This is a genomic window from Stenotrophomonas sp. (genome assembly GCF_031995405.1).
Lineage (GTDB): Bacteria > Pseudomonadota > Gammaproteobacteria > Xanthomonadales > Xanthomonadaceae > Stenotrophomonas.
The window spans coordinates 1-52,961 of sequence record NZ_DAMAGC010000002.1 but is presented as its reverse complement, the minus strand read 5'-3'; the positions used below and the strand labels follow the sequence as shown (position 1 = coordinate 52,961).

At 66.6% G+C, this 52,961-nt stretch carries 47 protein-coding genes and 1 other RNA gene; 27 read left to right on the top strand and 21 right to left on the bottom strand.

All coding sequences use genetic code 11. The annotated features are described in order from the left end of the window. Positions 1-3: 3 nt before the first annotated feature. Positions 4-999, top strand: a complete 996-nt coding sequence (locus tag RTO53_RS00750; protein WP_312236014.1) for a YiiG family protein — start codon at positions 4-6, stop codon at positions 997-999. Between the two features lie 223 nt (positions 1,000-1,222). After that, positions 1,223-2,173: a YiiG family protein gene (locus tag RTO53_RS00745; protein WP_312235984.1), complete on the top strand. Its 951-nt coding sequence runs from the start codon at positions 1,223-1,225 to the stop codon at positions 2,171-2,173. 84 nt (positions 2,174-2,257) lie between these two features. Here the strand turns inward: RTO53_RS00745 and RTO53_RS00740 are convergent, their stop codons facing one another. Next, a complete protein-coding gene (locus RTO53_RS00740) occupies positions 2,258-3,130 on the bottom strand; it encodes an ion transporter (protein ID WP_312235983.1) in 873 nt (290 codons plus the stop codon). Between the two features lie 64 nt (positions 3,131-3,194). On the opposite strand from RTO53_RS00740, the gene RTO53_RS00735 reads away from it, so the two are divergent. Further along, positions 3,195-4,424: an acetylornithine transaminase gene (locus RTO53_RS00735; protein WP_312235982.1), complete on the top strand. Its 1,230-nt coding sequence runs from the start codon at positions 3,195-3,197 to the stop codon at positions 4,422-4,424. Between the two features lie 60 nt (positions 4,425-4,484). Here RTO53_RS00735 and RTO53_RS00730 read toward each other — a convergent pair whose 3' ends face one another. Then, a complete protein-coding gene (locus tag RTO53_RS00730) occupies positions 4,485-5,096 on the bottom strand; it encodes an HAD-IA family hydrolase (RefSeq protein WP_312235981.1) in 612 nt (203 codons plus the stop codon). Between the two features lie 160 nt (positions 5,097-5,256). On the opposite strand from RTO53_RS00730, the gene azu reads away from it, so the two are divergent. Beyond that, positions 5,257-5,667 (top strand): azurin, encoded by a 411-nt coding sequence (azu, locus tag RTO53_RS00725; RefSeq protein ID WP_312236013.1) that lies wholly within the window; start codon positions 5,257-5,259, stop codon positions 5,665-5,667. Positions 5,668-6,292: 625 nt separating this feature from the next. Here azu and hemL read toward each other — a convergent pair. Next, positions 6,293-7,582 carry a glutamate-1-semialdehyde 2,1-aminomutase gene (gene hemL, locus RTO53_RS00720; RefSeq protein ID WP_312235980.1) on the bottom strand — a complete coding sequence of 430 codons (1,290 nt, stop codon included), beginning with the start codon at positions 7,580-7,582 and terminating at the stop codon, positions 6,293-6,295. A gap of 15 nt (positions 7,583-7,597) precedes the next feature. Then, positions 7,598-8,233 (bottom strand): thiamine phosphate synthase, encoded by a 636-nt coding sequence (thiE, locus tag RTO53_RS00715; protein ID WP_312235979.1) that lies wholly within the window; start codon positions 8,231-8,233, stop codon positions 7,598-7,600. A 72-nt stretch (positions 8,234-8,305) separates the two neighbouring features. On the opposite strand from thiE, the gene RTO53_RS00710 reads away from it, so the two are divergent. Then, positions 8,306-8,497 carry a rubredoxin gene (locus RTO53_RS00710; protein WP_312235978.1) on the top strand — a complete coding sequence of 64 codons (192 nt, stop codon included), beginning with the start codon at positions 8,306-8,308 and terminating at the stop codon, positions 8,495-8,497. 94 nt (positions 8,498-8,591) lie between these two features. On the opposite strand, the gene RTO53_RS00705 is transcribed toward RTO53_RS00710, so the two are convergent. From RTO53_RS00705 to RTO53_RS00670, 8 genes are all read right to left on the bottom strand, one after another. Beyond that, positions 8,592-9,437 carry a tetratricopeptide repeat protein gene (locus RTO53_RS00705; protein ID WP_312235977.1) on the bottom strand — a complete coding sequence of 282 codons (846 nt, stop codon included), beginning with the start codon at positions 9,435-9,437 and terminating at the stop codon, positions 8,592-8,594. 88 nt (positions 9,438-9,525) lie between these two features. Beyond that, entirely contained in the window at positions 9,526-9,975 is a 450-nt protein-coding gene (locus tag RTO53_RS00700) for a DUF192 domain-containing protein (RefSeq protein WP_312235976.1), read from the bottom strand. Between the two features lie 52 nt (positions 9,976-10,027). Beyond that, the gene (rpiA, locus tag RTO53_RS00695) at positions 10,028-10,675 is read right to left on the bottom strand and encodes a ribose-5-phosphate isomerase RpiA (RefSeq protein ID WP_312235975.1); all 648 of its coding nucleotides are present in this window, start codon (positions 10,673-10,675) and stop codon (positions 10,028-10,030) included. A gap of 28 nt (positions 10,676-10,703) precedes the next feature. Then, positions 10,704-11,180: an EVE domain-containing protein gene (locus RTO53_RS00690; protein ID WP_137190237.1), complete on the bottom strand. Its 477-nt coding sequence runs from the start codon at positions 11,178-11,180 to the stop codon at positions 10,704-10,706. A 12-nt stretch (positions 11,181-11,192) separates the two neighbouring features. Further along, positions 11,193-11,795, bottom strand: a complete 603-nt coding sequence (locus RTO53_RS00685; protein WP_312235974.1) for a 5-formyltetrahydrofolate cyclo-ligase — start codon at positions 11,793-11,795, stop codon at positions 11,193-11,195. Between the two features lie 79 nt (positions 11,796-11,874). After that, positions 11,875-12,059, bottom strand: a non-coding RNA gene (gene ssrS / locus RTO53_RS00680) — 6S RNA. 177 nt (positions 12,060-12,236) lie between these two features. Further along, positions 12,237-12,533, bottom strand: a complete 297-nt coding sequence (locus RTO53_RS00675; RefSeq protein WP_259207475.1) for a cell division protein ZapA — start codon at positions 12,531-12,533, stop codon at positions 12,237-12,239. Beyond that, positions 12,530-12,751: a TIGR02449 family protein gene (locus RTO53_RS00670; RefSeq protein ID WP_038686482.1), complete on the bottom strand. Its 222-nt coding sequence runs from the start codon at positions 12,749-12,751 to the stop codon at positions 12,530-12,532. Before RTO53_RS00670 ends, RTO53_RS00675 begins: the two co-directional genes overlap by 4 nt. 199 nt (positions 12,752-12,950) lie before the next feature. Between RTO53_RS00670 and RTO53_RS00665 the strand changes: the two genes are divergently transcribed. Continuing rightward, a complete protein-coding gene (locus RTO53_RS00665; RefSeq protein ID WP_312235973.1) occupies positions 12,951-13,499 on the top strand; it encodes a UPF0149 family protein in 549 nt (182 codons plus the stop codon). A gap of 7 nt (positions 13,500-13,506) precedes the next feature. Beyond that, positions 13,507-14,832, top strand: a complete 1,326-nt coding sequence (locus RTO53_RS00660) for an aminopeptidase P N-terminal domain-containing protein (protein WP_312236012.1) — start codon at positions 13,507-13,509, stop codon at positions 14,830-14,832. 114 nt (positions 14,833-14,946) lie between these two features. On the opposite strand, the gene pepQ is transcribed toward RTO53_RS00660, so the two are convergent. The 7 genes from pepQ to rph all read right to left on the bottom strand — a co-directional run bounded on the left by pepQ (position 14,947) and on the right by rph (position 22,429). After that, the gene (gene pepQ / locus RTO53_RS00655) at positions 14,947-16,275 is read right to left on the bottom strand and encodes a Xaa-Pro dipeptidase (protein WP_312235972.1); all 1,329 of its coding nucleotides are present in this window, start codon (positions 16,273-16,275) and stop codon (positions 14,947-14,949) included. Positions 16,276-16,357: 82 nt separating this feature from the next. Next, complete coding sequence (locus RTO53_RS00650; protein WP_312235971.1) at positions 16,358-16,717, bottom strand: PilZ domain-containing protein; 360 nt, start codon at positions 16,715-16,717, stop codon at positions 16,358-16,360. Further along, positions 16,714-19,212, bottom strand: coding sequence for a DUF1631 domain-containing protein (locus RTO53_RS00645; protein WP_312235970.1), 2,499 nt, complete (start codon positions 19,210-19,212; stop codon positions 16,714-16,716). The genes RTO53_RS00650 and RTO53_RS00645 overlap by 4 nt, the downstream gene beginning before the upstream one ends. A gap of 224 nt (positions 19,213-19,436) precedes the next feature. After that, positions 19,437-20,666: a radical SAM family heme chaperone HemW gene (hemW, locus tag RTO53_RS00640; RefSeq protein WP_312235969.1), complete on the bottom strand. Its 1,230-nt coding sequence runs from the start codon at positions 20,664-20,666 to the stop codon at positions 19,437-19,439. Positions 20,667-20,724: 58 nt separating this feature from the next. Beyond that, positions 20,725-21,318, bottom strand: coding sequence for an RdgB/HAM1 family non-canonical purine NTP pyrophosphatase (gene rdgB, locus RTO53_RS00635; protein ID WP_312235968.1), 594 nt, complete (start codon positions 21,316-21,318; stop codon positions 20,725-20,727). Further along, positions 21,315-21,704 (bottom strand): VOC family protein, encoded by a 390-nt coding sequence (locus tag RTO53_RS00630; RefSeq protein WP_312235967.1) that lies wholly within the window; start codon positions 21,702-21,704, stop codon positions 21,315-21,317. The genes rdgB and RTO53_RS00630 overlap by 4 nt, the downstream gene beginning before the upstream one ends. Next, positions 21,701-22,429, bottom strand: coding sequence for a ribonuclease PH (gene rph / locus RTO53_RS00625; protein ID WP_256776035.1), 729 nt, complete (start codon positions 22,427-22,429; stop codon positions 21,701-21,703). Before rph ends, RTO53_RS00630 begins: the two co-directional genes overlap by 4 nt. A 121-nt stretch (positions 22,430-22,550) precedes the next feature. On the opposite strand from rph, the gene RTO53_RS00620 reads away from it, so the two are divergent. From RTO53_RS00620 to RTO53_RS00550, 15 genes are all read left to right on the top strand, one after another. After that, on the top strand, positions 22,551-23,411 hold the full coding sequence (locus tag RTO53_RS00620; RefSeq protein ID WP_312235966.1) for a YicC/YloC family endoribonuclease: 861 nt from the start codon (positions 22,551-22,553) through the stop codon (positions 23,409-23,411). Continuing rightward, positions 23,408-24,073: a guanylate kinase gene (gene gmk, locus RTO53_RS00615; protein WP_312235965.1), complete on the top strand. Its 666-nt coding sequence runs from the start codon at positions 23,408-23,410 to the stop codon at positions 24,071-24,073. The genes RTO53_RS00620 and gmk overlap by 4 nt, the downstream gene beginning before the upstream one ends. Positions 24,074-24,185: 112 nt before the next feature. After that, a complete protein-coding gene (rpoZ, locus tag RTO53_RS00610; protein ID WP_005410877.1) occupies positions 24,186-24,485 on the top strand; it encodes a DNA-directed RNA polymerase subunit omega in 300 nt (99 codons plus the stop codon). Positions 24,486-24,620: 135 nt separating this feature from the next. Beyond that, complete coding sequence (locus tag RTO53_RS00605) at positions 24,621-26,780, top strand: bifunctional (p)ppGpp synthetase/guanosine-3',5'-bis(diphosphate) 3'-pyrophosphohydrolase (RefSeq protein WP_312235964.1); 2,160 nt, start codon at positions 24,621-24,623, stop codon at positions 26,778-26,780. Positions 26,781-27,029: 249 nt separating this feature from the next. After that, the gene (locus RTO53_RS00600; protein WP_312235963.1) at positions 27,030-27,422 is read left to right on the top strand and encodes a RidA family protein; all 393 of its coding nucleotides are present in this window, start codon (positions 27,030-27,032) and stop codon (positions 27,420-27,422) included. A 1-nt stretch (position 27,423) separates the two neighbouring features. Further along, complete coding sequence (recG, locus tag RTO53_RS00595) at positions 27,424-29,535, top strand: ATP-dependent DNA helicase RecG (protein ID WP_312235962.1); 2,112 nt, start codon at positions 27,424-27,426, stop codon at positions 29,533-29,535. A gap of 164 nt (positions 29,536-29,699) precedes the next feature. After that, the gene (locus tag RTO53_RS00590) at positions 29,700-30,635 is read left to right on the top strand and encodes a nucleoside hydrolase (protein WP_312235961.1); all 936 of its coding nucleotides are present in this window, start codon (positions 29,700-29,702) and stop codon (positions 30,633-30,635) included. Positions 30,636-30,747: 112 nt separating this feature from the next. Then, on the top strand, positions 30,748-31,008 hold the full coding sequence (locus RTO53_RS00585) for a type B 50S ribosomal protein L31 (RefSeq protein ID WP_256776042.1): 261 nt from the start codon (positions 30,748-30,750) through the stop codon (positions 31,006-31,008). Positions 31,009-31,354: 346 nt separating this feature from the next. Beyond that, on the top strand, positions 31,355-32,632 hold the full coding sequence (locus RTO53_RS00580; protein WP_312235960.1) for a citrate synthase: 1,278 nt from the start codon (positions 31,355-31,357) through the stop codon (positions 32,630-32,632). Between the two features lie 476 nt (positions 32,633-33,108). Beyond that, entirely contained in the window at positions 33,109-33,636 is a 528-nt protein-coding gene (locus RTO53_RS00575) for a CS1 type fimbrial major subunit (protein ID WP_312235959.1), read from the top strand. A gap of 56 nt (positions 33,637-33,692) precedes the next feature. After that, positions 33,693-36,401, top strand: coding sequence for a TcfC E-set like domain-containing protein (locus tag RTO53_RS00570; protein ID WP_312235958.1), 2,709 nt, complete (start codon positions 33,693-33,695; stop codon positions 36,399-36,401). A 269-nt stretch (positions 36,402-36,670) separates the two neighbouring features. Further along, a complete protein-coding gene (locus RTO53_RS00565; protein WP_312235957.1) occupies positions 36,671-37,543 on the top strand; it encodes a CfaE/CblD family pilus tip adhesin in 873 nt (290 codons plus the stop codon). A 20-nt stretch (positions 37,544-37,563) separates the two neighbouring features. Beyond that, on the top strand, positions 37,564-38,280 hold the full coding sequence (locus RTO53_RS00560; protein ID WP_312235956.1) for a pilus assembly protein: 717 nt from the start codon (positions 37,564-37,566) through the stop codon (positions 38,278-38,280). A 129-nt stretch (positions 38,281-38,409) separates the two neighbouring features. After that, positions 38,410-43,794 (top strand): ESPR-type extended signal peptide-containing protein, encoded by a 5,385-nt coding sequence (locus RTO53_RS00555; protein WP_312235955.1) that lies wholly within the window; start codon positions 38,410-38,412, stop codon positions 43,792-43,794. Between the two features lie 83 nt (positions 43,795-43,877). Beyond that, positions 43,878-44,744: a hypothetical protein gene (locus RTO53_RS00550; protein ID WP_312235954.1), complete on the top strand. Its 867-nt coding sequence runs from the start codon at positions 43,878-43,880 to the stop codon at positions 44,742-44,744. Between the two features lie 29 nt (positions 44,745-44,773). Here RTO53_RS00550 and RTO53_RS00545 read toward each other — a convergent pair whose 3' ends face one another. Together RTO53_RS00545 and RTO53_RS00540 are read right to left on the bottom strand one after the other, a co-directional pair. Continuing rightward, entirely contained in the window at positions 44,774-45,418 is a 645-nt protein-coding gene (locus tag RTO53_RS00545; protein WP_312235953.1) for a hypothetical protein, read from the bottom strand. A 231-nt stretch (positions 45,419-45,649) separates the two neighbouring features. Beyond that, positions 45,650-48,076, bottom strand: a complete 2,427-nt coding sequence (locus tag RTO53_RS00540; protein ID WP_312235952.1) for a penicillin-binding protein 1A — start codon at positions 48,074-48,076, stop codon at positions 45,650-45,652. A 224-nt stretch (positions 48,077-48,300) separates the two neighbouring features. On the opposite strand from RTO53_RS00540, the gene RTO53_RS00535 reads away from it, so the two are divergent. The 5 genes from RTO53_RS00535 to pilQ form a co-directional block, all read left to right on the top strand. Continuing rightward, on the top strand, positions 48,301-49,359 hold the full coding sequence (locus RTO53_RS00535; protein WP_345784545.1) for a pilus assembly protein PilM: 1,059 nt from the start codon (positions 48,301-48,303) through the stop codon (positions 49,357-49,359). After that, positions 49,359-50,192 carry a PilN domain-containing protein gene (locus RTO53_RS00530; protein WP_312235951.1) on the top strand — a complete coding sequence of 278 codons (834 nt, stop codon included), beginning with the start codon at positions 49,359-49,361 and terminating at the stop codon, positions 50,190-50,192. The genes RTO53_RS00535 and RTO53_RS00530 overlap by 1 nt, the downstream gene beginning before the upstream one ends. Then, on the top strand, positions 50,189-50,866 hold the full coding sequence (locus RTO53_RS00525) for a type 4a pilus biogenesis protein PilO (RefSeq protein WP_312235950.1): 678 nt from the start codon (positions 50,189-50,191) through the stop codon (positions 50,864-50,866). The genes RTO53_RS00530 and RTO53_RS00525 overlap by 4 nt, the downstream gene beginning before the upstream one ends. A gap of 8 nt (positions 50,867-50,874) precedes the next feature. Further along, positions 50,875-51,396, top strand: a complete 522-nt coding sequence (locus RTO53_RS00520) for a pilus assembly protein PilP (RefSeq protein ID WP_312236010.1) — start codon at positions 50,875-50,877, stop codon at positions 51,394-51,396. Positions 51,397-51,415: 19 nt separating this feature from the next. Next, positions 51,416-52,961 (top strand): type IV pilus secretin PilQ (pilQ, locus tag RTO53_RS00515; RefSeq protein ID WP_312235949.1); only part of this gene is annotated, 1,546 nt, incomplete at its 3' end.

Here is a 52,961-nt window from a genome sequence, read left to right as displayed (position 1 = left end):
ACCGTGCACGCCCCCTCCCGTGTGTGCCGCCGTATGTCCCGCCGAAATCATCACCTGTCCCTGGCTGCCGTCGTTGCCCTCGTCAGCCTGCTCGGCGCCTGCAGCAAGGGCGCTCCCGGCATGCCCAGCGCCCAGAGCATCGAGAAAACCAACGCCTACATCGCGTGTTTCAACGCGGTGGAGGGTCCTGTCCGCGAAGGGTATCTCCGTTACATCAGCTGGATGAAAGATCCGGAGGCCGGTCCTGCAGGAACCGAGAAGGGGATGCGCGGCCCTGGCGTGCCCCTGTCACACAACGTGGACCGATGCGAGGATCCGATTGTCGCCGCCCTGGCCATGGTGCCTGCGGATGTCGCGCTGGATCCCGTCGCCCGGGCGTACCAGCAGCGCTTCCTTGAACTACACGCGTTGATCGAGCAGGTAGACCGCTACTACACGCGCGAAGACTATCTGCGGGATGATCGCGCCGGCGTACGCAACCAGCATGGCCCTTTGATGCAGGCGTACGCGGCGTTCTTTCAGGCCAGCACCGTCCTGAACGCGGCGTTGGATGCGCGGGAAGATGAGCGCCGTCAGGCGCAGCTGGACGACATCGAAGCGGAACAAGGGCGCTCTGCCGCCTACTACCAGCTGAAAATCCTCGGCGATGGCAAGCAGCTGGTGACCCAGTTGGGCGGCCAGTCCCCGGATTTGGCGCTCGCGCGTGCCCGTCTGGCCGACTTCCAGGCGCTGCTGAAGCAGGCCCAGGCGGACAGGGTCGGTCAGGGGGATGCCATGTGGGGATACCTTGAGCGCGCCGCCGATGTGCTCGCCCGTGACGCGGGCCGTCGCGTCGAACGCCTGCAGGCCAACAAGCCACTCACCCAAAGCGAGAAGATGTTGATGCAGCGCGGTGGCCGGATCGGCAATCCGCAGGGGTCGGCCGAGGAACTCAACGCCAGCTACAACGACCTGGTCGCCGCCAGCAATCGACTGAGCCGGATCCGGGGTTCGCGCTGAACCTGTCGCGCTGCGGCGGGGCACGGATCCACGACCGCCGCTCGTCGCATCGGCACGGCCCCGCATCACCGAGCTGGAGCGTCTACGCGGTGGACCCATCACGCGCGCTGCTGCCGGATCTGTTCCTGGCGTGAGCCTGCGGCAGCGTTGCAGGGCGAGGGCGTCGACAAAAGCTCCACGCACAGCTGCTACTGTGCGTGCCGCCTTTTGTCTGGTCTGTTGAATGTCCCATCGCAAACGAAGTGCATCGCTTGTCGCAGCCATTGCCGTCATCGGCCTGCTCGGCGCCTGCAGCAAAGGCCCCTCGCATGCCGTCGATACCGAAGGCGTTGAAAAGGTGAATGCCTACGTCGCGTGTTTCAACGCCGTGGAGCAGCCGATTCACGAAGGCTTCCAGCAGTACACCGGCTGGATGCAGGATCCGAAGGCCGGCCCGACCGGCAAGGAGACGCACGTGCGCGGGCCGGGCATGGTGCTGTCGCACCGCGTCGCACTGTGCAATGAACCGATGGTGGCGGCGCTGGCGATGACCCCGGCCGATGCGGCACTCGACCCGCCTGCACGCGCCTATCAGCAGCGCTTCGTTGATCTGTACGCGCTGATCGAACAGACCGACCGTTACTACACCCGCGAGGACTATCTGCGTGACGACCACGCCGGTATGCGCGCCCAGCACGGCCCGCTGATGCAGGCCTACATGGTCTTCTTCGATGCCAGCGATGCGCTGGACGCCGCGCTGGAGAAGCGCGAGGACGAGCGCCGTCACGCCCAGCTGAAGGAGATCGAGGCGGCCGAAGGGCGCTCCGCGTCGTACTACCAGCTCCGGATCGTGGGTGATGCCAAGCAGCTGGTGGCGCTGCTGACGGCCGAGACGCCGGACCTGGCCGTGGCCCGCACCCAGCTGGCCGCCTTCCAGGCCCTGCTGAAGCAGGCCCAGGACGACAAGATCGGCAAGGGCGATGCGATGTGGGGCCACCTGGAGCGCGCTGCCGATGGGCTGGCCCGTGATGCAGGGCGTCGCGTGGACCGCCTGCAGGAAAACAAGCCGCTGACCCGCAGCGAGCAGTTGCTGATGCAGGGTGGGGGCCGTATCGGCAACCCGCAGGGTTCGGCCGAAGCGGTGACCGACAGCTACAACGATCTGGTCGACGCCAGCAACCAGCTGTCGCGCTAGGGCGCCGCAACAAGGCGCTGTCGGCAACGACAGCGTCAACGCGGCGGGTCGGCGAACGCCGCGCCGCGCGCCGGCCTGCAGGGCTCAGGCGTTGAACACCGGTGGCAGTTTCCCGCCGCAATGGCGGCAATGCAGCGCATCGGGCTCGTGGCCTTCCAGCCCACAGTGCGGGCAGCCGCGTGCATCGCGCCGTGCGGCGTGCTCGGCATCGCGCATGGTGCTGGCCAGTTCGGCGGTGTAGATCCCGGTGGGCACGGCGATGATGCTGTAGCCGATCAGGATCAGCACCGAGGTGACGAAGCGTCCCAACACGGTCTGCGGCACGATGTCGCCAAAGCCCACCGTGGCCATCGTCACCACCGCCCAGTACATGCTGCTGGGAATGCTGGTGAAACCGTGGTTGGGGCCTTCGATCACGTACATCAGGGTGCCGGCGATGATCGTGATGGTGACCACCGTGAACAGGAACAGCAGCACCTTGCGCCGGCTGCGCCACAGCGATTCCATCAGCACGCCGCTTTCTTCGATGTAGCGGGTCAGCTTGAGGATGCGGAACACGCGCAGGATGCGCAGCGCGCGCACCACCAGCAGGCTCTGCGCGCCGGGAATGAACAGGGACAGGTAGGTGGGCAGGATCGAGGCCAGGTCGATGATGCCCCACACGCTGAAGGCGTAGCGCAGCGGGCGTTTGACCACCGCCAGGCGCAGCAGGTACTCGGCGGTGAACAGGATGGTGAAGCCCCATTCGACCACGTAGAGCCAGTCCGCGTGGGCGATATGGAAGCGCTGCACGCTGTCGAACATCACCACCAGCACGCTGGCGATGATCGCGTAGACCAGCAGCAGGTCGAAATTGCGCGAGGGCCGGGTGTCGTGGCGGTAGATGATGTCGAACCAGGTCCGGCGCCAGCCGGTCTCGGTGGCGGGATTGAGCTGGGGGGCACTGAACGGTCGCATGGGCGCATTGTGCCCCAGCCGGTGGAAGCGCGAGAATGGGCCTTCCCTGACCACCCTGACTGCCATGACCGCCGCCGCCACCGATCCGCTCCTGTCCCTGTCGCATTACTACCTGCCGGTCTACAAACCGCGCCAGGTGGTGCTCGAACGCGGCCAGGGCGCGCGCGTCTGGGACACCCAGGGCCGTGAATTCATCGACCTGGCCGCCGGTATCGCGGTGTGCGGCCTGGGCCACAACGACCCGGACCTGACCGCCGCGCTGATCGAGCAGGCCGGCAAGCTGTGGCACACCAGCAACGTGTTCTACAGCGAGCCGCCGCTGCGCCTGGCCGAAGAACTGGTCACTTCCTCGCGCTTCGCCGAGCGGGTGTTCCTGTGCAACTCCGGCGCCGAAGCCAATGAAGTGGCGATCAAGCTGGTGCGCAAGTGGGCCTCTTCGCAGGGCCGTCCGGCCCACCAGCGGGTGATCGTGACCTTCCGCGGCAGCTTCCACGGCCGCACGCTGGCGGCGGTAACCGCCACCGCCCAGCCCAAGTACCAGGAGGGCTACGAGCCGCTGCCCGGTGGCTTCCGCTACGTCGATTTCAACGACGAGGTGCAGCTGGAAACCGCGATGGCCGCCGGCGACGTGGCCGCGGTCATGCTCGAGCCGATCCAGGGCGAGGGCGGCGTTATGCCGACCAAGCCCGGTTTCATGCAGCGCATCCGCGACCTGTGCGACCAGCACAATGCGCTGATGGTGCTCGACGAGATCCAGGCCGGCATGGGCCGCACCGGCACCCTGTTCGCGCACTGGCAGGACAACATCAAACCGGACATCGTGACCCTGGCCAAGGCCCTCGGCGGCGGTTTCCCGATCGGCGCGATGCTGGCCGGCCCCAAGGTGGCCGAGGTGATGCAGTTCGGCGCGCACGGCACCACCTTCGGCGGCAACCCGCTGGCCGCCGCAGTGGCGCGCGTGGCGCTGCGCAAGCTGTCCTCGCCGGAGATCGCCCACAACGTCAGCCGCCAGTCGCAGGCGCTGCGCGATGGACTGGACAGGATCAACGACGAGTTCAAGGTGTTCAGCCAGGTCCGTGGCCGCGGCCTGATGCTGGGCGCGGTGCTGGACAGGGATTTCGCCGGCCAGGCCGGCGCGATCCTGGACCACGCCGCCGACCATGGCCTGCTGACCCTGCAGGCCGGTCCGGATGTACTGCGCTTCGTGCCGGCGCTGAACATCACCGATGAAGAAATCGCCGAGGGCCTCAAGCGGCTGCGCGCCGCGATCGCCTCCTTCATCGCCTCACGGTAGAGCCGACCGTTGGTCGGCTGCCGTTGTCCTGGGGTAAACGCAGCCGACCAACGATAGGTTCTACGCCAGGCCGTAGCGCTTCAACACCTTACCGATGCTGCGGCTGTCGGTCGCCGTTTCCGCGTGCAGTCCTGCCTGCCGCGCACCGCGCACGTTGACGAACAGGTCATCGATGAACAGCGTGCGCCCGGGGCGTGCGCCAATCCGCACCATGGCCTGGGCGAACACGGCCGGGTCCGGTTTGCGTGCACCGAGTGCGCCGCTGCACAGGATGCGCCCTTGCAAGGCCTCGGCGAGGGTGGGGAGGATGCGCGGGATGGTCGGAACCATGAGCGCGCCGTTGTTGGTCAGGATGGCGATCGGCAGGTCGCGCGCGATGCGCTCGATGCGTTCGATCACGCCGGCCTGCGGCGGCGACGCGGCAATGCGTGCGTCCTGCCATTGCGCGACGCTCACCGTGGTACCCAATGCAGCACCCAGTTGCAGCAGATAGAGCGCACTGTCCAGCCCGGCATCATGCTGTTGCTCCAGCCCACTGTCGAACAACGCCGCCTGCACCAGTGCGGCGCTGCGGCCGGTGCTGGCGGCAAGGTGACGCACGCGCAGGTGACGCGCATGGCGCACCAGCACACCATCGAAATCCAGCAGCAGGCAGTCCACGGCAACCGGCATCGGCAACGTTCGTCCAGGTCCAGTGCTGACCGTAACCTACTTGCGGCACGCGCTGCGACATCGCGTCGCAGGTGGGCGGCGAGGCGGCTGTCTAGAATCTCCGGACTGATTGTTGGAGATCGCCGTGAAACTGCTTGCCCCCGTGTTGCTCGCCGGCCTGATGCTGGCCCCGGCTGCCCATGCCCGCGTGTGCGCGGTCAACATCGACAGCACCGACCAGATGAGCTACAGCCAGAAGGAGATCAAGGTTGGCGCGGACTGCACGCAGGTGAAGCTGACCCTGCGCCACACCGGCAAGCTGGCAGCCACCGCGATGGGCCACAACTGGGTGCTGACCCGCAGCGCGGACTATCAGCCCGTGGCGATGGCCGGCATGCGCATGACCCTGGCCGACAGCTACCTGCCCAAGGGCGATGTACGCGTCCTTGCACATACGCCGGTGATCGGTGGCGGCCAGAGCACCAGCATCACCTTCGCCACGGCCAAGCTGGCCAAGGGCGGCGACTACACGTTCTTCTGCTCGTTCCCGGGCCACTTCGCGATGATGAAGGGCCGATTCGTTTTCGGTTGAGGCGTGGCTGCCGTCCTGCGGCTGCACGCAAGCTCTGATCGAACAGCAGCCACGCATGGCGTGGCTCTACGGTGGTCGGATCGCCCGGGTAGAGCCACCCCATGGTGGCTGCACGCAATGCCTGATCGAACAGCAGCCACGCACGGCGTGGCTCTACGGTGGTTGGATCGCGCGGGTAGAGCCACCCCATGGGTGGCTGCACGCAATGCCTGATCGAACAGCAGCCACGCATGGCGTGGCTCTACGGTGGTTGGATCGCCCGGGTAGAGCCACCCCATGGGTGGCTGCACGCAATGTTTGATCCCGCTCGAACAGCAGCCACGCATGGCGTGGCTCTACGGTGTTCGGATTGCCCGGGTAGAGCCACCCGATGGGTGGCTGCACGCAATGTTTGATCCGGCTCGAACAGCAGCCACGCACGGCGTGGCTCTACGGTGGTCGGATCGCGCGGGTAGAGCCACCCCATGGGTGGCTGCACGCAATGTTCGATCCCGCTCGAAGAGCAGCCACGCATGGCGTGGCTCTACGGTGTTCGGATTGCCCGGGTAGAGCCACCCCATGGGTGGCTGCACGCAATGTTCGATCCCGCTCGAACAGCAGCCACGCATGGCGTGGCTCTACGCGGTCAGCCGTTGACTGCCTTGAACGCTTCGCGTGCCGCGTCGAGGGTTGCGTCGATCACGCTGTCATCGTGCGCGCTGGACATGAAGCCGGCCTCGTACGCCGACGGCGCCAGGAACACGCCGCGCTCGAGCATCGCGTGGAAGAAGGTGTTGAACGCGCTGATGTCGCAGGACGTGGCCTGCGCATAGGTTTCCACCTTCTGGTCGGTGAAGAACAGCCCGAACATGCCACCGACCTGGTTGGTGGTCACGGCCACGCCGGCCTCGGCGGCAGCCGCTTCCAGTCCGGCGCACAGGCGCGCGCTGGCGGCGCTAAGGCGGTCGTGGAAACCCGGCGCCTGCACCAGCTCCAGCATCGCCAGACCGGCTGCCATCGCCACCGGATTGCCACTGAGCGTACCGGCCTGGTAGATCGGGCCGGCCGGGGCGATCTGCGACATCAGGTCGGCGCGGCCACCGTAGGCGCCCACCGGCATGCCGCCGCCGATGATCTTGCCGAAGGTGCTCAGGTCCGGGGTGATGCCGTAGTACGCCTGCGCGCCGCCGAGGGCGACGCGGAAACCGGTCATCACCTCGTCGAAGATCAGCAGTGCGCCGTACTGCGTGCACAGCGCGCGCAGGTGCTGCAGGTAGCCCTCGCGCGGCGGGATGCAGTTGGCGTTGCCAACCACCGGCTCGATGATCAGACCGGCAATATGCTCGCCCTGTTCGGCGAACAGCGCGGTGGCCGCGTCGAAATCGTTGTAGGGCAGGGTGAGCGTGAGTTCGCTCAGGCCCGCGGGCACGCCCGGCGAGGTCGGCACGCCCAGGGTCAGCATGCCGCTGCCGGCCTTGACCAGGAACGAGTCGCCGTGGCCGTGGTAGCAGCCTTCGAACTTGACGATGCGGTTGCGGCCGGTGGCGCCGCGCGCCAGGCGGATCGCCGACAGCGTCGCTTCGGTGCCGGAGTTGACCATGCGCACCATTTCGCACGACGGGATCAGCCGGGTGAGGGTATCAGCCATCACCACTTCGGCTTCGCACGGCGCGCCGAAGGACAGGCCGTTGTTGATCGCGTGCTTGACCGCCTGGCGCACGCTGGCATGGTTGTGGCCGACGATCATCGGGCCCCACGAACCGACGTAGTCGATGTAGCGGTTGCCGTCGACGTCGTACAGGTACGGGCCATCGGCCCGCTGCACGAAGAACGGCTCGCCCCCGACCGACTTGAACGCGCGCACCGGCGAGTTGACGCCGCCCGGCAGAAGCTTCCGGGCGCGGGTGAACAGGGCGTGGGATTGGTCGTGGTTCATGGGGTGTCCTGGGTATTACGGGAACTGGGCGAGGAAGGCGCGCTGGGTGGCGACCGGATCGGCGGCGGCGAACACGCTGCTGACCACGGCGACCAGATCGGCACCGGCCTCGATGAGGGGACCGACATTGTCCGGGCTCAGCCCGCCGATCGCCACCCGCGGTACGCCCAGTGCGGCGCTTTGCCGCAGCAGGTCGACGGTGGCGCGGCTGGAGGTGATCTTGGTGGTGGTCGGGAAGAACGCGCCGAAGGCCACGTAGCTGGCCCCGGCGGCCACGGCCCGTTCGGCATTGGCGAGCTGGTCGTAGCAGGATGCGCCGATGATGGCCGTAGGCCCGAGCAGGCCACGCGCGGCGCCGATGTCGCCATCGGTACCGCCCAGGTGCACGCCGGCAGCGTCCACGGCTTGGGCCAGCAGCGGGTCATCATTGATGATCAGGGGCACCCGGTGCTGGGCGCACAGCGCCTGCAGGGCGGTGGCCTGGGCCTGTTTCAACGCCGCGTCGGCGGTCTTGTTGCGGTACTGCAGCCAGGTCGCGCCCGCGGCGAGCAGCGGCGCGGTGCGCGCCAGCAACCGCGCAGTGTCGGGCTCGTCAGGGGTGATCAGGTAGACGCCACGCGGGCGTACGGTGGAGGCTGAAGCAGGATTCATCGGTGGCTACCGGTAGCACGACGGGAGTGGGACAATGGCCATCGCCAGTTCTTGTCCAACCGTGATTATCCAATGACCGACGCCACCGCCACCACTTTCCGCACCTGGATGTGCGTTGTCTGCGGCTTCCTGTACAGGGAAGAAGAGGGCTTGCCGGACGAGGGCATCGCGCCGGGCACCCGCTGGGAAGACATCCCCGATACCTGGACCTGCCCGGATTGCGGCGTGACCAAGGACGATTTCGAGATGGTCGAAGTCGATTGAAGGCAGCCGAGCATGGCTCGGCTCTACCCGTACGAGGTCCTGGTCCCCCGGTGGTAGTGCCGAGCCACGCTCGGCAACCAGGCACCCGAAACCCTCAATGCAACCGCGGCGCCCGTCCGCCGATCTCCACCAGTTGCTCGCGCACCCACTGCGCGTCGGTGGCCTGCCCGTTGCGCTGCAGGTACAGGGCCAGATCGCGGTGCGCGCCGGCCTGGTAGTCCAGGTGCAGGTAGGCCAGGCCGCGATCGCGCAGGGCATCGTCCTGTTCCGGGGCCAGCTTCAACAGACGGTCCGCACTGCGCGCTGCGCGGTCCCATTCGCCGCGTTCCACGTACACGCCATGCAGGTTGCGCAGCATGCGCATCAGGATCGCGCGCGCCGGGGCCGCATCCAGGATCTGCGCCAGCACATGGTCGTCCGGGGTTTCCCCGCCGAGGTGCGAACGCGCTCGCTCGCGCAGTTCTTCCACATCCAGCGGGCGTCCGCCGTTGAACGGGTCCATCACCAGCATGCCGTCATCCACCGGCAACCGCACCAGGAAATGCCCGGGGAACGACACCCCGTCCAGCGGAATGCCGAGCCGGCGCGCGACTTCCATCTGCACCAGCGCCAGTGAGATCGGGTTGCCCAGGCGGCGTTCGAACACCTGGTTGAGGTAGCTGTTGCGCGGGTCGTAATACTCGCCGTGGTCGCCGCCGTAGCCGAGCTCGTCGAACAGGTGGCGGTTGACCGCGGCGATCTTCAGCGGCCAGTGCTCGATGGTGTCCACCTCGGTGCGCAGGTGGTCGGCATGACTCTGCAACAACGCGTCGTAGACCTTGGGGTCCAGGTCGGGGTATTCGTCGCGGGCGATCAGCAGCGCGGTGGGCAACAGCGGCAACGCCTCGTCGTCCAGCTCGGCCAGCGAATCCCACGTCGGCAATGTCATCTGCCCCTGCATGGCTACAGACTGGCGACAAACGCGACCGGTTTCAAGCAGCCCGGCGTGAAAAGACCGGGCGTGCCTGACATGCACGCAGGGCGTGGATTCAACGGTCGGCGATGCCCGGACCGAAGGTGATCTCGGTGCCGTCCTTCAGACCGAGCTTTTCCGCCTGACCGGCGTTGAGTTCGAGCACGTAGCGGGCCGGGCCGCTGCTGGGATAGGGCGGGCAGCGGTCGCCGGCCGAGCACGGCGGCACGTCGCGCTGCTGGCTGACCAGTCGGCGCTGGTCGTCGAAGTACAGGATGTCCAGCGCGATCTTGGTGTTCTTCATCCAGTACGCCTGCAGCTCCTGGCGTTCATGCAGGAACAGCATGCCGTGGTCGGCGGGCATCTGGTCGCGGAACATCAGTCCGCGCGCGCGGCTGGCGTCGTCGGTGGCCAGTTCCACCTGGTAACGGGCACCGCCCAGTTCCACCCAGTGACGGGCCCCGGTGCTGGCGCAGCCGGTCAGGGACATCAGGAGCAGCAGTGGCAGCAGGCGGATCAGCGACATCGGGTCTACCTCGGAAGGAAAAAAGGCCGGCCATCGCTGGCCGGCCACGGAATCAGAACACCTTGGGCGGCTGTCCGCCGACGATCACCACGTCGGCCGGGCGGCGGGCGAACAGGCCCACGCTGACCACGCCGGGCAGCTGGTTGAGCTCGCGCTCGAGCTTGACCGGGTCGGTGATCTGCAGGTGGTGGATGTCCAGGATCGCGTTGCCATTGTCGGTGACCACGCCTTCGCGCCAGGCCGGCTGGCCGCCGGTCATTTCCATGATCCGGCGCGCGATCAGGCTGCGTGCCATCGGGATCACTTCCACCGGCAGCGGGAAGCGGCCCAGCACCGGCACCTGCTTGCTCGGATCGATGATGCACACGAAGCGCTCGCTGGCCTCGGCGATGATCTTCTCGCGGGTCAGCGCGGCGCCACCGCCCTTGATCAGGCACTTGTTGCCGTCGCACTCGTCGGCGCCGTCCACGTACAACGACAGGTTGCCGGTGTGGTTGAGCTCCATCACTTCGATGCCATGCGACTTCAGCTGGGCGGTGCTCTGCTCCGAGCTGGACACGGTGCCCTTGATACGGTGCTTGATGCGGGCCAGGCCGTCGATGAAGTAGGCAACGGTGGAGCCGGTGCCGACCCCGACGATCATGCCGTCTTCGACGTATTCCAGGGCTTTTTCGGCAGCCAGGCGCTTGGCTTCGGACATGGCGGGAAACTCTTGAGGGAAAGGGGGATCAGTGTTTTTCCAGCGACAGCAGCAGCTTCCACTGCGCTGCGGTCACCGGCAGGATCGAGAGGCGGTTGCCGCGCGCGGTGAGCGGGAAACCCTCGCCCAGCGCATCGGCATGCAGCTTGATCTCGTCCAGCGAAATGGTGTCGCGCAGTTTGCGCTCGAAGGCCACGTCCACCAGCATCCAGCGCGGTTCTTCGCGGGTGGCCTTGGGGTCGTAGTAGTCGGACTTCGGGTTGAACTGGGTATCGTCCGGGTAGGCCTCGCTGGCCACGGTGGCGATCCCCACGATGCCCGGCACTTTGGTGTTGGAGTGGTAGAACAGCACCCCGTCGCCGACCTTCATGCCGTCGCGCATGAAGTTGCGCGCCTGGTAGTTGCGCACGCCATTCCAGGGCTCGCGGCCCACGCGCTGCAGATCATCGATGGAAAAGGCGTCCGGTTCGGACTTCATCAGCCAGTAGCGCTTGCGTGCGGTCATCCGTCTTTCTGTCTATCGCGTGAGGTACCGGCCATCGGCCGGCACCGGAACAAGGGTGGTCGCTTCGGTGCAGATCGCATCCACCGCGACGTCCCAGGGCTGCACCGGCAGGTCATCGACCTGCTGGACCGAGAAGCCGACCCCGACCAGCCACGGCGGGGCCGGTCGCTGGTGGCGGAATGCGAAGCTGCGATCATACCAGCCGCCTCCCATGCCAAGGCGCCGGCCCAGCGCATCGAAACCGACCAGCGGGGCGACCACCAGCGCCATCTGCTCCGGGGCCAGCGTGGCCTCCGGCGCGACGTCGGGTTCGGGAATGCCGTAGCGGTTGCTGGTGAGTGGCTGACCGGGACGCCAGGGCGCGAAGCGCAGGGTGTCGCCGTGCAGGATCGGCAGGCAGTACTGCAGCGCTGGCGGCAACTGCATCTGCCAGCGGTGCAGCGCGATCTCGCCATCCATCGCCCAGTAGCCGGCAACGAAGCCGTGGGTGGGTGCGAACGGAAGCTGGAGCAGGCCATCGGCCAGTTGCTCGGCCGCGGCCAGGCGCTGCGCGGCGGGGATGTCTCGGCGGCGTTGGCGCAGCTGCTGGCGCAGTGCGGAGCGCGGGTCGGTCATGCCTGGGTCCGGGGCGAGGTGCGGGCGCGGATAAAACAAGAGCGACGTCCCGATGGGGCGTCGCTCTTGCAGGAATACTGCATTCTCCGCGGTGACGATGCGTGCGAAACGACCTTGAACCCGGGGTTCAAGTGGGTACGCTGGGACTCCTTCGGGCTTCCCGCTACAAGGCGGACTTGCACTCCCGGCGCCGTCGCGCACCCGTGGTCGTAATTAAGGGACAAGGCGAATGTTTGCACACGCCGTCGTTCACAGCAGAGAACGCGTCGCCATTATAGCCAAGCACGCGCCGAGCGATAGGCCGTTCGTCGGTCCGATTGCAGCTGAATTCAGATCGATGACGGTAATGCGATGGCCGCGTGCAATGAAACATCGCGTGGAACACCGTACCGCCGCCGCTTGCGCCAATGATCCCGGTAGAGCCGACCGTTGGTCGGCTGCTCACGCCCCGTCGATCGCCCGATCCAGGCGCCGGTTCAAATCGGCCAGCGTCTGCTGCAGGGCCACGGCCTGGCGCGCATGTTCATCGCGCAGCTGCTGCAGTTCGTGGGCCAGGTTCAACGCGGCCAGCACGGCCACCCGGTCCACGGCGGCCATGCGGTTGCTGCCCCGGATCTCGCGCATCTTCGCGTCCAGCAGGCGCGCGGCGGCAGTGAGGATTTCGCGTTCCTCCGCGCCCACGCCCACCGTGTATTCACGGTCCAGGATGCGGACACTGACCGGTTCGGTCTGGCTCATGTGTGCTGCTCCAGGGACTTGAGGCGGGTGATCATCGCTTCGACCCGGGAGCGGGCCTGTTCGTTCTTGGCCAGCAGCTGGGAGCGCTCGGCCACCAGTTGTTCCTGCTGGTGGCGCAGGCTGCGGTTTTCCTCGGCCAGGCGCTGGTTGCGTTCCAGCAACGCCTCCACCCGGGCGGCGAAGGCCTGCAATTGGGTGATGGCGTCGGAAGGTTCCATGTCCGGCACGATAGGCAAGGGCGGTGGAGGCGGTCAAGCGAATAATGACGGGGCCTGCGGCGGCTGGCCCGCGGTCCCTGCCGGGAGCGCCCCGGGTGGCGATCGCGACCCGAAGCGGACGGGCGGATTGCTACACTGTGACGCTGCCAGAGCGCCGCCCACCGGGGCTGCTGGCGCCTTTTTCCGATCGAGCCCCAAGATGACCGAACTTCCGAGTGTCGATGACGTGAACCAGGCCAGCCAGGCGTTGGGCCTGGGCGCCACTGCCGCTGAACTGCATGGTGGCCTGTGCGGCTGGCTGTCGGCCGGCGGTGCGCCGGTGCGTGAATGGCCGGCGCGGGTGCTGGCCGATGACAACCTGCCGCTGCCGACCGACGGCGATGCGCTGTCGCGGCTGCTGAGCGCCAGCGTGGCGCAGCTGGAGGACCGCGACTTCGCCTTCGAACTGCTGCTGAGCGATGACGCCGATACCGCCGCGCAGGCCGATGCGCTGTTCGCCTGGGCGCGTGCGTTCCTGGGCGGCTTCGGGCTGGGCGCGGGCGGTCAGCGTCCGCCGCTGTCCGAAGAGGGCGAAGAAGCCCTGAGCGACCTGGCCAAGCTGGCCCAGGCCTCCAGCGAAGACTTTGAAAGCGGCAACGACGATGACGAAGACGCGCTGGCCGAAATCGAAGAGTTCGTCCGCGTGGCAGTCCTGCTGCTGCACGGCGACTGCGTGATGGCGGCACGTCACCGGCAGCGCCTGAACTGAGATGGATATCCGGCAGCTGACCGGCATCTCCGCCGCCGAATACGCCCGTCGCCGCCAGCAGTTGATGGACATGGCCGGCGACGATGCGATCCTGGTACTGCCGGCCGCCGCCGAGCGGGTGCGCAGCCTGGACACGCATTATCCGTTCCGCCAGGACTCCGATTTCTGGTACCTCAGCGGCTTCCCCGAGCCGGACGCGGTGCTGGTGCTGATTCCGGGCCGACGCCATGGCGAAGTGATCCTGTTCTGTCGCGAGCGCGATGCCGATCGTGAAGCCTGGGATGGCGCGCGCGCCGGCCAGGAAGGTGCGGTGTCGCAGTACGGGATGGACGATGCCTACCCGATCGACGATCTGGACGAGATCCTGCCCGGGCTGCTGGAAGGGCGCTCGCGGGTGTACTACCACTTCGGGCGCGATGCCGATTTCGATCTCAAGCTGATCGGCTGGGTCAACCAGGTACGCGCGCAGGTTCGACATGGCGCGCAGCCGCCGCATGAATTCCTGGAACTGGGCCACCTGCTGCACGAGCAGCGGCTGTTCAAGTCCAGCGCCGAGATCGCGCTGATGCAGCGCGCCGCCGACATCAGCGTGCAGGCGCACGCGGTGGCGATGCGCGTGGCCCGGCCGGGTATCCACGAATACGAGCTGCAGGCCGACCTGGAGCGCGAGTTCCGCGCCAACGATGCGTGCGCGGCCTACAGCAGCATCGTCGGCACCGGCGCCAACGGCTGCATCCTGCATTACCGCGACAACAGCGCGCGTTCGCGCGATGGCGACCTGGTACTGATCGATGCCGGTGCCGAGTACCGCGGCTACGCCAGCGACATCACCCGCACGTTCCCGGTGAACGGCCGTTTCAGTGCCGAGCAGCGCGCGCTGCACGACCTGGTCGGCGCGGCGCAGGCGGCGGCGCTGGCCCAGGCGAAGCCGGGCAATGCCTATGAAGCCGGCCATCTCGCGGCGGTGCAGACCCTGACCGAAGGCCTGCTGCGGCTGGGACTGCTGAAAGGGACGTTGGAAGAGAACATCGCCGACGGCCACTACCAGCGTTTCTACCGGCACAAGACCGGTCATTGGTTGGGGCTGGACGTGCACGACGTGGGCGATTACCGCCTGGCCGGCGACTCGCGGATGCTGGAGCCGGGCATGGTGTTCACCATCGAGCCGGGCCTGTACGTGTCCGCCGACGACCGCAGCGTGGAGGCGCGCTGGCGCGGCATCGGCATCCGTACCGAGGATGACGTGTTGATCACCGGGGACGGCCACCGGGTGCTGACCGCGGCCCTGGCGCGCAGCGCCGATGAGATCGAAGAGGCGATGGCCTCGCGCTGACGGCACTACCGGGCGTGGTTGCGGTTCCTGCGCCCCGGTAGAGCCACCCCATGGGTGGCTGCTCCGGGATCCGGCACCGCGCGCAGCCACCCATGGGGTGGCTCTACACCCCCCTCAATCGGCTGCCGCGAACGCCGGGCGGGTCAGGTTGTCGGCGTCGGCCTCGGTGCACAGCACCTCGTCTTCGATGCGGATACCGCCGTAGGGCCGGAAGAAATCGACCCGCGTCCAGTCGATGCTGTCGCCGTTGCCGGCCTGCTTCACTTCGTCCAGCAGCATGTCGATGAAGTAGACGCCGGGCTCGATGGTAACCACCATGCCCGGCTCCAGCACGCGGGTCAGACGCAGGTAGGGATGGCCCTGCGGGCGCTCGATGCGGCCGCCGCGGTCGCTGGCGGCGAAGCCGGCGACGTCGTGTACCTGCAGGCCGATCAGGTGGCCCAGCCCGTGCGGGAAGAAGGCCGCGCTGACGCCGGTGGCCAGCGCCGCTTCCGGGGAGACCTTGAGCACGCCGAAGTCCTTGAGGATGCCCATCAGCGACAGGTGCGCGTCCAGGTGCAGTTGCTTGTAATCCACGCCCGCGCGCACGCCGGCCGCCATCTGCTGCTGGGCGGCGTCGACCGCATCGATCATTGCCTGGAACTCGTCGTGCCCGGCGGCCGCGTAGGTGCGGGTGATGTCGCTGGCGTAGCCGCAGGCACTGGCGCCGGCGTCGATCAGGAAGCTGCGCAGCGGCGTCGGCGCGCTGCGGCCGAGGTCGGTGTAATGCAGCACCGCGGCATGTTCGTTCAGACCGATGATGTTGCCGTACGGCAACTCGTTGGCATCCTGGCCGACCGCCCTGCAGTAGGCCATGTGGATCTCGAACTCGCTGGCGCCGGCGCGGAACGCAGCTTCGGCAGCGCGGTGGCCACGGACGCCCAGGCGCTGGGCCTGGCGCATCAGCGCGATTTCATACGGGGTCTTGTAGCCGCGCTGCCAGTCCAGGTAGTGCAGCACCGGTTCGGGGTTGTTCGGCGCGAATGCGCCCAGCGTGCTCTGTGGCTCGCCGAGGATGGCGCACCGTGCCGGGTCGGAGGGCAGCAGCGCCAGCGCCTGCTCGGCGGTACGGATGATCTCGATGTCGAAGTGGTCCACCCACCAGCCATTGGGGGCGTCGGGCACCACGTGCCAGTAATCGAACGGCTGGAAGAAGATCACCTTCGGGCGCTGGCCCGGGGTGTACACCAGCCAGCTGTAGGGCAGCCTGGTCAGCGGCAGCCAGGCCTTGAAGTTCGGGTTGACCGCATAGGGGTAATCGCGGTCGTCGAACACCTGGTAGTGCTGGGTGCCGCTGGGGATCACCAGATGATCGAAGCCGCCGCGTGCCAGCGCTTCGTCGGCGCGCTGGCGCAGCACGCTGACGTGGTGGGAATACAGGGCGCCGAGGTCTGGCTGGTTCATCGCGGGGGCTCGTTCGACAGTGCGGAATGCAGCCCCTGATTCTGCCGCAATCGGCTGCGGCGCGCTGTGCCGGAACCGGCACTCAGCCCGCCGAAGTTTCCTGTGCGATCCACTCGCGCAGCTGCTCGCGGTGCTCGCGGCTGAGGGTGAGGAAGCGGAAACCCACCCAGGCCTGGCCCGGTGCGTGGGTCTGCTCGCTCCACAGCAGGTGCGCGCCCACGTCCAGCGCCAGCAGCTGGCCCTGCGGCCCCGGGATGGCGAACTGCAGCTGGTACAGCGCGTCGTCGTGCATGGGCACCGAGGCCAGCATCAGCATGCCGGTCTCGGAGACGTTGCCCAGCCGCCCGACCACGCTCTCGGCCAGCATGTCGGTGACCGGAACCAGTTCGGCGACCTGGCGGCGTGGCGCGCGGCGGGTATCGGTGTCGGTATCGGTGCTCATTGCGCGCTCTCCACGGCGGGGCCGGTGCCGGCCAGCGAACGCAGCGTACGCAGCGTGGCCTGCCAGGCACGGTCGATCAGGCGGCTCTTGTCCTCGCTGACGATCCGCACCTGGCCATGCGCCATCAGCCGCGCCAGCGCATCCAGCGAATGCTCGCCGACCTTCTGTCCGCGCGGATTGACGAACAGTGCGTTGTCGGTGAGCAGGCTGTACCAGGACAGGCGCTGCCGGCGCAGGTCGCCCTGCTGGTTGGTGGTGAACTCGAACCAGGTGCCGAACGGCAGCGTGCGCAGCTGGCGGTAGCAGTCTTCCTCGGTGACGGTACGTGCCAGCGGCGCCACTTTGCGCGCTTCGTTGCCTTCGGCGTGTTCGCCCAGCCGGGTGCGGGCGCGGATGCGCGCGGTCAGTTCCGTGCGTGAACTGCTGTCATCCTCGCCGCCGGGGGTGGACAGGCGACGGGCGATCGCCGCGGCTTCATCCTGGTGGTAGCCGACCTGGGTCAGTGCGCTCTCGACCTGGCCGCCGAGTTCGGTGTCACTGGCCCCGGTACCCGGTGGCAGGCAGGTGACCTCGGCGATGCGCGCGGTTTCCTGCGCGCGCTGCTGCCATTGTTCGGAACCTTCGCCGTGGCGCAACAGGGTCAGCGTGAGCACATCCGACCAGGCCTGCTTGAGCAGCGACTGCACGAAGCGGGGTGGCGCGGCCTGCGCGCACACCTGTTCGATGCTGGCACCGGCCTGCTGCTTGGCTGCTTCCAGGCGTTCCTTGCCGCGGGCGGCTTCCACGTGGCGGCGCTCGGCCAGTTCGGCCTTGTGCGCCAGCGCGCGGAAATGCTGCTGGATGTCTTCGTTGGCCGCATCGAACACCGCGGCATCGCCCTGGTAATCGTCGACCACCTGGTCAACCGCTCGGCCGAGCTTCTGCACCAGCTGCGGGTCCACGTCTTCTTCGCCGAGCCAGTTGGCACCGGCTTCGGCCACGGCGTTGAGCAGCTCACGGGCCGGGTGCTGGTCGCGCACGAAAAACGCCGGGTCGGACAGCGCCGCGCGTGCCACCGGCACCTGCAGGCGGGCAAGCAGGTCGGCGGCGACCGCGTCGGGGCGCACTTCGCGCTGGATCTGCCCGTAGAGCATGTCCAGCAGATCGAAGGTGTCGTTGTCCTTGACCGTCAATGCCGCCTGCGGGCCATGGTCGGCCCGCATCTGCGCCAGCAGCGCATTGTGCAGGTCGGCCATGCTGCGCCGCGCGCTGCCGCTGCCCACGGCCTGCGCCTGCAGCTTGGCCAGGGTGGCATGCACGGTCTCGGTAGCCACCGCGACCGGGGAGGGCGCTGGCGAGGACGACGTGGGCGAGGCAGGCGCTGCCGCCGTACCGTCACCGTCGGCAGCGCTGTGGGTATCGCCAGTGCCAGTGACGTGGCCGGTACTGCCAGCGGTCTGCCCGGCGGCGCCGGCAGTGGCGCCGGCAACAGCGCCGCCGCTGGCCTGACGTGCCGCGCCGAGCAACTGGTGCAGCGCCGACATCGCCGGGGCGGACAGGTCCTGCGCAGCGCCCGTCGTGGCCTCCGGGGGCGCCTGCGTGGAAGTGGTGGACGCAGACGGCGTAGCCGCCGGGCGTAGCGAGGCGGGCAGGGCGCCCATGGCTTCACTGGTCATCGCCGCCCAGCTGCCGCTGCCGGCCGAACCGCTCCAGCCGGTGAGCGGACGGGTGACCTTGCCGCCTTCGCGTGGAGCCGCGTTGCGCTCCGGGCCGGTGACGATGCGACGGGTGGTCGCCGAGCGCGCCAGGTACGGGGTGTAGACCAGACCGGGCAGGATGCCTTCGTGCCCCAGCAGGATGTTGGCGCGTTCCAGCAGTTCGCCGAGTCGCTCGATCAGCTGGCGGTCGAACACCCGGTACAGCGCGAGCTGGGTTTCCATGCCCAGGTCGAAGCGCTCGCCCAGCCCGCGCACGATCCCGCACAGCACCTGCGGGCCGAACGGCAGGTCCTCGACATCGAACGCCGGCCCGGCGGCGAGCACGCCAAAGCGCTGCCCGAGCAGCTGCAGCGCACTGGCCGAACGCTGGGTCTCGCGGCGGATGATGTCCACCAGCACGATGTCACGGTCGATGTCGGTGTCGGCGACCAGGGTCAGCGTGGTGGCGGTCATCGCCGCCGTGGGCGTGACCGGGGCATGGCGGATGCGCGGCTCGCGCAGAGCGGCCAGCGTGGTGGCCAGTTCTTCCAGAAAACAGGGGGCGAACTGTGCGTTGACCTCGTGCAGGCGCCGGGCCTGGGCGTAGATGTCGGCCTGGATCTGGCTGTTGTGCGCGCGCTCGGCCTCGCGGAACAGCTCGCGTTCCAGTTCCACGATGGTCAGCTTGAGCGGGTTGGCCAGGGTCTGCGCCGCCAGTGCATGCAGGGCGGCCAGCAGCCGGCGCACGCGCGGCGGCGCGGCCACGCTGGCGAAACGGGCCGGGTCGGTCTGGGACGTTGAAGGTGCGGACGCAGACATCCGTTGTGGTTCCGGCTCCCCTGTGTGCACAGAATCTACCGTTTTCACCCGGCCACCGCCAGAAGGAATGCCCCGACAGCGTAGCGCCGGCCGGGGGTGGCTGTTCTGCATGGGCTTGCCGGGCCGGAGCACGTCGGCCGACCCGTGGCCTCCGACCAGTGGCGGGCGATCAGGGGCGGGCGATCAAGAGCCGACGATCAAGAGCAGCCGACCAACGGTCGGCTCTACGGCAGGAACAGCTCGACCACGTCGTTGGTGAAGCGCCGGCCCAGCTCGGTGGGACGGGCATGCTCGCCGTCGAGCGTCATCCAGCCACGCGCGATGGCGGCCTGCAGCGGCGCGGCGATGGCGGCCCGCGCCAGCCCGGTGCGCGATTCGAAGTCCTTCAGAGTGAAGCCTTCATGCAGGCGCAGCAGGTTGAGCATGTACTCGAACGGCAGGCGCTGCGCATCGATGATGTCATCGCCGCCGATCGCCGCGGCGCTGCCGGCAGTGTCCATGAACGTCTGCGGATGCTTGTGCTTCCAGCGGCGCAGCACGTGCTGTTCGGCGCCACTGCTGATCTTGCCGTGCGCACCCGCGCCGATGCCCAGGTAGTCGCCGAAGCGCCAGTAATTGAGGTTGTGCGCGCTCTGTCGTCCCGGTCTGGCGTAAGCGCTGACCTCGTACTGGGCGTAGCCGGCGTCGGCGAGCAGGGCCTGGCAATGCTCCTGGATGTCCCACGCCGAATCCTCGTCGGGAATGCCCGCAGGGGGCTTTGCGAAGAACACCGTGTTCGGTTCCAGGGTGAGCTGGTAGTGCGACAGGTGGGTGGGCTGCAGCGCAAAGGCGCGTTCCAGGTCGTGTTCTGCCTGGGCAAGCGTCTGCTGCGGCAGCGCATACATCAGGTCGATGTTGAAGTTGTCGTAGCCGGCGTCCTGGGCCAGCTTCACCGCGCGCTCGGCTTCGCCGCTGTCGTGGATGCGGCCCAGGCGCTTGAGTGCCTCATCGTTGAAGGTCTGGATGCCGAAGCTGATCCGGTTCACCCCGGCAGCGCGGTAGCGGTCGAAGCGACCGTGCTCGGCGGTGCCCGGGTTGGTCTCCAGGGTCACCTCCAGGTTCGGCGCGAAACGCAGCCGGGCCGAGGCCGCCTGCAGGAAGCGGTCGATCGCCTCCGGCGGGAACAGGCTGGGCGTGCCGCCGCCGAAGAACACGCTGCTCACCACCCGGCCCCAGACCAGCGGCAGGTCCTGGTCCAGGTCGCGGATCAACGCGTCGATGTACGCCTCGAACGGAAGTTCACCCTTGGCCGCGTGCGAGTTGAAATCGCAGTACGGGCATTTGCGCACGCACCACGGCAGGTGCACGTACAGCGACAACGGCGGTGGAATCAGCCGCAGCTCGTGCGCGTGGTCGTGATCGCCGGTGCAGTGCTCGCCGGGCAGGTGGTCGCAATGGTCGTGTGGCTGCGGCATGGCATTCAACGGTAGTGCCGGCCGCCGGCCGGCTTTCCAGACATCATCGGTGTAGGCATCACAGCAGGGCGGGCAGCTTCTGCCTGAGCAGCTGCAGGGCGATGGCGCGATGACTGATGGCGTTCTTGCGTGCCGGTTCCATTTCCGCCGCAGTCAGGCCGAGCGTGGGGTCCAGGAACACCGGGTTGTAACCGAAGCCGTGGCTGCCGCGCAGCTCGTCCAGGATCACCCCTTCCCAGCTGCCTTCGCAGATCAGCGGCTGCGGGTCGTTGGCATGGCGCAGCAGCACGATCACCGCATAGAAGCGGGCGCTGCGGCGCTCGGCCGGGACCTGCCGCATCGCGTCCAGCAGCTTGGCGTTGTTGGCCGCATCGTTGGTCGGGCTGCCGGCATAGCGCGCGCTGTACAGGCCCGGCGCGCCATCGAGCGCATCCACGATCAGGCCCGAGTCGTCGGCCAGCGCCGGCAGGCCGGTGCTCTGGCAGGCGTGGCGCGCCTTGATCAGCGCGTTCTCGACGAAGGTCAGGCCGGTTTCCGGCACATCGCTGACGCCCAGCTCGCCCTGCGCCACGATCTGCAGCGGCAGGTCGCCGAGCATGGCCTGCAGTTCCTTGAGTTTGCCGGCGTTGCCGCTGGCCAGGACAAGTTTCATTCTTTCGGCTCCAGCAGATCCCAGGTGTTGCCGTACAGGTCGCGGAACACCGCGACGGTGGCGTAAGCCTCTTCGCGCGGGGTTTCGAGGAATTCGACGCCCTGCGCGGTCATGGCCGCGTGGTCGCGCCAGAAATCGTCGGTGTTCAGGAAGAAGCCGACCCGGCCGCCGGTCTGGTTGCCGATCCGGGTGCGCTGTTCATCGGTGCTGGCGCGCGCCAGCAGCAGGGCGGCGCCACTGCCGTCGGTCGGCCCGACCACCACCCAGCGCTTGTTGCCCTGGTCGATGTCATCGATCAGGGCGAAGCCGAGCTTGCCGGTGTACCAGGCGATGGCCTCGTCATAGTCGGCCACCACCAGGGTGGTCAGGGCGATGCGACGGTTCATGCAGACGCCAGGGCGGCCTGCTGTGCCGCGAACAGATCCTTGATGCCCTTCTCGGCCAGCAGCAGCAACGCGTCCAGTTCATCGCGACGGAAGGCATGGCCTTCGGCGGTGCCCTGCAGTTCGATGAAGCCCCCGCCGTCGTTCATGACCACGTTCATGTCGGTGTCGCAGTCGCTGTCTTCGGCGTAGTCCAGGTCCAGCACCGGGGTGCCGCGATACACGCCCACCGACACCGCCGCGACCGCGCCGAAGATCGGGTTGCGCTTGATGTCGCCGCGCTTGAGCAGGAAGTTGACCGCATCGACCAGGGCCACGTAGGCACCGGTGATGGCCGCGGTGCGGGTGCCGCCGTCGGCCTGCAGCACGTCGCAGTCCAGGGTGATGGTGCGCTCCCCCAGGGCGCCACGATCGATGCAGGCGCGCAGGGTGCGGCCGATCAGGCGCTGGATCTCCAGGGTGCGGCCGCCCTGCTTGCCACGCGCCGCTTCGCGGTCGTTGCGGGTGTGGGTGGAGCGCGGCAGCATGCCGTACTCGGCGGTGACCCAGCCTTCCCCCTTGCCGCGCAGGAAGCCGGGCACGCGGTTTTCCACGCTGGCGGTGCACAGCACGCGGGTTTCACCGAAGCTGACCAGCACCGAGCCCTCGGCGTGGCGGGTGAAGGCGCGTTCGATGCGCACTTCGCGCAGCTGGTCGGCCTGGCGGCCGCTGGGACGGGAATCGGACATGCTTGGCTTCCGGTAAGTCAGGGGATGCAGGACCGCGCCCGGACCGGAGGACCGGCAGGCGAGCAGGTCGCAAGGAGACCGCTAGGGTACCATTTGCACTTTGAGAGCACCGGAAACCCGCATGATTCGAAGCATGACCGCCTATGCCAACGGCGAGCGCGCCACCCGTTGGGGCACGCTGGCCTGCGAGCTGCGTTCGGTCAACCACCGGTTCCTGGAGGTGGGCGTGCGCCTGCCCGACGAACTGCGTGCGTTGGAGCCGCAACTGCGCGAGCGCGTCGCTTCCCGCTGCAGCCGCGGCAAGATCGACCTGGTCATGCGCCTGCGCGCCCCGGAGGTGACCGGTGCGCTGGTGGTCAACGATGCGCTGCTGGCCCAGCTCGGCACGCTGGCCACCCGCCTGTCGCCCGGCTTCCCCAGCCTGCAGGTGAGCTTCACCGAACTGCTGCAGCTGCCCGGGGTGATGCAGGGCGAGGCGGTCGACGCCGCTGCGCTGCATGCTGAAGCGCTGGCCCTGCTCGATGCCACCCTGGACGGCTTCGTCGCCGCGCGCGAGCGTGAAGGCGACAAGCTGGCCGCCGCCATCCAGGAACGCGTGGATGGGGTCGAGCGGATCGCTGCCGAGGTCACCACGCTGATCCCGCTGATCCGCGAGGGCCAGCGCACCAAGCTGGCTGCGCGCCTGGCCGACCTGCCGCACCCGGTCGATCCCGGCCGTGCCGAGCAGGAGTTGGTGATGTGGCTGCAGAAGCTGGACGTGGACGAGGAACTGGACCGCCTGGGCAGCCATATCGTGGAGATCCGCCGGGTGTTCACCCAGCGCGAGCCGGTCGGCCGCCGCCTGGACTTCCTGCTGCAGGAGTTCAACCGCGAAGCCAATACGCTGGGCTCCAAGTCGGTGGACAGCCGTACCTCCAACGCCGCCGTCGAACTGAAGGTGCTGATCGACCAGATCCGCGAACAGGTGCAGAACATCGAATGAGCAGCCAGCCCACGCCGACCGCCGAGCCCGCACGCGGCACGCTGTACATCGTGGCCGCCCCTTCCGGGGCCGGCAAGAGCAGCATCGTCAATGCCACCCTGGCGCGCGACCCGCAGATCGCGCTGTCGATCTCGTTCACTTCGCGGGCCACGCGCCCGGGGGAGATCAACGGCGAGCACTACCACTTCGTCAGCGCGCCGGAGTTCGAGCGGATGATCGCCGCCGGCGACTTCTTCGAGCATGCCTGGGTGCATGGCGACTGGAAGGGCACCGCGCGCCAGTCGGTGGAGCCGCAGCTGGCCGCCGGCCAGGACGTGCTGCTGGAGATCGACTGGCAGGGTGCCCAGCAGGTCCGCCAGTTGGTGCCGGGCACGGTGACGGTGTTCATCCTGCCGCCGTCCAGGCAGGCCCTTCAGGACCGCATGCGCAAGCGGGGGCAGGACAGCGAGGCGGTGATCGCCCAGCGCCTGGCCGCCGCGCGTGAAGAAATGCTGCATTTCAACGACTTCGACTACGTGATCGTCAACGAAGTCTTCGAGACCGCCGTGGACGAACTCTGTGCCATCTTCACCGCCAGCCGACTGCGCCGGGAGGCCCAGAAGGTCCGCCACGCGGGCCTCATCCAGGCCCTGCTGACCCAGGAAACGGCCACAACTGACTGATTCTCAAAGGGCTGCTAACCGGTTGGCTTGATTTTGTCCAGTCCTGGCCGGTACAATCCGTCCCCTTTCCCTCATTCGATTGAGCAGCCCTCACCGGCTGCCGGGAGCCCGCATGGCCCGCATCACCGTAGAAGATTGTCTGGAAGTCGTGAACAACCGTTTCGAACTGGTCATGATGGCGTCCAAGCGCGCCCGTCAGCTGGCCAATGGCGTCCAGGCCACCCTGGACAACAGCGAAACCGAAGACAAGCCGACCGTGCTGGCGCTGCGCGAAATTGCCGCCCGCAAGATCGACAACGCCCTGATCGACGAAGTCGAGAAGGCCGAGCGCGAGCGTGCCGAGCGTGAAGCACTGGAATGGGCCGCTGCCGAAGTCGTCGCCGACGAAGACATGTCCAAGAACGACGACTGATCGCACCCGATCGTTCGTTGTTGCGCGAACAGCCCGCCCCTGGCGGGCTGTTCTGCGTTTGGGCGTGGCAAATCGCGGCGCCGATCCCTGTTCAGATGTTTGCCGTTATCCCGCCGCTGGCATAGTCTTCCAGCCATGAACCCAGGCCCCACTGCCAAGGTCGCCTCGCCCCCCGGCGCGGCCGTACCCGACTATGTCCTCCAGCTCGAACGCGCAGCGCATTACCTGCCGCCCGAGCAACTGCCGTTGCTGCGCCGCGCCTGGGAAGTCGGTGCCTCCGCGCATGCCGGGCAGACCCGCAAGTCCGGCGAGCCCTACATCACCCATCCGGTCGCCGTGGCGCAGGTGCTGGCCGAGCTGGGCCTGGACGTGGAAGCACTGATCGCCGCGATCCTGCACGACACCATCGAAGACACCCCGCTGACCCGCGAAGAGCTGGCCGCCGAGTTCGGCGAAGCGGTGGCCGAGCTGGTGGATGGGGTGACCAAGCTGGACAAGCTGAAGTTCCGCGACCGCCAGGAAGCGGCCGCCGAGAGCTTCCGCAAGATGCTGCTGGCGATGTCGCGCGATCTGCGCGTGATCATGATCAAGCTGGCCGACCGCCTGCACAACATGCGCACGCTGGGCGCGCAGAGCCGCGAAGCGCGTGGCCGCATCGCCCGCGAAACGCTGGAGATCTACGCGCCCATCGCGCAGCGGCTGGGCATGAGCCTGGTCAAGAGCGAGCTGCAGAACCTGGGCTTCAAGGCGCTGTACCCGTGGCGCCACGCGATCCTGGAAAAACACATCCGCAGCCAGCCGGTGGTGCGCCGCGAGGCGATGGCGCAGGTGGAAGTGCAGCTGAGCCAGCGCCTGGCCAAGGAGGGGCTGGAGCACCGCCTGGTCAGCCGCATCAAGACCCCGTGGAGCATCTACAACAAGATGCACGACGAGAACAAATCCTTCGACCAGGTCATGGACGTGTTCGGCTTCCGCCTGGTCGTGCGCAACGTGCCCAGCGCCTATCACGCGCTCGGCGCGGTGCATGCCACCTTCAAGCCGCTGGATGGGCGCTTCCGCGATTTCATCGCGATCCCCAAGGCCAACGGCTACCAGTCGCTGCACACGGTGCTGTTCGGGCCGTACGGTTCGCCGATCGAGGTGCAGATCCGCACCGAGGAAATGGACCTGATCGCCGAACGTGGCGTGGCCGCGCACTGGACCTACAAGTTCGGCGGCGATTCGCCCAACAGCGCGCAGAGCCGCGCGCATGCGTGGATCGTGGAGCTGATCGATTCGCAGCGTGCGGCCGGTTCGTCGCTGGAATTCCTGGACAACGTCAAGGTCGATCTGTTCCCCGACGAGGTCTATCTGTTCACGCCGAAGGGCAAGATCCTGGCCCTGCCGCGCAATTCCACGGCGCTGGACTTCGCCTACGCGGTGCATACCGACGTGGGCAACATGGCGGTGGCCTCGCGGGTGGACAAGAAGCTGGTGCCGTTGCGTACCAAGCTGGTGAGCGGGCAGACGGTGGAAGTGATCACGGCGCGCTCGGCCACGCCGAAGCCGCAGTGGCTGGAGTTCGTGGTCAGCTCCAAGGCGCGCACGGCGATCCGTCACCAGCTCAAGCAGCTGGAGCATGAGGATGCGGTGCAGCTGGGCCATCGGATGCTGGATCGCGCGCTGGAGGCGATGGACAGTTCGCTGGAGCGGTTGCCGAAGGGGCGGCTGGACGCGTTCCTGGCCGAGCACCGGTATCCGCGCCTGGAGGCGTTGCTGGCGGAAGTGGCACTGGGCAACTGGATGCCGAACCAGGCGGCGCAGGCGTTGATGGCCTACGCGGAGCTGCGCGGTGGCGCGCACTCGAAGCATTCGCAGGAGAAGATCCTGATCAACGGCAGCGAGCGCGGGGTGGTGAGCTTCGCCAACTGCTGCCAGCCGATTCCGGGCGACGACATCATGGGCTACCACACGGCCGGCAAGGGCATCGTGGTGCATCGTCTGGACTGTCCGAACCTGGCGGAGCTGCGCAAGTCGCCGGAGCGCTGGGTGCCGATCGGGTGGGATACGACGGTGTCGGGCGACTACGATACGGCGCTGGTGGTGGAAGTGGAGAACGGGACGGGCGTGTTGGCGCAGCTGGCAGCGGCAATCGCGCAGAGCCACTCCAACATCGAGCGGGTGGATTACCTGGATCGCGATTTCAACGCGGCGGTGCTGGCGTTCAACATCCAGGTGCGCGACCGCAACCATCTGGCCGAGGTGATGCGCAGGCTGCGGCGGTTGTCGGGGGTGCAGTCGGTCCGAAGGCAATAAACCGCGCCCCGTCAGACGTCGGCCGGTAGAGCCGACCGTTGGTCGGCTGCACGCACACCATGTGGCGATGATCGACACATGGTTGGCCGGCCGGCCAACCGTCTTCGTCATTCTCCAGTCAGCCGACCAACGGTCGGCTCTACCGTGGATCGTGGTGTTGATCGTGGCGGTGATCGCGGCGTTGATCCCGGCTCCGATCGCGGCTTCGGCGCTACAATCACGCTCCCCCTTTTGAATCGTGGAGCTTCCATGTCCCGTCAGATCATCACCAGCGCCAAGGCACCGGCCGCGATCGGTCCGTACTCGCAGGCCGTGCGTGCCGGCAATACCGTATATTTCTCCGGCCAGATTCCGCTGGACCCGGCCACTGGTGACATCGTCGGTGCCGGCGATATCGAGGCGCAGGCGCGCCGCGCGTTCGACAACCTCAAAGCCGTGGCCGAAGAAGCCGGCGGTTCGCTGGACCAGATCGTGCGTCTGGGCCTGTACCTGACCGATCTGGCCGAGTTCGCCAAGGTCAATGCGGTCATGCAGGACTACTTCAAGGCGCCGTTCCCGGCCCGCTCCACGATCGAAGTGTCCGGCCTGCCCAAGGGTGCCAACTTCGAAGTCGATGCGGTGATGGTGCTCGACCAGGCCTGACGTGGCGCGGTCACGGGCTCCTGCACCGGCGCTGGCCGCGGCCGGGGAAGCATCGTTGTCGATGCTTTCCGGGATCGGTCCGGCGGTGGCCGCCAAGCTGGTGGCCCGTGGCCTGTCCTCGCTCCAGGATCTCTGGCTGCACCTGCCGTTACGGTATGAAGACCGCACCCGCCTGACCACCATCGCCCGGTTGCAGCCGGGTGTGGCGGCACAGGTGGAGGGGCGGGTGAGTGCGGTCGAGCGCGGTTTTCGTGGTCGGCCGGTGCTCAAGGTCGCCATCGAAGATGATTCCTACGGCACCCTGGTGTTGCGGTTTTTCCACTTCCGCGCCCAGCAGGTGTCGCAGTTTGCCGTCGGCACGCGGATCCGCTGCTATGGCACCGCCAAGCCGGGGCATCTCGGGCTGGAAATTGTCCACCCCAGCTACCGGGTGATGGGCAGCAACGACGATGACGAACTCGGCGACAGCCTCGACCCGGTCTATCCGGCGGTCGAGGGCGTCGGGCCGGCCACGATGCGCCGGTTCATCGGGCTGGCGCTGGATCGGTTGCCGGAAGAATCCACGCTGGAACTGCTGCCGCCCGGCTGGTTGTCCGGGATGGGGCTGCCGTCGCTGCGCAGTGCGCTGCTGACCGTGCACCGGCCGCCGCCGGATGCCGATCTGGCCGCGTTGGCCGCCGGCCGGCACCCGGCACAACGGCGGCTGGCGATTGAAGAATTGTTGGCCCATCACCTCAGCCTGCGCCGCCAGCGCATGGCGTTGCAGGCGCACCACGCGCCGTCGCTGCGTGGGCCCGGCGCACTGGTCAAACAGCTGCGCGACAGCCTGCCGTTCCAGCTTACCGGCGCGCAGCAGCGCGTGTTCGAGCAGATCCGCAAGGACCTGGCCAAGGCACATCCGATGCTGCGTCTCGTGCAGGGCGACGTCGGCTCGGGCAAGACGGTGGTGGCCGCGCTGGCGGCGATGTTGGCGGTGGAGCGGGGCAAGCAGGTTGCCCTGGCTGCGCCGACCGAACTGCTCGCCGAGCAGCACCTGAACAACCTGCGCGCCTGGCTGGAGCCGCTGGGTGTGCGTACCGCCTGGCTGGCCGGCAAGGTCACTGGCAAGGCGCGCACCCGGGTGCTGGCCGAGGTCGCCTCGGGCGAGGCGCAGGTGGTGGTCGGCACGCATGCGTTGATGCAGGACAGCGTGGTGTTCAAGGACCTGGCGCTGGCCATCGTCGATGAGCAGCACCGCTTCGGCGTGCATCAGCGGCTGGCGTTGCGCGACAAGGGCGCGGACGGGCGCAGCGTGCCGCACCAGTTGGTGATGACGGCCACGCCGATTCCGCGCACGTTGGCGATGTCCGAGTACGCCGACCTGGATGTCTCGGCCATCGATGAACTGCCGCCGGGCCGCACCCCGGTGCAGACCGTCGCGCTCAACAATGACCGTCGCCCGGAACTGATCGAACGTATCGCCGTGGCGTGCCGCGAAGGGCAGCAGGTGTACTGGGTGTGCACGCTGATCGAGGAGAGCGAAGAGCTGGACGCCACCCCGGCCCAGGCCACGTTCGAATCGCTGCAGGCGCTGCTGCCGGGCGTGCGCGTGGGCCTGGTGCACGGGCGGCTGAAGGCGAGCGAAAAACTGGCCACCATGGTGGCCTTCAAGGCCGGACAGATCGACCTGCTGGTGGCCACCACCGTGATCGAAGTCGGTGTGGACGTGCCCAATGCGTCGCTGATGATCATCGAGAACGCCGAGCGCCTCGGCCTGGCCCAGTTGCACCAGTTGCGCGGGCGGGTAGGGCGCGGCTCGGCGGTCTCGCGCTGCGTACTGCTGTACCAGGCGCCGTTGTCGAACATGGCGCGCGAGCGGCTCGAAACCATGCGCCAGACCAACGACGGCTTCCTCATCGCCGAGAAGGACCTGGAGCTGCGTGGCCCCGGCGAACTGCTGGGCACCCGGCAGACCGGCCTGGCCGGCTTCCGCATGGCCGACCTGGCCCGTGATGCGGACCTGTTGCCGGGCGTGCATGACCTGGCCGAGCGGCTGCTGGCCGATGCCCCGGACGTGGCCGACAAGGTGGTGCGGCGTTGGATCGGCACGGCCGTGCGCTACGCGTCGGCATAGCGTTCCCCGCCTGGCGCCAACGCCACTGACGACGTGAATGTTCCGGCTGGTTCCCTCCGGTCGCGACTGGATCAATTGAAGCGGCAGCAGCCACGGACAGCCTCCGCCTTGTATTTGTCATGACAGGGTGCGAAAGTCCCTTGCCGATTATCAAGACGGCAACGATGAGCAAGAAGATTCCGCTGTTGATCGACACCGACCCGGGTGTCGATGATGCCCTGGCCCTGTTGATGGCCTTCGCCGATGAACGCCACGACATCGTCGGCCTGACCATCGCCGCCGGCAACGTCGGCCTGGACCACACGGTTCGCAACGCCCTGAAACTGTGCGAAGTGGCTGGCCGCGAAGACGTGCCGGTCTACGCCGGTACTCCCGATCCGCTCCTGCACCCGTCGGTCGATGCCGCCCACGTGCATGGTGCCGACGGCTTCGGCGATGTGAACCTGCCGGCCGCCAAGCGCCAGGCCGAGGCCGAACACGCCGCCCTGGCGATCCTGCGCCTGTCGCACGAGTACGCCGGCGAGCTGTTCCTGGTCGCCCTCGGCCCGCTCACCAACCTGGCCCTGGCCCTGAAGCTGGACCCGACCCTGCCGCAGCGCGTGAAGCGCTTCCTGGTGATGGGCGGGGCCGTGACCTGCCACGGCAACATCACCCCAGCGGCCGAGTTCAACATCGCCTTCGACCCGGAAGCGGCGCACATCGTGTTCACCGGTTTCCCGCACATCGAAGTGGCCGACTGGGAAGCCACCGTCGCCCATGGCCTGCTGCATGCCGACGTGGAGCAGTGGCTGGCCGCCGACAGCGACAAGGCCCGCTTCTACGAATTGATCTCCCGCCAGACCCGCCTGTGGTCCGAAGACAGCCGCGGCGAGCGCTGGTTTGCCGCCGATGCCCTGGCCATGGCCTGGGCGCTGCAGCCCGAGGGCGCGCTGCGGGTCGAGTCGCGCCCGCTGAACGTCGAACTGGCCGGCGTGCACAGCCGAGGTGCTACCATTGTCGACTGGAACCGCCAGACCGGGCAGCCGGACAACACCCAGCTGCTGATGGCCTACGACCAAGGGCGCTTTGAGGCCCAGGTCCGGGCGGCACTCGGCGTCTGACGACGCCGCTGCGGCGGACCTTTCGCACGGTTGATGACCCCGGCTTGCCCTTCGCGGCATCCGGGGCTATAATGCCGCTCTTGATCACCAGCCCTTATTACGGTGCGCGCCCATGAAGGCCGATACTCATCCTGTTTACCGCGACGTGGTTTTCCACGACGTTACCTCTGATTTCAAGATCCTGACCCGTTCGACCATGTCCACCAAGGACACGGTCAAGTGGGAAGACGGCAACGAGTACCCGCTCGTCAAGGTGGAAATCTCCTCGGCTTCGCATCCGTTCTACACGGGCAAGCACAAGGTGATCGACACCAGCGGCCGTATCGACAAGTTCCAGAAGCGTTTCGGCAAGCCGGCGCCGACCGCAGCCTGAGTTGTCGCTGCAGTTGCATGAAAACAACGGTCGCCCTGGCGGCCGTTGTTTTTTTGTGTGCGCGAAACACTGGCAACCCGGGTCTGTCTGAACGCCAGCTGGCGGGCATGCGGTATCCGGCGGAACGCTGCATCCGGACGTTGTTGTCCGCCTCCGGCGCAGCCCTTGCGGCTACTGGCGCAGCGGTTCCATACGCATGGCTGTACGCGCGTCTACGACTTCCGTCCTAGGGCGTCGAAAATGTTGCTGTGCGATAATAGCGGGATCCACGATAACGATCGTGGACTTCCTTCACGTGCCTGCCCCATGCGCTTGGGTGGGCGCCTTCCCTCGAGGAGCGCACACAGTGTCCGATCTTGATCAGGTCACGCTCAACGCCGGCGAAACGTCGGTTGTTTTGCCCGTCATCAAACCTACGCTCGGCAACGATTGCGTCGATATCTCGAAGCTGACCAAGGAAACCGGTCTCTTCACTTACGACTCCGGCTTCACCGCCACCGCCAGCTGCAAGTCCGCCATCACCTATATCGACGGTGACAAGGGCGTGCTGCTGTATCGCGGCTATCCGATCGAGCAGCTCTCGGAAAAGTCCAGCTACGTCGAAGTGGCCTACCTGCTGATCAATGGCGAGCGTCCGAGCGCCGAGCAGTTGAAGGCCTTCACCGACGAGCTCGCGGCTGAGGCCAACGTCGATGATTCCATCAACACGCTGATCGGCAGCTTCGCCAAGGATGCCCACCCGATGGCCATCCTGACCGCCGCCATCGCGCAGCTGTCGGGTATCTACCACGCCTCGCTGGACCTGTCCGACGCCGAACAGCGTCGCCACGCCGCGGTGCGCCTGATCGCCAAGGTGCCGACCCTGTCGGCCTTGATCTACCGCCACGGCAAGGGCTTGCCGGCCAACAAGCCGGACACCTCGCTGGATTACGTCAGCCGCTTCCTGAAGCAGACCTTCGAGTCGGCCGATGGCCAGTACGAGCTGAACCAGGACGTGGTCAAGGCGCTGGACCTGCTGTTCATCCTCCACGCCGACCACGAGCAGAACGCCTCGACCTCGACCGTGCGCCTGGTTGGCTCGACCGGTGCCAACCCGTATGCGTCGGTCGCCGCGGGCGTTACCGCGCTGTGGGGTCCGGCCCACGGCGGTGCCAACGAAGCCGTGCTGAAGATGCTGGAAGAGATCGGTTCGGCCGACAACGTCGAGTCCGCCGTGCTCAAGGCCAAGGACAAGACCTCCGGCTTCCGCCTGATGGGCTTCGGCCACCGCGTGTACAAGAACTTCGACCCGCGCGCCAAGGTCATCGGTGAGATGACCGGCAAGGTGCTCAAGCAGCTGGGCGTGCAGGATCCGTTGCTGGACGTGGCCGTCAAGCTGGAACAGGCCGCGCTGCAGGACGACTACTTCGTCGCCCGCAAGCTGTACCCGAACGTCGATTTCTACAGCGGCATCATCTACAAGGCGCTGCAGATCCCGACTGAAATGTTCACCGTCATGTTCGCCCTTGGCCGTACGTCCGGCTGGGTCGCGCATTGGCTGGAACAGCAGGTCGATCCGGAAATGAAGATCGGCCGTCCGCGCCAGGTCTACACCGGCAGTGACGTGCGCGACTACCCGGGCTGATTGCCCCGGCCACGCGCCTGAAAGAACGCCCCGCATCGCGGGGCGTTTTTTTTTTGTCTCCGAGCGTGCCTGTGGGCGCGGGTGCCGGTCTCCGCCATCGCCGAAAACCCCGACGAGGGGTCGGGTTTTTGCGCAGCGCGCATAAAGAGCATCGATAGCCGTTCGGCATCGATACAACGAAAGGGCAGGGTGCGTCGTGCAGTGACGCCATCGGCGCGAATGGCCGGATCGCGAAAACGCGCGAAGTGTACGGATCGCATGGCCCGCTGTCGCGACAAATCCGCATCGGAATCGTTGCGTCCAGGTTGAACCCGAAACACGGTCCCAGATCCACCTAACTGATTGATTTTTAAGAATCGTTGCGTAGGTCTTCTCACGCTCCGTTGACTAGCATGACTGCGCTGTCACCGCCCTCACCGGCCACTTCGACAGCGCTTCCTCCATGGAAGCAGCACCCCACCCTCCCAGGAGAGATCATGTTCACCATCCATAAGAAGGCCATCCTGGCCCTCGTTCTTGCCAGTGCTTCGCTGTCCGCCCACGCCGTCGAAACCGACATCACCGTGTGGGCCACCGTCGATCCCACCCTCTCGCTGCTGCGCGCCGATGGCACGCCGCTGAGCGACTCGGTCGAGATGTTCTACCGTGCAGGCAACCCCGGCACCGGCGCCGGCGCAGGCCTGACGCCGTGGACCGACCTGGTCCGCATCTTCTCCAATGACATCACCAAGGACGTGCAGGTTCGCCTGGGCGCAGACGCTGCCCTGGCCCCCGACGTGGCCGCAGTCGGCGCGACGCCGGTGCCGCTGGCGGTCAGCCTCAACGGTACCGAGCTGACCACCACCGCCCAGGATTTCACCGCCGCCGTGCTGTTCCCCGGCTCGGACCTGGAAGGCGCCTCGGTCACCATGCCGCTGGCCATCGCCCAGAAGACGCCGGGCGCCATCGCCTTCGGCGGCCAGTACAAGGGCATCGTCACCGTGATCATGGCGCAGAAGCCCTGATCAGTGCTTCCCACGGTGCAGCCGCCAGGACGGCGGCTGCACTGCGGAGACCACGCATGCCTACGAAACCCTTCTCCCATTCCCGCCTGGCGATCGCGCTGTCGCTGGTCATCGCCTGCGCCCCGCTGGCCGCGCGTCCGGTGCCGGCCGGCTTCGAAGATCTCGTTGCCGGGCAGACCGAGCAGCTGGACGTGCGCCTGATGGGCCGCTCGGCCGGACTGTGGCCGGTGCACGTCACCCCGGATGGTGTCCGCCTGCTCGAACCTGCGCAGGTGCTGGCTGCGCTCGACCTGACCGACGAGGCGCGCGACGCGCTGCTGCCGGCACTGTCGGCCACGCTGCCGCGCAACGGTCACCTGGCCTGCCAGCATGCGGCCGCCGATGCCGGCTGCGGCTATCTGCCGCCCCCTGAAGACCCCACCCAGGCCGCGGTCATCCACGATGAAAGCGAGGGCGTGCTCAACCTGTTCCTGGCACGTCACTGGTTGCCCGACGCGCGCGCCGAACAGGATCCCTACCACCGGCCCACCGAGGCCTCGCACAACGCACTGCTGCACCAGCAGAGCCTCAATGTGAGCGGTGGCAAGGGCTACCAGAGCCTGTCCGCACAGGGCATCGGCCGACTTGGCCTGTTGCGCAGTGCGCACTTGGGCCTGGACTGGAACTACAACCGGCAGCAATCGCGTGGTTACGGCGGCCGCGATGACTTCGCCTTCAACGATTTCTATCTGCGCCAGGACATCGCGCGCACGCATTACGTGCAAGTGGGGCGCATGGACCGGCGCAACCTGTCCAGCGCGCAGGGCGGCAACTTCGCCTTTGGCATGTTGCCGCTGGACCGCTTCGAAGGCCTGCGCTTCGGTACCACCCAGGCGTACCTGGACCGCGCCGTGGCCGGCCAGGGGAGCCCGATGACGGTGCTGCTCGGGCGCACTGCGCGCGTGGACGCCTACGACGGAGAACGCCTGCTGCAGACGTTCTACCTGGACGGCGGCATCCACGACCTGGATACCAGCCGCTTCCCCGCCGGCAGCTACATCGTGACCCTGCGTATCTACGAAGACGGCACGCTGGTGCGCAGCGAAGACGCGCCGTTCAACAAGTCCGGGGCCAACTGGGACGATCGCAGCACGCAGTGGTTCGTGCAGGGCGGCCGCGTGCTTTCCCGCGATGCGCGCGAACGCAACGGCGCGGTGCAGGCAGGCGTACGCGTGCCGCTGTACCGCAACCTGCTGCTTACCGCCGGCTCGGCCATTGTCGACAACACCGCCTACGGGGAAGTGCGCCTGGAAGGGCGTGCATATCTGGGGCGTCATGAATTCAACGGCAACGCCGCCGTGCTACGCGGCGACGACGGCAGCCATGGGCTGCAGCAGCAGGCCAGCTATCGCGGATACGTGTCGGCCAACGTGTACCACCAGCGGATGCGCGGTGGTGCCTGCCAAGGCAGCTACCTGGCCGCCGAGTCGCTGGGTTGCAGCGACGCGCTGAGTGGTTCGCTGTCCATGCCGCTCGTCGCCGGCACCCTTTACCTCGGTTACACCCGGCGCACGTCCTACACGGTGGAGCGCGGGCGCGATACGTTCCCGTGGCTGGATGAGCCGTATCCGGGCGCGCCGCTGCCGCCGCCTGGCGAGCGCCAGGCCCAGCTCACGCGCACCCTGCAGGCCAGCTTTACCCGCGGCTATCTGTGGGGTGACTTCAACCTCTCCACCCGCATCGGCGTGTTCCGCCAGAACGCGGCGGGCGGCCAGGGCCCACAGCGCGACAACGGCGTATATCTCAACCTCGCCGCGTCACGCATCGTCAGGGCGCCAGCAAGCACCCGTCAGGACCGCCTCGGCGTGGACCTGCAGCGCGGCCGCGATGACGCGTCGGACGTGAGCTACCGCGTCGCACAGAGCCGCCGCTGGGAGACCGCGGCCGGCTACCGCGAAGTCAACGGCGAGCTCAACGGACGCAACAACCAGACCCAGGGTGTCTTGGTCGGTGGGCGCCAGCAGGACCGCTTCGGCACCACCGGGGCCACCGTGTCGCGCTACCACTCGCCGGGGCGCTCCGAGATGTCCTACAGCGCCTCGCACAGTTCTTCATTCGCCTGGACCCGCTCGGGCCTCTACTGGGGCAGCGACTACGGCAGCGGTGCGGGGGTGGCGATCCAGGTGGAAAGCCCCGAGGACCTTGAACTGACCGGCCAGGCTGCCGAGGTGCGCGTGGCCGGTTCGCGTCGGCACGTACTCCGCTTCGGCGAACGCCGGTTGCTGCCGCTGACCAGCTACACCCTGACACACGCCGAGGTGCAGGACGTCAGCTCGCACGAGATCGCCGCCGCCGTGCGCGTGGACGGCCACGGCAGCGGCCATTCCCTGTTCCTGCCCCCCGGAAAGCTGATGATGATGCCCATCGCGCTCGACCTGACCTACACCTTCATCGGCAGCGCCCACGACGACCAGGGCCACGCGCTGGAGGGCGCCCGCATCCTCAATGCGCCGGTGCCGTCGATTGGCCGGGGCGGCGGTTTCGTTGCCGACTTCCCACAGCGCGAGAAGACCCTGTATCTGCTGCAGGCCAACCGGTTGCTGGAATGCCCGCTGCAGGTGCGCGAGCAGCGCAGCGTGGTGTTCCTGGTTGGCGCGGTGCGCTGCCGGCCGCTGGCGGTGGAGCGCCTGCCGGCGAAGATCCAGCAGCAGGCGCGCGTACAGCGGTTGTTGCATGAGCAGGCGCTGATGGAACGGGTGCCTTCGGTGGCGGGGGGGCGGTTGTGAGAAAGACTACTTACCTGCTCATCCCACTGATCGGGTTGATGCTTGGATTCGTGCCTGGCTCATGGGCCCAGGCGCCAATCACAAAGCACCCCACGAGCGAATCGCTTCGTATTGAGCTCAGCTACGATAGATCAAGCGGCGCAGGAGATGTCGTGCTTTGGTCTCCACGCACCGTGCTGGGTTACACACGTGATGAAGCTGATCGCTATGGTGAGATTCACCTAACCTGTCTTTCTGATGGCGATTCCGAGAGAGGCCGGTGTCCCGTAGTGGATACGGCAGAAACAAGCACTACAGCGGGAACGATTCAGCTGCGCTTTGTCGAGAGGAGAAGCGGATTAAGGACTGACGTTAATCTTGTTGGATGGCTCGAGCGAGCCGAAAGCGGCCGAACCTGCAACAACGACTTCTGGCAAGTAGGGTTTCGGCCGTTCTGGACCTCCGCAAGAGCTGGTTGCTTCGATCCGGCGACCGGTACGGGCGCCGCCTTGTTGATCCACGGCGATGAGCTGGAAAAGCTGGTCGCAGGACGATGGGACGCAGTGCTGCAACTCAATCTGCGCGCTGATCCGGCTGGTCCAGTACTTGCCACCTACACCTTCACCTTCGACCTGACCATCACCGATCACAACAACGCGGCCATCTACTTCCCGCTGTTCGACCAGGTCACGCCGCACGTCGGCCTCAATATCGACTACAACCCGATCCATTCCCCGCCCAGCATCGGAGGTTCCGCCGGGTTGGACATGTGCCTGTATGACGGTCTCGGGTCGCAGAGCCCGTACCTGGAGGTGAACATCCGCGACGACGGTGCACCGGCGCCGGGCCGGCCTGCAGGCATGTACTCGGTCTGGCGCAAAGGCGGATCTGGGGACGAGGGCGAGCGGCTCGACTACGACATCACCCTGGATTACGGCGGCGCGATGCTGCCCATGCTCAACGTACGAACCGAACGACTGCCGGGAATCGACACCGCGCAACTGCGCCTGGTGGTGCTCCCCGGCATGACCCAGCCGGTGTACTGCGTCCCGACGCCGCTGACCCTGCGCACGCCGCGCGTGCCGGCATCGTCCAAGGCCCAGGGCTATTACGAAGGCAAGCTGCGCATCGAAATGAACATGCCGACGAGCTCGCCCCGATGAACGTGTCCGGAGATTCCGCCATGAACCACCTGCTGGCCCGGTGCCGCGCAGTGCTCCTTCTGCTGTCTGCCACGTTGGCGGCACCGGCGTCCGCCAACCTCAGCGTGCACCCGATGCGGCTGCCGGTACAGGACCACCGCGGGGGACAGATTCGCGTTTATTCGCAGACCCCGCGCGTGCAGTACGTGCAGACCCGGGTGCTGCGCATGGAGCATCCCGGCACCGCGAACGAACAGGAAGTCGAGGTTGCAGCGGGCCACACCGAGGGCATCGTGGTAACGCCAGCGAAGTTCGTGATTGCCGGCGGCGGCAACCGCCTGGTCAGGGTCATCCCGTTGGCGGCCGTGACCGAAGAAACCGCCTACCGCGTGTACTTTGAAGGGGTGGCGCCACCCAACGAAACCGGGACCGATGTGCCCACCGACGATGCCGCCAGTGCCAGCGTCGGGGTCAGTCTGGTGTGGGGCGCGCTGGTCCATCTCATCCCGGCGCAGCCAGTGCCCGACATGCGTATCGATGGGCGGAACCTGCACAACACCGGCAACGTGCGCCTGGGCGTCACCGGCGTCCAGGCCTGCGACGCACGCAATCAATGCACCACCCATGCGCTGGAGAAAAGCGTCTATCCGGGTGCGCGTCTGGCGCTGCCGTTCGATCCCGCCGATCAGCGCATCACCGTGACCTATCACCTCAGCTACGCAGGCTATCGCGAACACACGTGGATGCTGGCGCCCTGAGCGCCACCGTTTCGCGCTGACCCCTCCCGCCGTCCAGCCGACGCCCGGGACGCCCTGATGCGCGCCCCGTGGGCTGCGCCGGGCAGCTGTTGCCTTTCATTTTTGCCAACCACCCTGGAGAAACGTCCCGTGAATCGTATCTACCGCCTGATATGGAACGCCGCGCTGCAATGCTGGTGCGTTGCGAGCGAACATACGAAGGGTCGCACCAAGCGCACTGGCCGCCGTGCCTTGATGGGTGCCGCGCTGGTGTTGTCGCTGCCCGCTGCGGCAGAGTCGGATCCGCTTCCGGCGCCAGTGGCCGCCGAATCCGTGCCGGTTGTCTATCCCGCCTGGCTGCGCCTGGCGGATGTGCTGTCGGAAGATCCCGCGATGGCACCGCTCGCACGCACAGCAGGAAGCGCGCGCGCAGTTGTGCCCTATGCGTTGAGCTATGGCGAGGCCGTGGCCATTGGTACCAGTGCGGCCGCCAGGAGCGGTGCAGTCGCCCTGGGGCGGGGGACGCGCGCGGGGAATGAAGGGTCCATCGCGATCGGCGCCAACGCATCGGTACTGGATGGCGGCGGCGGCGTGCAGCGGATGGCGATCGGCTACCGCGCAAGTGCCGGGACTGCTGGCTGGAGTGGCGCGATGGCCATCGGCGGCGGCGCGCGGGCCGACTACGACGGGGTCGCGCTGGGCCACGACGCCAAAGCCACCGCCATAAAATCCGTGGCGCTGGGGCGTGAGTCGATTGCCGACCAGGCCAATACGGTGTCCGTGGGCAGAAGCACCTTGAAGCGCAGGATCGTCAACATGGCCGACGGCACGATCAGCGCGACCAGCAGCGACGCAGTGACTGGCAAGCAGCTCAATACCACCAATACCAACGTCACCACCGCCACCAACACGGCCAACACCGCAAAGACAGCTGCCGAAGCCGCGCGTACCGATGCCACGAGAGCGCTCACCCAGCTCAATGGCGCGCGCACCATCATCGGGCAATCCGCGACAGCGACCGGCACCAACTCGAACGCGATCGGTTACGCCGCAGCGGCCGCCGGCTCGCATGCCAATACCTTTGGCTACGCTGCGTCTGCGGCAGGCGGCAATGCGGTGGCGGTCGGCACCATGGCCATGGCTACCGGCAACAATGCGGTAGCAGTGGGCAACCGCTCCGGCGTGGACACCACCTCGGCAGATGGCCTGGCGTTGGGCACCAACGCGAAGGTCAATGCGAATGCCGGCAATGGCGTCGCACTGGGCGCCAACTCCGTTGTCACCGCCGCCAACAGCGTGTCGGTGGGCAACAGCAGCCTGAAACGAAAAATCGTGAACGTGGAGGATGCAACGCTGAATGCCAGCAGCACCGAAGCGGTCACCGGCAAGCAGCTCAATGCCACCAATGCGAACGTCACCACGGCTACCTCCACGGCCAACACTGCCAAGACCACGGCGGATGCGGCGAAGGTGGACGCCACTGCTGCGCTGACCCAGGCCAATCTGGTCGGGGGCCTGGTAGGGCAGGTTTCGGCAAGCGGCAATGTCCGTCTCGGCGCGCAGAATACCGGCACGGTGCTGGATGTGCGCAACAAGGCCGATGCGGTCCGCAAGGTGAGCGGTGTGGCCGATGCCACGCTGAATGCCACGAGCACCGAAGCGGTCACCGGCAAGCAGCTCAATGCCACCAATGCGAACGTCACCACGGCCACGACCACAGCCAATACTGCCAAGACCACGGCGGATGCGGCGAAGGTGGACGCCACTGCTGCGCTGACACAGGCCAATCTGGTCGGGGGCCTGGTAGGGCAAGTTTCGGCAAGCGGCAATGTCCGTCTCGGCGCGCAGAATACCGGTACGGTGCTGGATGTGCGCAATAAGGCCGATGCGGTCCGCAAGGTGAGCGGTGTGGCCGATGCCACGCTGAACACCACGAGCACCGAAGCGGTCACCGGCAAGCAGCTCAATGCCACCAATGCGAACGTCACCACGGCCACCACCACGGCCAACACTGCGAAGACCACGGCGGATGCGGCGAAGATCGACGCCACAGCGGCGCTGACGCAAGCCAATTTCGTGGGTGGACTTGTCGGCCAGGTTTCGGCGAGCGGTAACCTTCGCCTGGGTGCCGAGAACACCGGCACGGTGCTGGACGTGCGCAACAAGACCGATGCCGTCCGCAAGATCAGCGGCGTGGCTGACGGCGTGCTGAGCGCGACCAGCAATGAAGCAGTTACCGGCAAGCAGCTCAACACCACCAACGCCAACGTCACCACGGCCACGTCCACGGCCAATACTGCCAAAACCACGGCGGATGCGGCAAAGGTGGATGCCGGCGTGGCCCTGGCACAGGCCACTCTGGTCGGTGGTCTGGTCGGTCAGGTCTCGGCCAGCGGCAACGTCCGCTTGGGGGCTCAGAACACCGGCACGGTGCTGGATGTACGCAACAAAGCCGATGTGGCCAGAAAAGTCAGCGGCGTAGCGGACGGTGTTCTGAACGCCTCGAGCAGCGAAGCGGTCACCGGCAAGCAGCTCAACGCCACAAACACCAACGTCACCACGGCCACAACCACCGCCAACAACGCCCAGGCCACGGCGGACGCGGCGAAGGTGGACGCCACTGCGGCCCTGACACAGGCCACTCTGGTCGGCGGCCTGGTGGGACAGGTTTCGGCGAGTGGCAACGTCCGCCTCGGTGCCGAGAACACCGGCACCGTGCTGGACGTCCGCAACAAGTCTGAAGCGTTCCGCAAGATCACGGGCGTGGCAGATGGCGCGCTGAGTGCGACCAGTAATGAAGTGGTCACTGGCAAGCAGTTGAACGCCACCAACGTGGCGGTGAGCGAGCAGGGCAAGGAGGTGGCCGCCAATGCACAAGGTGTCAGCGGCAACCGCACCAGCATTGGCGCCAATCGTGATGATATTGCCAGTAATCGAAGCAATATCGGAGTGAATCGTGACGACATTGCCGCGCTGCGCGATGAGTTCGAGGGATACGTGCCGGATCTGGAGGGTGTGGTTACGTTCAATGCAGAACGCACGATCGTGGACCTGGAGGGGGCGCGTTTGACGGGGATTCGCGATGGAGATATCAGCTCTGCTGACAGCAAGGATGCCGTCACGGGAGGACAGTTGTTCTCCACAAATGAGCGGATCAGGTACGTAGAAGACCAGCATAACTTCATCGCCATCGGGACGGACGGCTTGAGTGCTCCTGCGTCCAACGGCGATCTTGCAATAGCGATCGGAAGTGACACCGTGGCATCAGCGAGCGGGTCGACTGCTATTGGCAGTTTTGCGAAAGCATTTGGGGTCAATTCCGTCGCACTTGGCCGCGGTTCATACGTGCGCGCCGGAGCGAACGGCGCGTTCGCGCTGGGAAGTAATAGTGAAGTGTCGGCGGAAGGTGGACTCGCGATTGGTTCACTCAGCTCGATAACTAGCAGTGCAATGAACTCCGTGGCGCTCGGGTTCGGATCGGTTGCCAGCGACGAGAATCAGCTTTCAGTCGGAAACGACTCACTCAAGCGGCGGATCTCGAACGTCGGTCGGGGGAGGATTGCTTCCGACTCGACCACGGTAGAACAACTCCAAGAGACGTTGGACGGGCTGGGGGGCGGTGCACGAGTAGGCTCGGCTGGCCAAATCATCGGACCCTTGTACTCTGTTCGGGATGCCGACTACACCAACGTCGGCGACGCATTGACCGCTCTGGACAATTCAGTCAACGATGCGGGCGCATCGATCGGCGCGCTTGACAACCGGCTCAACCACCTGTTCCAGGAAGAGGTCGCCACTCGCGACGACGGCGCTGGTCGCTTGGTGCTTGGCGGCGCTCAAGGCATGGTCCTCGGCAACGTAGCCAACGGCATGATCGCTGCTGGCAGTCGTGATGCCGTCAATGGCGGCCAGCTGTTCGTCACCAATCAGCGTGTAGCAGAGAACCGCGATGCCATCTCTGGGTTGCTTGAGGAGTTGAGTGGCGGGGGCCAGGGGGATGCTCGTAATCAGGATGTGGCAGATTCACCCGTTATCGATTTTGGCGGCGCGCGCTTGACGGGTGTGGGTACGGGGGATGCTACGTCGACTGACAGCAAGGACGCGGTTAACGGTGGGCAGTTGTATCGGACCAACGTCGAGGTTGCTGCGCTACAGGTGAAGGCCCAGTTCGTCGCGGTGGGGATAGACGATGATAGTCATGAGGCAGAGGCATCAATGCGAGGCTTAGCGGTTGGCGGTAGTGCTGTGGCCGGCGGAAATGGGGCTGTCGCTCTTGGCTACTATGCAACTGCTCTTGGTGCCAGCTCTGTCGCGCTAGGTCGTGGGTCTTACGTAAATGAACTCGGTGATCATGGCTTTGCACTGGGAACTGCAACAAGTGTCTGGGCAGCGGGTGGCATGGCCCTCGGTGCGATGACTGTTGTTGAGCGGGGCGCCGACAACGGAGTCGCACTTGGCCATATGTCCATTGTCAATGATGCGAATACACTTTCGCTTGGCAACAGTTCCCTCAAGCGCCGCATCGTCAACGTAGCCAACGGCACCGCAGACCATGACGCGGCCACCGTTGGCCAGATGAGGCGGATCGCGTCCGCGTTCGGCGGCAGCGTCGAGGTGGATGCGAGTGGCAACCCGCAAGCGCCCTTGTTCAACGTGCAGGGTGGTGAGTATCGCAGCGTGGGCGATGCATTGACCGCGCTGGACAGTTCCGTGAACGCTACGGACAAGTCGATTGGCGCGCTCGACAACCGGCTCAACCACCTGTTCCAGGAAGAGGTCGCCACCGGCGACGACGGTGCCGGTCGCCTGGCGCTTGGCGGCGCCCACGGCATGGTCCTCGGCAACGTCGCCAACGGCATGATCGCTGCCGGCAGTCGTGATGCCGTCAACGGTGGGCAGCTCTTCGAGGTGCGCAAGGACCTGCAGGGCCAGATCGACACGTTGGCCGGACGCGATGGCGAGCGGGTGGTGGTCGGCAGCCGTATGGCCGCACCGGGAGTGAGCGCCGTCGAGACCGGCGGCAACCCGGTGACGGATGCCGAGGCACCCGCGTCGGCCTCGGCGCCGGTCGCCAGCGACACCAGCACTCCGGAGGCGCTGGTCAAAGCCGAAGGCGACAACGCCGTCGCGGTCGGTAGCGAAGGCAAGGAGCGCAGCGTCAAGCACGTGGCCAAGGGCAGCGCCGATACCGATGCGGTCAATGTGGCCCAGCTCAACGACGTGCTGGATCGGGCCAAGGAGTACTCCGATATCGCGGTGGAAGGCTTGAACAAGCGGCTGGATGGCATGGACAAGCGCATCAACCGCATGGCGGCGATGAGCAGTGCGCAGAGCGCGATGGCGATGAATACCGCCGGCTTGAACACCTACAACCGCCTTGGCGCGGGCGTGGGCCATTCGGACGGCGAGTCGGCGTTGGCGGTGGGTTACCAGCGGGTGATCAACGAGCGTGGCTCGGCCACCTTCAGCCTCAACGGTGCCTTCACCAACAGTGGCGAGAAGACCGTCGGCGTGGGCTTCGGCGTGGGCTGGTAAGCGCGGGGCAGGGCCGTTCGCGGCCCTGCCCGTGTGTCGATACGAGGCGTGGCGGCACTCTGCCGCCACGCTGGTGATGCCGCATGCAGACGTCCTGCCCGACAAGGAACCCACCGATGTTGCTGGATGTAACGATCAAGAATTTCGCCCTGCCGCCCATGCCGGTGGACGAGGCCGCTGTCGCCGCGTTCGAGCAGCGTGCGCGCCAGGATCTGATGGCGCTTGGCTCCTATCTGAAGGACAAGGACAACCTGCTCGATGCCGCCGCGATGCAGGAACAGCTGTTCCCGGCGGTGAAGCCGGACGTGTTCCTGTGCCATGCCGCCGGCGACCGCCAGCAGGTAATGCAGTTGGCGGTGTCGCTGGAAGGCTTTGGCCTGGAGGTCTTCGTCGACTCCTGCGTATGGGGTAACGCATATCCGCTGCTCAACGAGATCGACGATCACTTTTCGCGACGATCCGATGTGCCTGGCAGCTATCGCTATAGCAAGGTCACCCGAACCGCAGCCAGCCTGCACATGATCCTCAACGCGGCGCTGCAGCGGATGATCGATGGCTGCGAGCTGTTCCTGCACCTGGATACCGGCAGTGTGCGGATCGAGGATTACGTGCAGGGCGGCCAGCATATCGGCGCGCCGTGGGCGCTGTCCGAGTGTCTGTTCGCGCGCCAGGTGGCGCGTCGTGGGCGTCCTCGACTCTCGCTCGACGCGTTCCGGGAGCGTAACGCGGCCCGGCCGGAAGCGAGCAGTGAACGGAGCGTGCGCTTTCGCGCGCCGGGCTCATCGCACGTGCTGGAATGGGCGGTGTTGGAACGCGCGATCGAGGATATACGGGGCCTGCCGTCCTCCACGCGGTGGCAGGAGGGCCCGTGGTTTCTGGACCACCTGTATGGCAAGTTGAGATTGAGCGACCACGAGAAAGACCTGCTGGGATGGCAGAAGGCGGCCTGACCGGCCGCCCCCGTCACCTCGCAGCGACCTCAACCCGCGAGGTAGCCATCGATCTCCGCCTCGGCAAGAAGGTCACGCAGCTGGACTGCCGAGGCCCTGCGCATCGGCCGCTCATCGATGGCCGACAACGGCGGCTGGCGCAGCGCATCGTAGGGCAGTACGGCGATGTCGAAGGTGAGTTCTTCGGCACTGAACACCCACACCGGCACATCCAGCACGCGTTCGCGATCGAGCCGAAGCCGGCGCGTGCGCGACTCGGCAGGAATGCCATGCTCGTCCAGGTAGCGCTGTACCGCGTCGGCATCATCGCTGTGCACCTGTAGCTGCACGGGGCTGTTGGCATCGGCGGTGCCCTCCAGCACCGGACCGCACAGACGCGGGGCAAACCCCCGCAGGAACTCCATCGCCCGCAGGGCGGCTTCGCGACGCTGGCGGAGCTGGGTGCCGTGGTCGGCGCCGGCGAACAGGCGCTGGTACTCGCGCAGCGCGTCTTCGATCTCGGCGTTGCGCGGCAGCGAGGCGTCATCGTGGATGTCCAGCCGGGCCGCCGCCTTGAGCTTGGCCTGGTGGTAGTCGCGGATGCCGCCTTCGGCCATCAGTCGGGCGGCTTCGTGTGCCAACCGGTGGCGACGCTCGCGGGTCTGGGTGGCTGCATGCTGACGGGCTCGATGCATGACCGGAACTCCTTGGCGACCTGCACCGCAATGTACACCGACGTTGTGACAACCGGGTAGAGCCACCCCATGGGTGGCTGTGGCTGAGATCAAGGATGACGTGCAGCCACCCATGGGGTGGCTCTACCGGGGGCGAGGGACGGACGATAGGCGGGCGGCGAATGGAAAAAAGGCCGGGCAATGCCCGGCCTGTGTTCGTCCGTGGTGCCGGGGCGTGCCCGGCGCCATCGATCAGAAGATGTCGAATGCGGCGTCGTCGGCCTGCTGCACGTGGGTGTCCACGTTGAACTCTTCGATCTTGTCCATGTCTTCCACCTTGACCCACTCGGTGGCACCGTTGAGGGTGGCCTGGACCATGCCCGAGGGCGGGTCGTTCTTGGCCACCGGGGTGTCCTTCAACGCGACGCGCATGTAGTCGATCCAGATCGGCAGCGCTGCCTTGCCGCCGTACTCCCGATAGCCCAGCGAGCGGAAGTCGTCGCGGCCAACCCAGACCGTGGTGGCGTAGGGGCCGCCGAAGCCGGAGAACCAGGCATCGCGGTGGTCGTTGGTGGAACCGGTCTTGCCGCCCACGTCTTCGCGGCCGAGCACCTTGGCGGCCGTACCGGTACCGCGCTGGACCACGTCGCGCATCATCGACACCAGCTGGTAGGCGGTGCGGGCATCGATCGCGCGCGGGGCGACCTTGGCGTCCGGATTGACCGGCTTGGGAGCCTCGACCGGCTGCTGCGGCTTGGCCGACGCGGTGGCGGCCGGTGCCGGCGTGGCCGCCGCACCGAAGTTGAAGCCGTCCACTACCTGGCTGACCGGCGCACCACCACTGGTGCCGGCACACTCGCGGCAGGCCATCGCCGGGTTTTCCTTGAACACCAGGTTGCCGTCACGGTCGGTGACCTGGTCGATCACCCAGGTATCCACGCGCGAGCCGCCGTTGGCGAATACCGCATAGCCACGGGCCACCGACAGCGGGGTCAGCGAGGCAGTACCCAGCGACATCGACAGGTTCGGCGGCAGCTCGGCCTCGGCGAAGCCGAACTCGCTGATGTACTTGCGCGCGTAGTCCACGCCCATGCCATCGAGCAGACGCACCGAGACCAGGTTGCGCGACTGCACCAGCGCCTCACGCAGGCGCATCGGGCCACGGAAGCCGCCGCCGTCGTTCTGCGGCGACCAGGTCTTGCCGCGCCGGTCGCGGAACACCACCGGGGCATCGAGCACGATCGAGGCCGGGTTGAAACCCTTGTCGAACGCGGCGGCGTAGATGAAGGGCTTGAAGCTGGAGCCCGGCTGGCGACGTGCCTGGGTGGCGCGGTTGAACTTGTTGCCGGAATAGCTGAAACCACCAACCAGCGCCTTCAGCGCGCCGCTGTCGGCATCCAGCGAGACCAGCGCGGACTGACCGCGCGGGATCTGGTCGATCAGCCACTCGCCTTCCTTCTCGCCGGCGCGCACGCGTACCAGGTCACCACGGGTCAGGAGCGAGGCAGGGGACTTGTTGACCCAACGGCTGGCCGCCACCGGCAGTACCAGCTCGCTGCGGTTGGCCAGCACTACCGTGGCGCTACCGTCAGCGGCGGTGGAAGCCACGATCGCCGGCAGCAGCCCGGACTGGGACGGGATCCCGATCAGCTTGGCGGCCAGGGCCTTGGCGTCGGCATCGGCGGGCACCTCGAAGTGCTGTTCCACGCCGTGCCAGCCGTGGCGATGGTCGTACACGCGCAGGCCGTTGCCGACCGCGACGTTGGCCGCAGTCTGGAGTTCGGCGTTGATCGTGGTGGTGACGTGATAGCCCTTGTTGACCACGTCGCCGCCAAAGCGGGCGATCATTTCCTGGCGGACCAGCTCGGCCACGTACGGGGCTTCGACCTGCACCGGCGGCTCGTGGGCGCTGGCGTGCATCGGCACCGCCTTGGCGGCGTCGGCCTCGGCCTGGCTGATGAAACCCAGGCTGGCCATGCGCTGCAGCACGTAGAAGTCGCGGCGCTCGCGGGCCCGCTCGGGGTTGCTGATCGGATTGCCCGAAGAGGGGAACTTGGGGATGCCGGCCAGGGAGGCCATTTCATCCAGGTCCAGCTCGCCGAGCTTCTTGCCGTAGTAGAACTCGGCGGCGGCGGCCACGCCGTAGGCGCGGTTGCCGAAGAAACTCTTGTTCAGGTACAGCTCGAAGATCTCGTCCTTGCTCAGCTCGGACTCGATCTTGCGCGCCAGCAGGATCTCGGCCAGCTTGCGGGTGTAGCTGTACTCCGAGCTCAGGAAGAACTGCCGGGCGACCTGCTGGGTGATGGTGGACCCACCCGGCACGCGCTTGTCGTTGGTCGTGGCCAGCAGCCACACCGCGCGGCCGATGCCCTTGTAGTCGACCCCGCCGTGCTCGTAGAAGCGCGCATCCTCGGTGGCCAGGAAGGCCTGCTTGAGACGCTCGGGAACCTCCTTCATGGTGATCGGGGTGCGCCGGGACTCGCCGAACACGGCCATCAGCTTGCCATCGCTGGCATAGACGTACATGGGCTCCTGCATCTCGATGTCGCGCAGGCTCTGCACGTCCGGAAGCTTGGAGGAAACGGCGTAGTAGAGGCCGCCTGCGACGGCCGCGCCGATGAGGGCCAGGACCAGGAAGGCGACCAGCAACCAGCGCAGCCAGCGGCGAAAGCGTGTCATCAGGGACAGATTCCGATTGCGAATTTCGTGGCCGCAGAGTATAGATTACGCAAGGGAACGGCTGGGGCCGATCCTGGGGAGCGCAACTCAATCATCGTCTGGGGACGCGTGAAACGTGCCGTGGTGCACGTTTCACAGCATGACGGTTGCGATTTGCAAAAAAAACGTTATTAATGCGCGGGCGCAGGTTCTGCGTCCAAGTGCCCGTCGGCAGGGGAGAAACCGTGGGGCTTATCCCAAAAAGCCAGTCGCCGCTTATTGGCGTCGACATCAGCTCGACTGCAGTAAAGCTCTTGCAGCTTTCCCGCAGTGGCAATCGCTTTCGCGTGGAACATTACGCTGTGGAACCACTTCCGCCGAATGCGGTGGTGGAAAAGAACATTGTTGAGGTCGAGGCTGTCGGTGAGGCTATCCGACGTGCCGTGAACCGTTCCGGTACCAAGGCCCGGCACGCCGCCGCCGCCGTGGCCGGTTCGGCGGTGATCACCAAGCTGATCCCGATGCCGGCCGACCTGGACGAGAACGACATGGAAGCCCAGGTCGAGCTCGAAGCGGTCAACTACATCCCGTACCCGATCGACGAAGTGAACCTCGACTTCGAAGTGCTGGGCGCCATTCCCAACAACCCGGAAATGGTCCAGGTGCTGTTGGCGGCGTCGCGTTCGGAGAACGTGGAGCTGCGCCAGTCGGCGCTGGAACTGGGCGGTCTGGTCGCCCGGGTGATGGACGTGGAGGCCTTCGCGGTCGAAAACGCCTTTGCCCTGGTCGCCAGCGAGCTGCCGATCGCCAGCGATGGCGTGGTCGCGCTGGTGGACATCGGCGCCACCATGACCACCCTGAACGTCCTGCGTGGCGGGCGGAGCCTTTACAGCCGCGAACAGGTGTTCGGTGGCAAGCAGCTGACCGACGAAGTGATGCGCCGCTATGGCCTCACCTACGAGGAAGCCGGTCTGGCCAAGCGTCAGGGCGGGTTGCCGGAAAGCTACGAAATGGAAGTGCTGGAGCCGTTCAAGGAAGCCACGGTCCAGCAGATCAGCCGTCTGCTGCAGTTCTTCTACGCCGGTAGTGAATTCAACCGCGTGGATCACATCGTGCTGGCCGGCGGGTGCGCGGCGCTAGCCGGGCTGCCGGAGATGGTGGAAGAACAGCTGGGCGTGGCCACCGTGGTGGCCAATCCGCTGGCGCAGATGACGCTGGGTCCGAAGGTACAGGCGCATGCCCTGGCCCAGGACGCCCCGGCGCTGATGATCGCCACCGGTCTGGCGCTGAGGAGCTTCGACTGATGGCGAGAATCAACCTATTGCCCTGGCGCGCCGAGCGGCGCAAGCAACGCCAGCGTGATTTCTACGGCATGCTCGGCTTCGCCGCCATCGGCGGGGTACTGCTGTCGCTGCTGATCTGGTTCTACTACGACCGTCAGGTCAGCGGCCAGGGCGAGCGCAATGACTTCCTGACCGCGGAAATTGCCAAGGTCAAGGAGCAGAACAAGGAGATCGACCGCCTTGACCGCCAGAAGGATCGTCTGCTGGCGCGCAAGAAGGTGATCGAGGAACTGCAGGCCAAGCGCTCGCAGATGGTCCACCTGTTCGACGCGCTCGTGCGCACCATTCCTGACGGGGTGGTGCTGACCGCGCTCAAGCAGGAAGGCGACATCCTCACCCTGGAAGGCCGGACCCAGTCCAACGCGCGGGTCAGTGCGTACATGCGCAACCTGGAAAGTTCGGGCTGGATGAGCAAGCCGGAACTGACGGTGATCGAAGCCAAGAAGCCCGACGAGGGCAAGGGCACGGTCGGCCCGGTCTCGGACATCAGCGCCTTGCCATACATGTTCGAGGTCAAGGTCACCCTGCCGACGCAGAGTGAACCGGTCAATGGCGTTGCGCAGGATGGCAGCGTGGTGGCGCCGACAGAGCCTGCGGTGAATCCCGCAGCACCGGCGGTGGCCCCGCTGTCCCCGGCCCCGACCCCGGGTCCGGCGGCTGTCGACCCGGCGGCCAATCCGTCCGCGGCACCGCCGGCGAGCCCGTCGGCCAAGCCGTCCGGCAGCCGGATCGCCCCGCCCGCCACACCTGCACAGCCGGCTGCGTCCAGTGCGCCGCAGAAGGGGGCCGCATGAGCAAGAAGATCAACATCAAAGAGCTGGACTTCAACAACATCGGCAATTGGCCGCAGCAGGCCAAGGTGGTGTTCTGCGCGCTGCTGTCACTGTTCATCGTGATCATCGCCTGGTTCGTGCTGATCAGTGGCAAGCGCGATGAGCTTGCCGGGCTGGAAAGCACGGAAGTGCAATTGCGTGCCGACTTCGAGAAGGAGCAGGGCCGTGCGGTCAATCTGGCGCCGCTCAAGCAGCAGCTGACCCAGATGGAGCAGGTGCTGCAGCAGATGCTGCGCCAGCTGCCCAGCAAGACCGAAATGCCGGACCTGATCATCGACATCTCGCAGACCGCGCTGTCCAGTGGCCTGATCAACGAGCTGTTCCAGCCCGGTGCCGAGCAGCCCAAGGAGTTCTACGCCGAAAAGCCGATCGCGCTGCGCATGGTGGGCAGTTACCACCAGTTCGGTGCGTTCGTCAGCGGCGTGGCCTCGTTGCCGCGCGTGGTCATCCTGACCATGCACGACATCAACCTGAAGCCCAAGGACCCCAAGACCGGCATCACCGCGCGCAGTGGCGCGCTGGAGCTGTCCGGTACGGTCAAGACCTACCGTTACCTGGACGAGCTGGAAATGGACGCGCAGGAAAAAGCGGCCGCCGCCGACAAGAGCGGTGCCAAGCCCGGAGGTACGCCATGACGCTGGGGATGACCGCAAGGCTCTGCGGCCTGCTGGCGCTGGTCCTGCTGGCCGGCTGCGCGCGGGGGGTGAGCAGCACCCCCGGCGATGCGCCGAACCTGACCAAGTGGGTGGAGGACGTGCGTGCACGCCCGGCGCCGCCGCTGGAACCGCTGCCGGTGATGCAGCAGTTCGAAACGTTTGAGTATTCCGCGCAGGGGATGCGCGATCCGTTCACCGATGCCTGGACCAATCCGCAGGGCGGCTCGGGGCTTCGTCCCGATCCGAACCGTCGCAAGGAGCCGCTGGAAGCCTTCCCGCTGGATGCCTTGGACATGGTGGGTTCGATCGGCAATGGGGGCGGGCTGGTCGCGCTGGTGATGGCGCCGGACAAGGTCACCTATCGGGTGCGTCCGGGTGTCTATCTGGGGCAGAGCGATGGCCGCGTGACCGGGGTCTTCGAAGACCGGATCGAACTGATTGAACTGGTGCCGGATGGCGCGGGCGGCTGGCTGGAACGGCCTGCATCGCTCGCGCTTGAAGATCAATAATGATTATGGGGATAGCACGATGACCTTTTTCAATGCCATGCGGCAGCGTCCCGACCGGCGCCCGAAGCTGATCCACCTGTGCGCGCTGGGAGTCGCGCTCATGGTGGCCAATGGCACGTTGCTGGCGGCAACGCCGACAGCAGCACCGACGCCGACGGCAACTGCGGCGCCGGCTTCGCTGGCGGTATCCAAGATCGATTTCAAGCGCGGTGAAGACGGCGCTGGCCGGCTGATCCTGCAGTTCGACGGCAAGGGCGCCAATCCGGACCTGCGCACCCAGGGCAACAGCGTGGTGATCGACGTCGGCAACGTGCGCCTGCCGGAGAACCTGCAGAAGTCGATCAATGTGACCGATTTCGTTACCCCCGTGCAACGCATTGATCAGAAGCCGTACGGCGGCGGCACCCAGCTGGTGCTCAACACCAACACCGCCTTCGAGTCGCTGGCCTACCAGACCGGCAACGAGTACGTGGTGGAGATCAGCCCGCGCAAGCAGGTTGCGGCCACCGGTGCGATCAACGCCACCGCGGTGACCCAGGCCGCCGCCGCCGTCGCCCAGCGCGGTTACAGCGGCAAGCCGGTGACGTTCAACTTCCAGGACGTGCCGGTGCGCACGGTACTGCAGTTGATCGCCGAAGAGTCCAACCTGAACATCGTTGCCTCCGACAGCGTCGAAGGCAACGTCACCCTGCGCCTGGTCAACGTGCCATGGGACCAGGCGCTGGACATCGTGCTGCGCGCCAAGGGCCTGGACAAGCGTCGTGATGGTGGCGTGGTGTGGGTCGCCCCGCAGCCGGAGCTGGCCAAGTTCGAGCAGGACAAGGAAGACGCGCGCATCGCCATCGAGAACCGCGAAGACCTGGTCACCGATTACATCCAGATCAACTACCACAATGCAGCGCAGATCTTCAAAGCGCTGACCGAAGCCAAGGGCATCGGCGGTGGCGGCAATGGTGGCGGCGGCGGCGGTGGTGGTGGCAGCAGCTCGCAGGAAGACAGCGGATTCCTGTCTTCGCGTGGTCGCATCGTCGCCGACGAACGCACCAATACGCTCATGATCAGCGACATCCCGAAGAAGCTGGCGCGCATGCGCGAGCTGATCAACGTGATCGATCGCCCGGTCGACCAGGTGCTGATCGAAAGCCGCATCGTGATCGCCACCGATACGTTCGCACGTGAGCTGGGGGCCAAGTTCGGCATCACCGGCAGTCGTGACAACGTGTTCTTCGGTGGCAGCACCGACGATACCCACGCCAACATCAACGATCAGGCCAAGGTCAACAACGACTACAGCAAGGCGCTGGCCGAGTGGGACGCCGGTGGCCGTACTGGTGCGATCCCGGTGCGCGCGCCGTACACGATCAATACCAGCAAGTTGAACTGGAACCTGCCCGTGGCCGCGGCCAGCAACCCCGGTTCGCTGGCACTGTCGATCCTCAACGCCGGTTACCTGCTGGACGTGGAACTGTCGGCCATGCAGGCCGAATCACGCGGCGAAGTGATCTCCAACCCGCGCGTGGTCACCACCAACCAGCGCGAAGCCACGATCAAGCAGGGTAAGGAAA

Excerpts from the sequence above, each read along its gene's own strand:
- RTO53_RS00605 (WP_312235964.1), top strand. The coding sequence starts at position 24,621 with ATGAACCCAGGCCCCACTGCCAAGGTCGCCTCGCCCCCCGGCGCGGCC.
- rph (WP_256776035.1), bottom strand. The coding sequence starts at position 22,429 with ATGTCCGATTCCCGTCCCAGCGGCCGCCAGGCCGACCAGCTGCGCGAA.
- rpoZ (WP_005410877.1), top strand. The coding sequence starts at position 24,186 with ATGGCCCGCATCACCGTAGAAGATTGTCTGGAAGTCGTGAACAACCGT.
- RTO53_RS00665 (WP_312235973.1), top strand. The coding sequence starts at position 12,951 with ATGACCGAACTTCCGAGTGTCGATGACGTGAACCAGGCCAGCCAGGCG.
- rpiA (WP_312235975.1), bottom strand. The coding sequence starts at position 10,675 with ATGTCCGAAGCCAAGCGCCTGGCTGCCGAAAAAGCCCTGGAATACGTC.
- RTO53_RS00730 (WP_312235981.1), bottom strand. The coding sequence starts at position 5,096 with ATGCCGGTTGCCGTGGACTGCCTGCTGCTGGATTTCGATGGTGTGCTG.
- RTO53_RS00685 (WP_312235974.1), bottom strand. The coding sequence starts at position 11,795 with ATGACCGACCCGCGCTCCGCACTGCGCCAGCAGCTGCGCCAACGCCGC.
- RTO53_RS00540 (WP_312235952.1), bottom strand. The coding sequence starts at position 48,076 with ATGACACGCTTTCGCCGCTGGCTGCGCTGGTTGCTGGTCGCCTTCCTG.
- RTO53_RS00650 (WP_312235971.1), bottom strand. The coding sequence starts at position 16,717 with ATGAGCACCGATACCGACACCGATACCCGCCGCGCGCCACGCCGCCAG.
- RTO53_RS00745 (WP_312235984.1), top strand. The coding sequence starts at position 1,223 with ATGTCCCATCGCAAACGAAGTGCATCGCTTGTCGCAGCCATTGCCGTC.
- RTO53_RS00590 (WP_312235961.1), top strand. The coding sequence starts at position 29,700 with ATGAGCAAGAAGATTCCGCTGTTGATCGACACCGACCCGGGTGTCGAT.
- RTO53_RS00700 (WP_312235976.1), bottom strand. The coding sequence starts at position 9,975 with ATGTCGCTGATCCGCCTGCTGCCACTGCTGCTCCTGATGTCCCTGACC.
- RTO53_RS00690 (WP_137190237.1), bottom strand. The coding sequence starts at position 11,180 with ATGACCGCACGCAAGCGCTACTGGCTGATGAAGTCCGAACCGGACGCC.
- RTO53_RS00575 (WP_312235959.1), top strand. The coding sequence starts at position 33,109 with ATGTTCACCATCCATAAGAAGGCCATCCTGGCCCTCGTTCTTGCCAGT.
- azu (WP_312236013.1), top strand. The coding sequence starts at position 5,257 with ATGCTGGCCCCGGCTGCCCATGCCCGCGTGTGCGCGGTCAACATCGAC.
- RTO53_RS00670 (WP_038686482.1), bottom strand. The coding sequence starts at position 12,751 with ATGGAACCTTCCGACGCCATCACCCAATTGCAGGCCTTCGCCGCCCGG.
- RTO53_RS00645 (WP_312235970.1), bottom strand. The coding sequence starts at position 19,212 with ATGTCTGCGTCCGCACCTTCAACGTCCCAGACCGACCCGGCCCGTTTC.
- RTO53_RS00740 (WP_312235983.1), bottom strand. The coding sequence starts at position 3,130 with ATGCGACCGTTCAGTGCCCCCCAGCTCAATCCCGCCACCGAGACCGGC.
- RTO53_RS00545 (WP_312235953.1), bottom strand. The coding sequence starts at position 45,418 with ATGCATCGAGCCCGTCAGCATGCAGCCACCCAGACCCGCGAGCGTCGC.
- RTO53_RS00585 (WP_256776042.1), top strand. The coding sequence starts at position 30,748 with ATGAAGGCCGATACTCATCCTGTTTACCGCGACGTGGTTTTCCACGAC.
- RTO53_RS00620 (WP_312235966.1), top strand. The coding sequence starts at position 22,551 with ATGATTCGAAGCATGACCGCCTATGCCAACGGCGAGCGCGCCACCCGT.
- gmk (WP_312235965.1), top strand. The coding sequence starts at position 23,408 with ATGAGCAGCCAGCCCACGCCGACCGCCGAGCCCGCACGCGGCACGCTG.
- RTO53_RS00600 (WP_312235963.1), top strand. The coding sequence starts at position 27,030 with ATGTCCCGTCAGATCATCACCAGCGCCAAGGCACCGGCCGCGATCGGT.
- rdgB (WP_312235968.1), bottom strand. The coding sequence starts at position 21,318 with ATGAAACTTGTCCTGGCCAGCGGCAACGCCGGCAAACTCAAGGAACTG.
- RTO53_RS00630 (WP_312235967.1), bottom strand. The coding sequence starts at position 21,704 with ATGAACCGTCGCATCGCCCTGACCACCCTGGTGGTGGCCGACTATGAC.
- RTO53_RS00560 (WP_312235956.1), top strand. The coding sequence starts at position 37,564 with ATGAACCACCTGCTGGCCCGGTGCCGCGCAGTGCTCCTTCTGCTGTCT.
- RTO53_RS00525 (WP_312235950.1), top strand. The coding sequence starts at position 50,189 with ATGAGCAAGAAGATCAACATCAAAGAGCTGGACTTCAACAACATCGGC.
- hemW (WP_312235969.1), bottom strand. The coding sequence starts at position 20,666 with ATGCCGCAGCCACACGACCATTGCGACCACCTGCCCGGCGAGCACTGC.
- RTO53_RS00705 (WP_312235977.1), bottom strand. The coding sequence starts at position 9,437 with ATGCAGGGGCAGATGACATTGCCGACGTGGGATTCGCTGGCCGAGCTG.
- RTO53_RS00675 (WP_259207475.1), bottom strand. The coding sequence starts at position 12,533 with ATGAGCCAGACCGAACCGGTCAGTGTCCGCATCCTGGACCGTGAATAC.
- RTO53_RS00530 (WP_312235951.1), top strand. The coding sequence starts at position 49,359 with ATGGCGAGAATCAACCTATTGCCCTGGCGCGCCGAGCGGCGCAAGCAA.
- RTO53_RS00710 (WP_312235978.1), top strand. The coding sequence starts at position 8,306 with ATGACCGACGCCACCGCCACCACTTTCCGCACCTGGATGTGCGTTGTC.
- RTO53_RS00520 (WP_312236010.1), top strand. The coding sequence starts at position 50,875 with ATGACCGCAAGGCTCTGCGGCCTGCTGGCGCTGGTCCTGCTGGCCGGC.
- RTO53_RS00550 (WP_312235954.1), top strand. The coding sequence starts at position 43,878 with ATGCAGACGTCCTGCCCGACAAGGAACCCACCGATGTTGCTGGATGTA.
- pepQ (WP_312235972.1), bottom strand. The coding sequence starts at position 16,275 with ATGAACCAGCCAGACCTCGGCGCCCTGTATTCCCACCACGTCAGCGTG.
- RTO53_RS00570 (WP_312235958.1), top strand. The coding sequence starts at position 33,693 with ATGCCTACGAAACCCTTCTCCCATTCCCGCCTGGCGATCGCGCTGTCG.
- hemL (WP_312235980.1), bottom strand. The coding sequence starts at position 7,582 with ATGAACCACGACCAATCCCACGCCCTGTTCACCCGCGCCCGGAAGCTT.
- RTO53_RS00735 (WP_312235982.1), top strand. The coding sequence starts at position 3,195 with ATGACCGCCGCCGCCACCGATCCGCTCCTGTCCCTGTCGCATTACTAC.
- thiE (WP_312235979.1), bottom strand. The coding sequence starts at position 8,233 with ATGAATCCTGCTTCAGCCTCCACCGTACGCCCGCGTGGCGTCTACCTG.